This is a genomic window from Brevibacterium sanguinis (assembly GCF_039528855.1).
GTDB classification, from domain to species: domain Bacteria; phylum Actinomycetota; class Actinomycetes; order Actinomycetales; family Brevibacteriaceae; genus Brevibacterium; species Brevibacterium sanguinis.
The window spans coordinates 1-57030 of the sequence record NZ_BAAAMB010000007.1 but is presented as its reverse complement, the minus strand read 5'-3'; the positions used below and the strand labels follow the sequence as shown (position 1 = coordinate 57030).

Here is a 57030-nt window from a genome sequence, read left to right as displayed (position 1 = left end):
AAAGTTTCCCTCAGGCCCCTCGCGCACCGCCCTCGCCGCGCTGCCGATCGAAGGCGAATCCCGCCGACCCCCAGCGGATGAGACGGCGCGGGACCAATCTCGCCGCATTTGCCGCAAGACGGTAGTGGATTCCGGGGATTGAGACGACCTTTCCGGCCCGCGCGTCACGCAGGGACACGTCGACGACCTCGTCGATGTCGAGCCACATCCAGCCCGGTCCCGGACGCCTCGCGCCGAGGCGGTCGTGGAACTCCGTGCGGACGAAACCGGGGAGCACGGCGGTGACCGTGACCGGCTCGTCGCGCAGCTCCCCGGCGAGCGCCTCGGTGAAGACGAGGGCGGCTGCCTTCGAGGCCGCGTACTGGCCCATCGTCGTCACGGCCGCGAGCGAGGAGACCGTGATGATCCCGCCGCGACCGCGGGCCCGCATCCCCGGCACGGCGGCCAGGGCGAGCTCGCGCACGGCGGTGCTGAGCACCCGGTCCTGAGCGGCGAGCGCCTCGGGATCGGAGTCGAGGAGGCCCTCCTTCAGCCCGTAGCCGGCATTGCCGATGAGGACATCGATGCGCGTGGACCTGATGACCTCCGCGACCGCGGCGATGCCCGCCTCCGTCGCGAGGTCGGCGACGACCACCTCGGCGCTGATCCCGTGGGCGGTCGAGAGCTGCGCCGCCAGCTCCCGCAGCCGGTCCTCAGTGCGGGCGACGAGCACGAGGTCATAGTGCTCCGCCGCGAGCGCCCGCGCGTACCCGCGCCCCAGCCCGGCACTCGCGCCGGTGACGAGGGCTCTCGGACGCGGGCTCGCGCTCACTTCGCGCCCTGCCCCACCCGCACGGTCAGGGACTGGGCGGCGGTGCCGAGAGGGCCGGTGGCGTCGCTGAGGACGCTCGCGGTCTCCCCGATCCCGGTCGGACCGAAGGCCACGCGGGTCTCGAAGCCGACCCAGCCGGGCTCCGGGGTGCGTGTGAGGTGGATCGTGAGGTCGACGTTGGGGAAGAACGTCGTCGCCGGGTCGACCCGGACGGCGAGGCCGTTCGCGGTGTCGACGAGTTTGACGAGCGCCGCGGTCGGCGGGTCGACCTCGCCGTCGACGAGGGGATAGGGCGAGCGGATCCAGCTGCGCGCAGAGCCGGGCCGGGCGTCGTCGGCCTGTCGCCCCTCGAGGGAGGCGATGAAGCCGCCGGACCACCGCTGCGCGAACGGAACGGCGGGAACGAACTCCGGGTCGGGCAGGTGCGTCCACTCGTGGTCGGCCACATCCGCGGTGTCGCTGCCGAGCAGCCGCCACACCCGGGCGGCGATGCTCACGCGGTCCCCGTGGCGCATCCGCGCCTCGACAAGTTCGATCGTCCGACCCGGCCGGACGAGGTCGACGTCGATCGTGAACTCACCGGAGTGGATGACGCCGAGGATGTCGTAGCTGATGCGCGAGACGATCTTGTCACTCGGCAGGCGGCGTTCGACCTCGGCGAGGATGAGCCCCGACGCGGGCGCGAGATGCTGCTCGCCGGGCTGCCACGCCCCCTGGCTGTGCAGGGTCGAGACGAAGCGGTCCTCGCCGCGGCGCACGTAGTAGGAGTCGGGGACCGGTGATCCGTCGTGGCCGAGGTGGGCGTTGAGAGCGTCAGGCATGGCTTCAGACTATCCGGTAACCGGTTAGGGTGGTGGGGTGAGAATCGCGACGTGGAATGTCAACTCGATCCGTGCCCGCCAGGAGAGGATCGGAGCGTGGCTCGACCGCTCCGATGCCGATGTGCTCGCCATCCAGGAGCTCAAGTGCCGGGACGACCAGTTCCCCCGGGAGATCTTCGACTCCCGCGGCTACGAGGTCGCCTTCCACGGGCTCAACCAGTGGAACGGCGTGGCGATCGCCTCCCGCGTGGGGCTGAGCGATCCGCAGATCGGCTTCGCCGGCATCCCCGAGTACGAAGGCGTCGTCGAGGCGCGTGCGCTGTCGGCGACGTGCGGCGGGGTGCGGGTCCACTCCCTCTACGTGCCCAACGGCCGTGAGCTCGACCACCCGCATCTGGCCTACAAGCTTGAGTGGTACCGGGCGCTGACGGCCGACATCGCCGGGCAGCTCGCCGCTGACCCTGAGAAGCGGATCGTCCTCTGCGGCGACTTCAACGTCGCCCCGCTCGACATGGACGTCTGGGACATGGCGGCCTTCGACGGCGCCACCCACGTCTCCCCGCCCGAGCGCGCGGCGTTCACCGACCTGCTCGGCGCGGGCCTGCAGGAGGTGACCCGGCAGTTCACCCCGGGGCCCGGCGTCTACACGTACTGGGACTATCAGAAGCTGCGCTTCCCGAAGAAGGAGGGGATGCGCATCGACTTCGAGCTCGCATCCTCGGCGCTCGCCGAGGCGGCGGTATCCGCGCAGATCGACCGCGAGGAGCGCAAGGGCAAGGGCGCGTCCGACCACGCCCCCGTCATCGTCGACTACGACCTCTGAGGTCGGCTGGGACTGCTGGGTCGCGCGGGCGGTCGATCGCGCCCGCGGATCCTGCCCGCGGATTCCGCTCGCGGATTCCCCGGCACCGCCTCGGCGAGGGATCCGGTCGCGCAAAACGACGCGCAAAGCATGGACATCGCCCGTCTCATCTGGTGAAGTTGAACCAGGAGGAAGGTGACGACGATGTCAGCAAAAGTCCGCGAGCTAGTCGGTGAGGCCTACGACCGGCGCGAGTCCACCTGGAGGGCAGCGCTCGAGACGGTCGAGGATTGGATCGAGTCCGCCCGCTCGCGGTCTCCGCAGCTGACGGAGGACCGCGTCCGCATCGTCCCCGGCCGGATCAAGGACCCGCTGCGCACGGGCGAGAAGCTGCGCCGGAAGCTCGCCGACGCCAACGATGAGATCCACGAGGCCGTCGAGGTCGAGAACCAGGTCATCGACGTCGTCGGAGCCCGGGTGGTGTGCCGCACCGAACGCGAGCAGGCCGTGCTCTGGGACGTGCTCACCGATCCGAACGACGATTCGTCCCTGTCGATCGCCGAGGTGCGCGACTACTCCGCGCACCCGAAGCCCTCGGGCTACCGGGGACGCCACCTCATCGTCGAGGTGCCCTTCGACTCCGAGCCCTCCGTCCTCGTCGAACTCCAGATCCGCACGATCCTCCAGGACGCGTGGTGCGTGCTCTCCGAGGAGCACCTCTTCAAACCCGGTCAGGTGCTCACCTCCGACTCGCAGCAGGAGAGGCTCGGCCTCGTCCTCGCCGGGCTCTTCGCGCAGGCCGATTCCGTCGCCGGCTTCATCGCCGACGACGTCGGCGCCTACCTCGGCCTCGGCAACGCGGCCCCGCCGCGGGCGATGACCGACCCCGACGCCGAGGCGCCCTCGATCGAAGTGACCATCCGCGAGCTCAAGCACTCCTACGTCCTCGCCGCCGACGAGGTGGGCCGCCATGGGATCATCCGCTTCGAGACCCTCGGGCTCACCCCGGACAACCCGGACCGGGCGGGACTGCCCTCCCCCGGCGACACTCTGCGGGTGCGGATGGACGAGTCCCACTCGACCCGGTACTTCATTCCCGTCGCCGGGGAGAGTTGACGCCGCACCGGACGCTGACCGCCCAGGGGCCCGGCACCGATTAGACTTGCGTCCCATGGGAAAGAAGTCGAAGCGCTCCAAGGAAGACCTCATCGCCAAGCGTCTGGCCCGGGCTCAGGCCACGGCCTTCGTGCCCCGCCCCTTCGAGGGCCTGCCGTTCGAAGCCGACCTCATCTGCCTGCGCGAACTCGTGCCCGCCGCGACCGCGGAGGTCCGGCTGCGCGAGGACTTCGGCGGACACACCGTGACGATCGCCTCCCTGCTGCCGGCGGCCTGGCAGGCCTGGCACCGCGAGGACGGGACCGTGCTCGCCGGCATGCAGGTGCCCGTGTCCTCGACCGATGCCTCCCGTGACGTCGCCCGCGGCATCCTCGCCGCTGTCGACGCGAGCCCCGGCACGACGATCGAGGCGACGACCGAACCCGGTGAGGGACCGCGGCTGCAGGACATCCTCGACGACGCCCACCCCTTCGACGTCCGCGTCCTCGAGACCTTCGAGTACTGGGAGCTGCCCGGTGACGACGCCGAGGTGGCGGCGGCCCTCGAACAGGCCAACGACTCGATCGCCCCGACGGAGAAGCTCGCCTCCGTCGACTCCGCCTACTGGACGGAGATGTCGGGCCGGACCTATGTGCGCTGGGCCCGCAGCGAAGGCGAGGACCAGGTCGTCGACGCCCTCGCGCGGCTGCAGGCCGAGGGGCGCAACGACCTCGGCGGACCGGGGACGTTCCTCGGCTACTTCCGCGCCCACGGGATCATCGTGCCCGTCTGGGAGCTCGAGTTCGGCACCCAGGTCGACGACGTCGAGGAGCCGATCGCCGAGTTCGCGACCCGTCTCGACGAGGCCCTGAGCGACGACTCCCCGCTGAGCACCGAGGCCCGCCGGACCCGCTCCGGCATCGTCGCCCGCCAGCTCACCATCCACTGACCATGGCTGAGCACCCGAGCCCGATCGGCATCGCCGCCGTCATCCCCGCGATGAATGAGGCCGAGCGCATCGCGGCGACCGTGGCGAGCACGAAGCTCATCCCCGGCGTCGACATCGTCATGGTCGTCGACGACGGGTCGAGCGATGACACCGGCACCGTGGCCCGGCGCGCCGGCGCCGAGGTCGTCACCCACCCGAAGAACAAGGGCAAGGCCGCGGCGATGATGACCGGGGCCTTCGCGATCCGCAACCGGGAGATCTCTCAGACCCCGCCCGGACAGACTCCGGCCCACCGGGCGCTGCTCTTCATCGACGGCGACCTCGAGGACTCCGCGGTCAACACCGCACCCCTGGCAGCCCCCGTGCTCGCCGGAGAGGCCGATATGACGATCGCCATCCTGCCCGCGCAGAAGCGCAAGGGCGGGGGCTTCGGCTTCGTCGTCGGGCTCGCGAAGAAGGGCATCGCCGAACTCTCCGGGTTCGAGGCCACCCAGCCCCTGTCGGGCATGCGCTGCCTCTCCCGGGAGGCCTTCGACGCGGCCCTGCCGTTCGCCGCCGGGTGGGGTGTGGAGACCGGCATGACGATCGACGTCGTCAACGCCGGGCTGCGCGTCGAGGAGGTCGAATGCGACCTCCACCACCGGGTCACCGGCCGCGATCTCAAGGCGCAGCTCCACCGCGCCGCCCAGTACCGCGATGTCGCCCGGGCGCTCATGGCCAGGCGGCGGCAGGCGAAGCAGGCGTCCTCATGAGGTACGCGTACCTCGGCCCCGAGGCGACCTTCACCGAAGCCGCCCTGCTCAGCTACCTCGGCGAGCAGGGACAGACCGAGACGGCGACGACCCTGCCGATGCGGGGCGCCGCGGCCGCCCTCGACGCCGTCCTCGACGGCGACTGCGCGGCCGCGATCGTGCCGATCGAGAACTCCGTCGAAGGCGGTGTGCCCGCGACGATCGACGCGCTCACCGGGCACGGAGACCTGCAGATCATCGCCGAGGTGGTCGTGCCCGTCCGCTTCGTCCTCGCGGTGCGCCCGGGCACCGACCCGACCGCGATCACGTCGTTCGGCAGCCACCCGCACGGTGAGGCGCAGGTGCGCGGCTACATGGCCGAGCACTTCCCCGACGCCGTCTACATTCCGACGTCCTCGACGGCCGCGGCCGCCCGCGACCTCGCCGGCGACGCCGCGGACTACGTCGCCGCCGTGTGCCCGGCCCTGGCCGCGCAGCGCTACGGCCTCGACGTCATCGCCGAGGACATCGGCGACCGCCAGGATGCCGTCACCCGCTTCGTCGTCGTCACCCTGCCCGGACGCATTCCCGACCCGACGGGAGCGGACAAGACCACGGTCGTCGCGGCCCTGCGCTCCGACCGGGCCGGCGCCCTCCTCGAACTCCTCGAGCAGTTCTCGACGCGCGGGATCACGATGTCGCGGATCGAGTCGCGCCCGACCGGCGACCGCCTCGGCCTCTACCAGTTCTCGATCGACCTGCTCGGCCACATCAGCGAAGCTCGGGTCTCCGATGCCCTCATCGGCGTCCACCGGGTCGCCCGGTCCCTGACCTTCCTCGGCAGCTACCCGAGCGCCGACGGCACCCGGCCGATCGTCGATCCGACGACGACCGACGCCTCGTTCGACGACGCGATCGCCTGGATGTCCGGCATCCTCGACGCTGCGGATGGTTCGCCGACCGCCTGACCCCACCCGCCGACGAAGGAGTCGAGCCCGATGAGCACCGCCGCCACCTCACCGACCCCGGACGCGATCATCGTCGGAGCCGGCCTCGCCGGGCTCGTCGCCGCCCACGAGCTCACGCAGGCCGGCAGGTCCGTGCTCATCGTCGACCAGGAGAACCGGGCCAACCTCGGCGGGCAGGCCCACTGGTCGCTCGGCGGCCTGTTCCTCGTCGACTCCCCCGAGCAGCGCCGCCTCGGCGTCCGGGACTCCCTCGCCCTCGCGCGGCAGGACTGGGCCGCCTCGGCGGGCTTCGACCGGGCCGAGGACCGCTGGCCGCGCGCGTGGGCCGACGCCTACCTCGAGTTCGCCGCCGGGGAGAAGCGGGACTACCTGCGCAGGCTCGGTCTGCGGCTCACCCCGATCGTCGGCTGGGCCGAGCGCGGTGGGTCCGGTGCCTCCGAGCACGGGAACTCCGTACCCCGGTTCCACCTCACGTGGGGCACCGGCCCCGAGGTGGTCCGGGTGTTCCGGGAACCCGTCGAGGCGGCGGAGGAGCGCGGGCTCGTCGACCTGCGCTTCCGCCACCGGGTCGACGAACTCGTCGTCGCCGACGGCGCCGTCGTCGGCATCCGCGGGCACGTGCTCGCCCCGAGTCCGACGGCCAGGGGTGTGGCCTCGAACCGCGAGGAGGTCGGCGAGTTCGAGTTCCGCGCTCCCGCCGTCATCGTCTCCAGCGGCGGGATCGGCCACAATGCCGAACTGCTGCGCCGCTTCTGGCCCACCGACCGCCTCGGCGAGTTCCCCGCCCACCTGCTGGCCGGCGTGCCCGCGCACGTCGACGGGCGGATGCTCGACATCGCGCAGGCGGCCGGGGCGAACCTCATCAACCGCGACCGGATCTGGGCGTACACGGAGGGCATCGAGAACTGGAATCCGATCTGGCCGGGCCACGGGATCAGGATCATCCCGGGACCGTCGTCGCTGTGGTTCGACGCCGCCGGCAACCGCTTCCCCGCCCCGAACTACCCGGGCTTCGACACGAACCGGACGATGGCGGCGATCCTCGGCACCGGTCACGACTACTCGTGGTTCGTCCTCAACGAGACGATCATCGCCAAGGAGTTCGCGCTCTCGGGCTCCGAGCAGAACCCCGACATCACGCTCAAGGACTGGCGGCTGAGCCTCGCGCGCGCCCGGTCCACCGGGGCTCCGGCCCCGGTCGAGGCGTTCACGCGCTTCGGTGCCGACTTCGTCGTCGCGGACACGACCGAGGAGCTCGTCGCGGGGATGAACGCGCGCTCCCGCGGACCCGTCATCGACCACGACCACCTCGTCGCCCAGATCGTCGACCGGGACCGGGAGGTCGCCAACCCCTACTCGAAGGACCCGCAGGTGCAGGCGATCCACGGAGCCCGCCGCTACCTCGGCGATCGGATCGTGCGGGTGGCGCCACCGCATGAGATCCTCGATCCCGCGCACGGCCCGCTCATTGCGGTGCGGCTGGGGATCCTCTCACGCAAGACCCTCGGCGGGCTCGAGACGAACCTCGAGGGTGAGGTGCTCGCGTCCGACGGGACGCCGATCCCCGGGCTCTTCGCCGCCGGTGAGGTCAGCGGCTTCGGGGGCATGCACGGGTACAACGCGCTCGAGGGGACGTTCCTCGGCGGGTGCATCTTCACGGGGCTGCGGACCGGACGGGCCGTGGCGCAGTCGGTCTAGGCGCTCCGGTCCGGGGCGTCGGGGCCCTGCTGGAAGCGCGAGGGCGTGAGGAACTGCGTCGTCGAGATGCCGAGGACGCGCTGCTGCCGGGAGAGGTTGTACGTCCGGTCGAACTGCAGGTACTCGACGAGGAAGAGCCGGGCGCTGTCGCCGCGCTTGAAGAGGGACTTGACCTTGAGCCCGACCTTCGCCGCGACGAGGGCCTTGTCCTTCGCGATCGCCTCGATGACGACCGGCGGATAGCCCATGCGCGCGAAGTGCGTGGCCACGGCGTCCTTGAGCCGGTACGGCGTGGGGTCGCCGATGTTGAACGGACCGGAGGCCGAGGGCACATCGAGGCACGCGAGCGCGGCCCGCACGAGGTTGTCGATCGCCGTCAGCGTCATCTTCTGCCGACCGCCGCCGGGCAGGGTGAGCACGCCCTTCTTCGCGAAGTGGCTGAGGCTGGGCATGAGCATCGTCTCCCCCGGGCCGTAGACCGCGGCGGGACGGAGGACGGCGGCGTCCGGGCGGATGCGGGCGAGCAGCTGTTCGGCGAGCACATGCGTCTTCGCATAGTCGTCGTGGTACTCGCTCGGATCCTGCGGGCCCGCCTCCTCCCACAGATCGGTGTGCGGCTGGGTGGGCGAGTAGACCGTCGTCGAGGAGATGTGGACGATCCGGGCGTCGGCGAAGACGTCGAGGACGTGGCGCGTGCCGGTCACGCGGACATCGTAGAAGTCGTCGTAGGCCGCGGTGACATCGGTGAGTCCGGCGCAGTGGAAGACCGCGGTGACGGACTTCGCCAGCGACTGCACCGCGGTCGGGGCCGGCTGCCTGATGTCCCACTCGTGGAAGTTGACCCCGGGGATCTCCGGGTCGCGGCGGCAGAGCGCATAGACCGTCTCGTCACGCGCCGCCAGGGCGCGAGCGATGGCTCCGCCGATGAAGCCGCTTGCGCCGGTCACCACTATCGCCACCGCTGCTCCTTCCCTTCAACCGCTCTCCCGCACGCTGTGCGTCGCCCTGCTAGTGCCACTGTAGCCGACGCCGGGCCCGCATCCGCGCGGATGCCCACGTGGTCGATCCGCATCCGCGACATCGCACGGTCCGCACCGGCCCGCGACACCCCGGCCCCGCCTCGGCGCCGCGATTTCCTCACCCTTTCCCCTCTCAAGCGGTGAGCGCGAGCCTACAATGGGCACTGTCGCAACCGATACCTGTGCGAACAGCCTGCTCGCACACGCCGCCGCAGGAGGATGCCGATGACGACTCTGCTCATGGTCATCGGCTTCGGCGCGGCGACGAGCATCGTCGTCGGGATCGGACAGCGGCTCCGTCTGCCCTGGCCGGCGCTCATGGTCGTCGTCGGCATCGCCGGCGCGTTCATCCCCACCTTCGCCGATGTCACGATCGATCCCGAGCTCATCCTCCCCCTCTTCCTCCCGCCGCTGCTCTTCGCCGCCGCGCAGAAGACCTCGTGGGCGCTCTTCGCGATCCGGTGGCGGACGATCCTCGGCATGGCCATCGCCCTCGTCGGCGTCACGGTCGCCGCCGTCGCCGGCTCCGCGCTGCTCCTCATCCCGGGGATCACGATCGCCGCGGCCATCGCCCTCGGCGCGATGCTCGCCCCGCCGGACCCCGTCGCCGTCGACGCGGTCGCCGGCACCGTGTCGATCCCGCGCCGGATCATGAGCACCCTGCAGAGCGAGGGCCTGTTCAACGACGCCGCCTCCCTCGTCATCTTCCAGACCGCGATGGCCGCCGCCCTGGCCGACACGGATGTCGACTTCGGCAGCCTCGCCGTCGCCTTCGTCCTCTCGGCGGTCGTCGCGATCGCCATCGGCTGGCTCGTCGTCTTCGTCGCGTGGTGGGTGATGGAGCGGATCGACCACACGGTCGCCCGCTCCTCCCTCCTCCTCGTCCTCCCCTTCGGCGTCTACCTGCTCGCCGAGCACTTCCACGCCAGCGGCGTCATCGCCGTCGTCGTCGCCGCCCTCGAGGTCCGCCGGCGCGACGTCGAGGGCAACTCCGCTGAACGCGTCACGCAGGCCACGACATGGCAGGTCCTCGAGATGCTCATCACCGGCATCGCGTTCGGCCTCATCGGCCTCGACCTCCGCGTCGTCATCGAGACCGAGAACGCCGACCTCGGGCGCGCCGTGCTCATCGGGCTGGCGATCGCCGCGGTCATCATCGTCGTGCGATTCGTCTGGCTCCTGCTCTCCATGCTGCTCATCAGCAAGCGCATCCGGGAGGAGGATCCGGACGCGGCCCCGCTCAACGTCCGCGACTCGGTGCTCATGACCTGGGGCGGGATGCGCGGGCTGGCGACGATCGCCCTGGCCCTGTCGATCCCGCAGCTGACCGACACCGGCGAGCCGTTCCCCGGTCGCTCCTACCTCCTCGTCGCCGCCGCCGTCGTCCTCCTCGTCACCCTCGTCCTCGCGGGCCTGACGTTCCCGGCCGTCGTCGGTGCCCTCGGCATCGACGACGAGGCGGAGAAGGAGAGGCGGCAGACGGAGGAGATCGCGAAGCGCGCGTATGCCGCGGCGATCAGGCAGATCCAGTCCGATGACGACCTGCCCGATGATGTCGCCGAGGCGCTGCGGACCCGGTTCAGGACGCTGCGCACCCAGCTGCTCGGCACTCCCGATGATCAGGTGAGTGCGGAGAAGGCGACCGAGTTCAAGGAGAACCGCCAGCGGCTCCTCGCCGTGCAGAAGCGGGCGATGCAGGCCGCCCGCGACGAGGTGCTCCGGGCCCGCCGCGAACGCGGCATCGACCCCGAGGCGGCGGACAAGGTGCTGCGGCGCTTCGACCTGCAGGCGGTGCTGCAGTCATGACCGGGACGGAGGCATGGGACCCCTGACATGATCGCTTGTGTGAACTGACCCTCGAAAATCAAAGTTGAGTGGAATAGACTCAACTTTGGAGGCGTTGCACCAGAGAGAAGCACAATCCACCACTGTTGAGGAGATGCGCATGGACGCACAGATGACCACCAAATCGCGAGAGGCGCTGCAGACGGCAGTCAACGACGTCGTTGCGCGCCACAACAACCAGGTCGAGCCCGCCCACATCGTGGCCGCACTGCTCGAGCAGCCCGATTCTCTCGCCTCGAACCTCCTGGCGAATGTCGGCGCTGACCGCAACACCGTGCTCACCGCGGTCGCCGCCGTCATCGGCGGCTTCCCCACCGTGAGCGGACAGTCCGTGGCGCAGCCGAGCCTGTCCCGGGCCGCCCTCGAGCTGATGAACCAGGCGCAGGAGGAGATGACCTCGCTCGGAGACCAGTACGTCTCCACCGAGCATCTGCTGCTCGCCGCCGCCGGCGGCCATGACGGCTCCGGCGATGCGCTGCGCGCCAACGGCGCCAGCCGCGACGCCCTGCTCGCGGCTCTGCCGGAGCTGCGCGGAGGCAAGAAGGTGACCTCGGAGAACCCCGAGGACACGATGCAGTCGCTCGAGAAGTTCGGCATCGACCTCACCGCCGCCGCGCGCGAGGGGAAGCTCGATCCCGTCATCGGCCGCGACAAGGAAGTCCGTCGCGTCATCCAGGTGCTCTCCCGCCGGACGAAGAACAACCCCGTCCTCATCGGCGAGCCCGGAGTCGGCAAGACGGCCGTCGTCGAGGGCCTCGCCCAGCGCATCGTCGCCGGTGACGTGCCCGAGTCGCTGCGGGACAAGACGCTCATCAGCCTCGACCTCTCGGCCATGGTGGCCGGCGCGAAGTACCGCGGCGAGTTCGAGGAGCGGCTCAAGGCGGTGCTCGAGGAGATCAAGAACGCCGACGGCCAGATCATCACGTTCATCGACGAGCTCCACACGATCGTCGGCGCCGGTGCCGGCGGCGACTCCTCGATGGACGCCGGCAACATGCTCAAGCCGATGCTCGCCCGCGGCGAGCTGCGGCTCATCGGCGCGACGACCCTCGACGAGTACCGCGAGAACATCGAGAAGGATCCGGCGCTCGAGCGTCGCTTCCAGCAGGTCTACGTCGGGGAGCCGAGCGTCGAGGACACGATCGCGATCCTCCGCGGTCTCAAGGAGCGCTACGAGGCCCACCACAAGGTCTCGATCAACGACGGCGCGCTCGTCGCCGCGGCGGGTCTGTCGAACCGGTACATCACCGGCCGTCAGCTGCCGGACAAGGCGATCGACCTCGTCGACGAGGCGGCCAGCCGGCTGCGCATGGAGATCGACTCCGCTCCGGCGGAGATCGACGAGCTGCGCCGCTCGGTCGACCGTCTGAAGATGGAGGAGATGGCGCTGTCGAAGGAGACGGACTCCGCGTCGCAGGAGCGCCTGAGCAATCTGCGCGCCGACCTCGCCGACAAGGAGGAGAACCTCCGTGCCCTCGAGGCGACGTGGGAATCCCAGCGGGCCGGCCTCAACCGGGTCGGTGAGCTGAAGACGAAGCTCGACGAGCTGCGGTCGCAGGCCGAGAAGGCCCAGCGCGACACCGACCTGGAGACGGCGTCCCGCCTGCTCTACGGGGAGATCCCCGCCGTGCAGAAGGAGATCGCCGAGGCCGAAGCCGAAGAGGCCGAAGCCGATGCCGGGCAGAGCTCGGATCCGATGGTCAGCGACAAGGTCACGGCCAACGACATCGCCGAGGTCGTCGCCTCGTGGACCGGCATCCCCGCCGGACGTCTCATGCAGGGCGAGGTCGAGAAGCTCCTCGGCGCCGAGAACGAGCTGGGCAAGCGACTCATCGGGCAGAAGGACGCGGTTGCAGCGGTCTCCGATGCGATCCGCCGGTCCCGGGCCGGGGTCTCCGACCCGGATCGCCCGACCGGTTCGTTCCTCTTCCTCGGCCCCACGGGTGTCGGCAAGACGGAGCTCGCGAAGTCGCTGGCCGACTTCCTCTTCGACGACGAGAAGGCCCTCATCCGCATCGACATGAGCGAGTACGGCGAGAAGCACACGGTCTCGCGGCTCGTCGGTGCGCCTCCCGGCTACGTCGGCTACGACGAGGGCGGTCAGCTCACCGAGGCGGTGCGCCGTCGGCCGTACTCCGTCGTCCTCCTCGATGAGGTGGAGAAGGCGCACCCGAGCGTCTTCGACATCCTCCTGCAGGTGCTCGATGACGGTCGTCTCACGGATGGTCAGGGCCGCACGGTCGACTTCCGGAACACGATCCTCATCCTCACCTCGAACCTCGGTTCGCAGTTCCTCGTCGATCAAGCGATGACCGAGCAGGAGCAGAAGGACGCGGTCATGGACGTCGTCGCCTCGGCGTTCAAGCCCGAGTTCCTCAACCGCCTCGACGACATCGTGCTCTTCGATGCGCTGAGCAACGACGAGCTGACCTCGATCGTCGACCTGCAGATCAAGAGCATGGACAAGCGTCTGGCCGACCGCCGGATCACGCTCGACGTCACGCAGGAGGCGAAGGACTGGCTGGCGCTCGAAGGCTACGATCCCGCCTACGGCGCGCGTCCGCTGCGTCGCCTCGTGCAGCGCGAGATCGGCGACAAGCTCGCCCGTGCGATGCTCGCCGGTGACGTCCAGGACGGCGACACCGTCGAAGTGACGATGCCGGTGCACGCCGACACGACAGGACTGGAGCTGCACGCGAAGAAGTGAGCACAGATTGGACGAGGGGGCGACCGCACCGGTCGCCCCCTCGTTGTGTCTGTCGCTGCGTCTGCGGCCACCTCGGTGAGGGTGCAGCGCTCAGCCGGCCTGCCGCGCTCAGCCGGTCTGTCGGGCACCGCTCCGGGAGCCTATGCCCGTTGACGACCACCAGCGTCGCAGGAGTGCGCTGAGCTTCTCGTAGCTGCTGTCCTTGATGAAAATCGCGTCGACGGCGATCATCGTCAGCGAGAACCACGGCAGGCCCATGAGGAGGGCGATGCCGAGGTGGAACGAGAGGATGCCGAGGAGCGCGACGACCCTCGTGTAGCGGTTGAAGAGCATGAACGGGAAGGCGCACTGGAAGAGGATCGACCCCCACGAGATGACGACGACGCCGGGCCCCCACGCGGTGACGAGGTCGGAGAGCACCGGCCAGGTGCCGAACTGGAGGGTCTGCAGCGGGTTGTAGACCGCGTAGCCGTGCTGCCACGCCTGGCCGCCGGCCTTGTAGAGTCCCCCGGACATGTAGATCGCGCAGACCTGGAAGGCGAGCACGACGATCGCGAGGTTGTTCGCCATGATGAGGATCCACGGGCCGTCGGCGGCTGCCGGGAGGGTGCCGAAGCGCTTCCGGTGGCGGCGGGAGTCGAGGGACCAGCGTCGCGTCGTGTCGGCGAAGAGGAGCGCGATGAGGAAGATCCGGTAGGCGTTGTCGCCCTGGTCGCCGGCACTGTCGTTGAGCTCGATGAAGCTCACCCAGGCCACGAGGTAGAACGGCAGGATGATGCGGGTGCGCCAGCCGAGGATGATCGTCACGGCGAGCACGGCGAGGCCGATGATCATCGCCGTGAACAGCGGCGGGTTCGTCACCGCCCGGTGGAAGAGGGAGAACAGCCAGATGTTCGGGAAGTCGCTCTGGGGTTCGGCGATCTCGCCGTTCCAGGCCGCCCCGACGCCGAAGGCATAGTTGCGGGCCGCGAAGTTCGTGAGGATGAGCCCGAGCCCCGTCACTCCGATGAGGATGCGGGTGACGGCGAGTCCGTAGGTCGCGTGGTAGCGGCCGGTGAGCATCTCCTCGAGCCAGTTCCATCCGCTGGCGAGCTTCGTCACGATGCGGGCGGCGACAGGGGTGGCCGAGCCGTCAGCGGCGCCATCGGTCGATGAGCGGTCGGCGCCGTCGCTGTGGTGGCTGCTCTCGAGGGTGTCGGTGCTGTCAGAGCCGTTGGTGCGGTCAGCGCCGCCGGAGCCGTCAGTGCCGCCGCTGTGGTCGTCCCGGTCCACAGTCGCTTGCTGTGCACGAGCGTGCGCTGCGCCCCCTGACGTCGCACCCGCAGCCGTCGCGTCATCCGCCGAGACTGCGTCCGACGACGTCGTGGTCCTCTTCCCGGCCGGTGTCTCACTGCTCACTGACGCACCTCACTGTGTCCGAGGCGCAGAAGTAGTCCGCGAAGTCCTCATTCGATTGGTCATCGGCGAAGGTCAGCGCCCGCCAGCCGACGGTGGCGGGCTGGACCGCGGGACGCTCGGCATCCTTGTCGTTGCGCTGCGCGAACGGCACGACGTTCTGCCGGGCCGCGAGGAACTGGACCCGCTGCACATCCTCGCCCCAGACGGCGAGCGCGACCTGCGTCGCGTACGCCGTCGCCGTGTTCTCGTCCGCCAGGTAGTCGTCGACCACGCCGTCGGGGTCGGCGTACTCGTCGAGCTTCGTCGTCAGCCGCTCGACCGAGTCCTCTCCCCGGAAGTAGTCGAGTGCGACGATCGACTTGTGGTCGTCGCTGAGGTCGTCCCACGATCCCTTGAGATCGGAGGCCACACTGATGCCGAGGCCGGCTGAGCGCGGCGGGAAGAGCTTGTACGTCGAGTGGTCGAGTTCGACATCGGTCGCCCGCACCCAGTCCGTCGTCTCCTCTCCGCCGTCCGGGGTGGAGACGACGGCGCGGACGTCGAAGTAGTAGTCGCCGTTGATCGGTTCGGGGGCGAACACGCTCCACGACTGTCCCCACATCGGGATCATGTACTGCGAGAGCAGGTTGCCGGGGATGACCTCCCGCAGCGTCGACGAGGGCGCGATCCAGAGGAACGAGGCGAACAGGTGGAACCCGGTCAGCGCCATGGCGATGACCATGATCGTGCGTTTGACCACGGGATTCGTCTTCGACTTCGCTGTTCGCGGCGAAGCAGTGCTCTTCGTGTCGTCCATCTCAGTTCCGGATTCGTCGTCGGCCACACCGCCGCGGAACCCGCGGCCGCGGGCACCGATCACCTGGCGATTCAGGGTTCGTTCAGACTCTAGGCTAACCGAGTCGCGAGCGCTCCCGTCGACTTTTCGCCATCACACAGTTCCCGCCGGCAACGATCCCTGCCGCCGGCGCCACATGCCCTGCCGCCGGAGTCGTGCGCCCTGCCACCGGACTCACTCCCCCGCCGGCTGTCGCAGCCACTCCTTGACCGCCTCGGTGCTCTGCCCGAGCATCGGGGGCGCGAGATCGTAGCTCGGCGGCGTCTCGGACAGGCGGATCGGGTTGGCCACGGTGGGGATGACGCGGTCACCGGTGCCCGCCTCGGCGATGGGGTCGAGGCCGAGTCGGGCGGCGAGTTCGACGCCCTCGGCGATCGTGTTGATCGGCGCGCTCGGCAGCCCGGCCGCTGAGAGGAGCTCGTACCATTCCTGGTTCGTCTTCCGGGCGAGGGCGGCGACGAGGTAGGGCTCGAGCTCGGCACGGTTCTCGTTGCGGTTCGCGGCCTGGGCGAAACGGTCGTCAGCTGCCCATTCGGGGTGGCCGAGCACCTCGGCGAGCTTGCCGAACTGAGCATCGTTGCCGATGGCGATGATGATCTGGCCGTCAGCGGTGGGCATCGGCTGGTAGGGGTAGAGGCTCGGGTGGGCGTTGCCCATCGCCCGCGGCACGACACCGCCGGCGATGTAGGCCGAGGTCTGGTTCGCCAGGCCCGAGAGCGCCGAGGAGAGCAGGTTCGTCTCGACGAGCTGCCCGATACCGGTCTCCTGGCGGTGGACGAGTGCGGCGAGTATGCCGACGGTCGTGTGGAGGCCGGTGAACACGTCGACGATCGCGACACCGGCTTTGACCGGGCCGGACTCCTCGGTGCCGGTGACGCTCATGAACCCCGACAGTCCCTGGATGAGGAGGTCGTAGCCCGGCTGCGGATTGTCCCGCCCGAAACCGGTCACCGAGGCGTAGACGATGCCCGGGTTCTCCGCCCGCACCGAGTCGTAGTCGAGGCCGTACTTGGCCAGGCCCCCGGCCTTGAAGTTCTCGACGAGGACGTCGGCCCGGCGGGCGAGCTCCTGGGCGAGGGCGCGATCGTCGGGGTCGGTGAAGTCGAGGACGACGGAGTGCTTGTTCCGGTTGGCCGTGAGGAAGTACGTCGCATCGTCCCCGCGCCGAGGCGGTGCCCAGTACCGGGTGTCGTCACCGGTGCGGCCCTCGACCTTGATGACCGTGGCGCCGAGGTCGGCGAGCATCATCGTCGCGTACGGGCCGGCGAGGACCCGGGAGAAGTCCGCGACGAGGATCCCGGCCAGCGGACCGGTCCCCTTCCTGGCGAAGAGCTCGTCGATGTCCTCGGTCTTCACGTGCGACTCCCTTCGGCGCTGCCAGTCGGTCTCCCTTGCCGGACTGATCTCCTCGCCCGACTATACGGGGTCGGCAGGTGCGGAATCCGCAGGTCCTGCCGCGAGCAGGATCGCTAGACTCGGAGTCACACTGCGTCCGCAGTCGCACCACCAGATTTCCGGATGAGAGCACCACAGAAGAGGTAGACGATGACGTACCGCATGCCGGCAGAGACCGCCGCCCACGACCGCATCTGGATGGCGTTCCCGTCCTCGGGCTATGCGCTGGGTGCCTCGGAGGAGGACGCCGAGGCGGCGCGCACGACGTGGGCGGCCGTGGCCAATGCGGCCAGTGAGTTCACCCCGGTCACCGTCGTCGTCTCCCCGGCGCAGGTCGACCACGCCAAGCGCCACCTCGGCGAGGGCATCGAGATCGTCACTGCGGAACTCGACGATGCGTGGATGCGCGACATCGGCCCGACCTTCGTCGTCGACGACGAGGGGAAGCTCGCGGCCGTCGACTGGGTGTTCAACGGCTGGGGCGCGCAGGAGTGGGCGACGTGGGACAACGATGAGCACATCGGGCGCTTCGTCGCCGAGGCCGCGGACGTTCCGGTGATCTCCTCGCAGCTGCGCAACGAAGGCGGCGGCATCCACGTCGATGGCCACGGAACGGTGCTCGCCACCCGCAGCGTGCAGCTCGATCCGGGACGGAATCCGGGGCTCACCGAGGCCGATGTCGAGGCCGAGTTCGCCCGCACGATCGGCGCGAAGAAGGTCATCTGGCTCGATCACGGGCTGCACCGGGACAATCAGACCTTCGGCACGCGCGGGCACGTCGACATCGTGGCGACGATGCCGAGCCCCGGTGTCGTCCTCGTCCACGATCAGCGCAATCCCGAGCATCCGGACCATGAGTTCAGTGAGCAGCTCAAGGAGTTCTTCGCGAACGAGACGACCGCCGACGGTCAGCCGTTCGAGGTCGTGCCGATTCCGGCGCCGGAGATCCTCGAGGACGACGAGGGCTGGGTCGACTACTCCTACGTCAACCATCTCGTGACGAACGGCGGAGTCATCGCGTGCACGTTCGATGACCCGATGGACGCCGAGGCGCAGGCGATCCTCGAGCGGGTGTACCCGGGTCGCACCGTGGTCGGGGTCGATGCCCGCGAGCTCTACGCCCGCGGCGGCGGCATCCACTGCATCACGCAGCAGCAGCCGAGTCTGTGACGGTGTCGCTGCGCTGAGGACACAGTCCGCTGACGCTGGGAGTTTTCCGGCAATGTCGCTTTTCCCCATCGACGCCGTGCGCGGCAGTGCGCGCCTGCCCTGGCGGACGGTGGCGCGATCGACCTCGCAGCGCGAAATTGCCTCACCACTGACCCGGTGTGTCGGTATAGGCTGGTGGCTCAGAACACATTTGCGACGCAGCGAAGGAGAGCACAACCATGAAGAAGCGATTGATTCTCCTGGCCGGACTGGGAATCGGGTACGTCCTCGGATCTCGGACCGGCCGCCAGAGCTACGAGAAGCTCAAGGCGCAGTTGCAGGAGCTGTGGACCGACCCGAAGGTGCAGGAGACGGTCGAGAAGGCCAACCAGTCGATCCGCGAGAAGGCTCCGGCGGTGGCCGATGCCGTCCAGACGGCGACCGACAAGGTCAACGCCGCAGCGCAGGAGCTCGACGGTGACGAGGATGCACACGACGGACCCTCGTCGAGCGGCTCGACAGGGGCGAAGGGTTCGAACGCGGCCGGTTCTGCCTCGGCTGGTTCGTCCGCTGCCGGTGCGGCGTCGAAGCCTGTGACGCCCGGAACCGGCTCGACCAGCGGTTCGAAGCCGACCACCGGAACCGGTTCCACGGCCGGTTCCACGCCCGGCTCGGCGACGTCCGGATCGGCCGCGACGCCGAAACCGGCCGGCAGCTCGGCAGGCGGCGCGACTCCCTCGCCGAAGCCCGGCGCCAAGCCGACTCCGGGAACTACCGCGAGTGCTGGGTCGAGCGCGAAGCCTGCCGGGGGCACGACCCCGACGCCGAAGCGAGTCAACGATGTCATCTCCGACCCCGAGCGCTCGATCGAGGACGAAGGACCTGCCCGCAGCTGACGGAGCTCAGTGCAGGATAGCGGCGGTTGCCTCATCGAGGCAGCCGCCGCTTCGTATTGCCAATGTCTACTGCGGCGAGCTCGTCAGACAGCGCCTACAGCGGCACACTGGCAGCGCCTTGAGCAGCGCACTGCCCGCGACTACAACAGCGAGCTCGTCAAGCGCGCGACGTTCTCGATGTACTTCTTGTGCAGCGGCCGGTTCCGCCACTCCTCGGCGTCGAGCTCGACGGAGTTCGGCGCGTACTCCTCGGCTTCGAGCGCGTACATCCGCGCCGTGAACTCCTTGTCGACGATGAACATCGTCACCTCGAGGTTCATCGCGAACGAGCGTTCGTCCATGTTCGAGGACCCGATGATCGACACATCGTCGTCGATGAGGAGGAACTTCGAGTGGAGGACGGTCGGGGCGTGGTACATGAAGATGCGGACCCCGGCGCGGACGAGCTCGTCGTAGTACGACTGCTGGGCGCGGTGGGTGAGCCAGTGGTCGCTCGTCTCACCGACGTAGAGGCGGACGTCGACGCCTGAGCGCGCCTCCGTCGTCAGCGCGTGGAGCAGCGACTCGTCGGGGACGAAGTACGGGGAGCACACGACGACCGTGCGGTTGGCGTTGTAGATGAGGTGGTTGAACAGTCGCAGGTTGTTCTCGTCCTCGAACCCGGGACCGGACGGGACGACCTGGGCGAGGGCGCCACCGCTGATGGGGGCGTTGAGTTCGAGCTGCGCGGACTCGTCGAAGAGCTCGTCGGTCTCCGAATACCAGTCCGTGGTGAAGACCGCGTCGAGTTCGTCGACGACCGGCCCCTCGCATTCGAGGGAGAGATCCATCCACTGGAAGCCCTTCCGCCGGTTGCGGGCCTTGTTGTACGAGCGGTCGATGATGTTCTGCGAACCGGTGAACGCCCTGACCCCGTCGACGACGAGGATCTTGCGATGATTGCGCAGGTCAGGCCGCTGATACTCGCCTCGCCAGGGGCGGATCGGGAGGGCGCGGCGCCACGGTATCCCCGACGAGTCGAGCCGTTTGACGAGCTCCGAATAGCCCGGATACCCGATCGACCCGAGGTGGTCGATGAGGATCCGCACCCGCACTCCCCGCGCGTGGGCGTTGAAGAGGGAGTCGATGAGCCGTTTCGTCGTCGCGTCGATGGCGACGATGTAGAACTCGAAGTGGACGTAGTCGTGGGCGGCGTCGATGGCGTCGGCCATCGCCTCCATGCACTCGTGGTTGTCCGTGTGCAGGATGAACGCATTGCCGTGGGTCATCGGCAGGGCGCCGAGGTCGAAGTTGAGCTGGGCCGCCGTCGCCAGGGGTTCGGGCAGGTGGCTGTGCTCGCCGACGATCGCCTGTTCGTTCGACTCCTCGCGGATGATGTCGTTGATGACGGTCTGCTTCTTCCGCCGATGCTTGGGCAGCTTCGACGAGCCGAGCAGGAGGAACGCGAGCAGCCCGACATAGGGGATGAGGAAGATCGCGAGCAGCCAGCCGAGCGCCACCGACGGGCGGCGGTTGTGCGGGATCCACCCGAGCGCGATGATCCGGATGAGGAGGTCGACGGCGAAGAGGAGGAAGATCAGCCAGTTCGGCCAGGCGCTGTCGACGGTGAAGAGAGGGTAGACCTCCACGTCGATCACCTCCTCCGCCTGGCACTCCGGCCGCCGGGGCGGCTCTGACTTCCTCATCGTATCGCGCAAGGTCACCCTGCCGATCCGCGGTGCGAACGCGCGATAATGTGATGACCAGCCCCGACCGAAGGTGTCCACTGCTATGACCGTCGATCCCACCGCCGTCCCCATCCGTCCAGCCGTGAGCGTGATCATGGTCAGGGACGGCGAGTCCGGACTCGAGGTCTTCGTCCAGCACCGGGTCTCGACGATGGATTTCGCCGCCGGTGTCGTCGTCTTCCCCGGCGGCCGTGTCGATCCCGTCGATGTCGCCGGCGCCGAGGCGGTCATCGTCTCCGACCCCGAGCTCCACCGGGCGGCGTGGCAGGATTCCACGATCGACGATTGGCGGGTCCTCATCGCGACCGCGGTCCGTGAGGTCGCCGAGGAGACGGGTGCCGTCATCGACCCGAATGCGCTCACACCGTGGGCGAACTGGGTGACCCCGCTCGGACAGCCGAAGCGCTTCGACACGTACTTCTACGTCATGGCCGCCGATGATGCGCTGGCCCCGCAGCATGTCACGACCGAGGCGCACACGAGCGAGTGGCTGTCGGTCGCGGCGCTCCTCGCCGCTGAGTCGGCCGGCGAGCTCAAGCTCATGCGTCCCACGTTCGTCCTGCTCAGCGAGCTGGCGACCTTCGCCTCCGCCGCAGCGGTCACGGCAGGGCCCCGCGCCATCGACGTCGTGCGCCCGGACGAGGCACGCTGAGCCAGGCTTCGATTCAGCGGCGGGAGGCCCGCATGCTGGTGAGGCGCTCTTCGACGACCCTGCGCTGTTCGTCCGAGCCGAGGAGTTCGGAGAGCGCCTGCTGTTCGGCGGCGAGTCCCTCGGCGAAGGGGACAGAGTAGGAGAGGTCGACGAGGCGCTTCGACCACACGAGCGCCTGACGGGACTTCGCGGCGATGTCGGCGGCCAGCTCGAGGGCTCTGGCGATCGGGTCCTCGGCGAGCTCCTCGACGAGTCCGATCCGCTGCGCCTCGACGCCGCCGATCGCCTCACCGGTGACGATGAGCTTCTTCGCCATGCCGGGGCCGACGAGACGGGGCAGCAGCTGGGTGCCGCACATGTCGGGGATGATCCCCCATTTGATCTCCATGAGCGAGAACTGGGAGTCGGGGCTCGCGACTCGGATGTCGGCGCCGAGGGCGATCTGCATGCCCCCGCCGAGGGCGGGCCCGGTGACCGCGGCGATGACGGGCACCTCGACGAGGGACCACACGTGCACGGCCTTCTGAGCGAGTGCTCGGGCTGAACCGAGGAGGTCACCGTCGGCGCCGATGCCACTGGGTCCCTCCTCGGCGATCCGGGCCATCTCTGCGAGGTCGAGACCTGCGCTGAAGGCGCGCCCGCGGCCGGAGAGGACGATCGCGCGCACCTCGGGGAGCGTGCTGAGGTGGAGACCGACCTCGACGAGCTCCTCGAAGACGTCCCTGGTCAGGGAGTTGAGTTTGTCGGCGCGGTCGATCTCGACGTGGGCGACGCCGTCGGCGATGGAATGGACGATCTGGGGCATCGAGGATCCTTTCACTGGCGTTGTCTGAACCCTACAAGGGTGAGCACGATCACGGCGACCAGGGAGGTCAGACACATGCCGACGACGCCCGGCCAGGCGAAGTCGGTGAAGAGCACGGCGGAGAGCCAGGCCCCGAGGCTCGTGCCGAGGTAGTAGACGGTGAGGTAGATGGCGGAGGACCGCGTGGTGTCGACGCCGGGTCGGGCGGTGCTCGCGGCGGCCGAGGCGCCGGTGTGGCCGAGGAAGAAGCCGCCGGTGAGCAGCGACATGCCGATGACGATGAGCGGGAGGGAGTCGACGAGGGTGAGGCAGGCGCCGATGATCGCGGTGGCCATGCCGATGAGCGTGAGGCGACGGCGGGTGAAGGCCACGGCGAGGCGACCGTAGTACGTCGTCACGACGGTGCCGACGAGGTAGATGAGGAAGAAGAGGGCGACGGTGCCCTCGCTGAGGTTCCACGGGTCCTGTTGGAGTCGGGAGCCGAGCATTGTGAAGGAGCCACCGAAGACGATCATGCAGAGGAACCCGGTGAGGTAGATTCCCCACAGTCCGCTCGGGGTTCGTCGAGGCGATCGGGTCGTGTCGCGCGGAGTCGTATCGGACTCGGGTCGGACCATGTCGCCGCGGAGGAGCCAGACGACGATGAGTCCGATGGCGAGCGCGACCGCTGCGGTGAAGGCGAGGCCGCCGTGCCAGCCGAGGACTTCGGCGGCGAGTCCGGTGAGCAGCCGGGAGCACAGGCCGCCGATCGTGTTCCCGGCGATGTAGACGCCGATCGCGCCGGGCAGAGCCGAGGGCGGAAGCCGCAGTGACAGGTAGGCCATCGCGGTGGCCGGCACCGAGGCGATCGCCACGCCTTGGAGGAAGCGGACGGTGATGAGCAGTTCGGGGTTGGGGGTGAACGGCAGGATGAGGGCGAGGACTGCGGCGAGGATGACGCCGCCGACGATCTGCCGGGCGTGGCCGATGCGGGAGGCGAGCAGTGAGAACGGGATGAGGAAGCAGGCCATGGCGACGTTCGTCGCCGAGACCGTGAGGCTCGCGGTGGGGGTGTCGATCGAGTACGCCTCGCGGATGGCGGGGATGAGGCCCTGGGTCTCGTAGAGGACGAGGAAGACCGAGATGCCGGCAAGGAACACTGCAACGATGGTGCGCCGGTTGCTCGTCGCGTTCGGCTCACCGGTGCTCATGGTCCTCACGGTATGCCTGCAGGACGGGATCGCTCAAACCGTTCCGCAGAGCGAACCCGTGACCGCTCAGCCGTCGAAGAGCGTGTCGATGATCCCCTGGGCGACGAACTTCGCATGGAGGATGGGGCGTCGCTCCGGGTCGATCGAGGCGGGTGGCACCCACGCCGGCTGCCCGCTGGTGAGCATCACTGCGTGCCAATCGGATCTGTCGATGAGATGGTGGTGTGCTCCGCAGGCCAGTGTGAGGTTGTTGATGTCGGTGATGCCGTTGTCGATCCACGGCACGATGTGGTGGACTTCGCACCACCCCGGCGGTGCATCGCAGCCCGGGAAAGTGCATCCCATATCCCTCGCCGTGATGATCGCCGTCTGCTTCTCGTCGGCGAAGCGCTTCTCGGTGGCGACCTGCACCGTCTTGGCCGAGTCGCTCATGAGGTGGAAGAACACTCTGCCGTTGAGTCCGGAGGAGGTGAGTTCGGACATCGGCACCGGATTCTCGGTGCCGGTCTTGCCCTGGCCAGTTCTCGAGGCGAGATCCTCGGCCTTCGCCGTGACGACGAGCGAGTACCTCGCGCCCGAATTCGGGCGATTCATCTCGATCTTGCCGATCAGGGAGGCGAATCGTTCGTAGATCCACCGGCGGGCCGAGGGCTGAGCGTCGATCGTGCTCACCGTCGTGCCGTCGCTGCGCACTCCATAGGCGCTGCCGTCCGCACCGCCGTGACCTGCCATCGCAGCCGTTCCTCCCGAGGCATCGGCACTGGTGCCCGTGCCCGGAAGTCGCTGGCCGGTGCCGTCCTGAGCGAACAGCGGCGCATCGTGCCGGTCGCCGGAGAGCACCGCATCGAGCACGTCGAAGGCGCTGGGTGACTCCTCGCCGGCCGCCTCGGTGCCGGGGAACCCGCTGCTGCCGAGGCCGCCATCTCGGCTGGCATCGCGATCACTGGTGGGGTCGTCATTCCTGCCGGCGTCGCCATTCCTGCCGGCGTCGCCCTGACCGCTCGCTGCATCCGCGCCGCCCTGCTCGCCGGTTGTCCGGCATGACTCGATTCTCGAGGTCAGCAGGCCGTTGAGCAGGCCGCCGGTGATCGGGTCGAGCCGACCCGACAGCTCCCAGTCACCGTTGCGGCGAGCGCGCAGATGAACCGAGTAGTCCGACCGGTCGCGTCCCTCGGACGGCTCCTTGCCGTCGGGGTCGATGATGTCGAGCATGCGCTGGAAGATCTCGCGCAGGTCGGAGACGCGGACGTTGGGCGCTTCCTTGACCAGTCGCTCCTCGGTCTCGGCCCGCAGTTCGGCGCTCACCCAGGCAGGCAGTCGTTTCATGCATTCGGCGATGACCGCCGCCTGGTTCGCCGACAGGACTCCCTCGTGGAGGCCGTCTGCGGCCTTGGGGGCCAGCGGCGGCATCGGCTGACCGGAGAGGTCGACGCGTCCGCCGAGGTTGTTCGCCGCCTCGGTGCGCCGATAGGCCTCCTGGTCCGACAGTCCCAAACGATCCTTGACGAGTGCCTTCGTCGTCTTCGCGCCGAAGTCCGTGGGCACTCCGACTCGCTGGAAGATGGCGAGGGTGACGGCGTTGAGTGAGGCGTTGACGCGGTTGATCGCTTCGAGCGCATCGGCGAGGATCACCGCGTCGTCGGGGCCCACCGGCCGTTCGAAGGTGCGGACTTCGCTTTCGAGCCGGGTCAGGTTCGTGATGCTGTCGAGGACTTCGGGCGCGAACTCGGACAGACGGGACCAGGCCGCATCGGTGAGCAGCGGATGCCGGCTCAGCTTCCTCGTGTCCGGCATAGAGCGCGTCGAGTCAGACGTGGCGTTCCCCGTGTCGAGCGTGGCATTCTGCGAGGCGGAGATGACGTTCCCCGTGTCAGCCATGTCGGCGACCGCCGCAGCCGGGTCGTCGTCATCGATGGGTCCCGGGCCGATTACGTCTTCGTCGACCGACAGCGCCGAGACGTCGGCCGCGAGCGCTGCGCTGCGGCGATGCCCATAGTCATCGGGATCGTTGGCACCGGGAGAGTCATCGGGCTCCTCAGCGCCGGGGGCTTCCCCGGCCGGAGTCGCATCACTTTGAGCCTCGCCGATCTGAGCCTCGTCGATGTGAGCGTCAACGACGGGAACCTCGCCGACCGGATTCCCATCGAACGGAGCCCCCTCGACCGGAGTCTCCTGGATCGAAGCCTCAGCGATCGACGTCTCAGGCGACGCTGGACCCTCAGCTTCCGGTACGGCCGGGATCTCCTCGAAGAGTTCGGCGTGGATGCTGCCGCTGAGGTCGAGTCCGGCATCCCTGAGCTGGTCGAACAGCGATTCCGGAGCTCCGGTCGGTCGACTCGAGCCGCCTGCGGATGACCCCGGTCCAGATGAACCCGGCCCAGAAGAACTCGGCCCAGATGAACCCGGTCGCTTCGACGCGGATCCCCGCTTCCCCGCAGGCGACGTACGGGCACGGTCGCCGTTCCCGTGGTTCTGCCTGTCCGGGGTGAGTGTCATGACTCCTGATCCGTTCGCCAACGCTCATCGTTGTTGGTCTGATTCTACTCCGCGAGTGTGACATGCACAACAGTCTGTTCCCAATTTATTCGATCTTTTTTTCACAATGAATTCATTCACTCAGTGATTTCCGCCTGCCGACAGAAGTCGCTGGTCACGGACGTACGCGGTCGGGAATTCATCGAACTCGCAACGACTTCACCCGACATCACCGCCCCACGCCGACCGCACCCTCGGTTCGCCGCGCCGACCGCGCCCACCGTCCCGGTCCGCCGCACCCACCGCCGCGTCCGCCCCTGGGCCACCGCACTCACCCTCGGTTCGCTGCGCCGACCGCCCCGCCCCTGAGCTCCGAGCAGTTCCGTCCCGGCCTCGCCCATCTCCAGACTCCGCATCCATCCTCGACTCCCCTCCACCCACGACTCCCCGCCACCCCAGACGCCAACTCCCGACTCGCGCTCCCTCCCGACCCCAACACCGACCCCGCACCACCACCTCCGAACACCCACCGCGCAGGCCGAGACCACCCACCGCGCACACCGAGACCACCCAGGGTTCACGAAAACTCAGGTGGCCCTTTCCTGAAATCTCCGTTCCGGCGGTCTAGGCTCGGCTTGAGGCACATCTGTGCACGTCGTCCGCGCTGGCCTGCGCGGCTCGCCGCCCGCACAGAGCCGTCAGATCCGCACAGACCCATCAGTTCCCACAGAGCCGATAGTTCCGCACAGAGCCGTCAGTTCCCACAGCACCGTCAGTCCGTGCAGTGACCACCGTCGCGCACCGCCGCCTCGGTGCCTGCGCTGACGCGCAACCCAAGGAGGCGCAATGAAAGGTCAGCTCCCCATCGTTCGCTTGGTCACCGGTGAGACCACGGGACAGCGCATCGCACGGATCGCCGCAGCCGCCTCGGCGGTCGGGCTCGGAGCACTCGCCGCCTGGGACGTCACGCAGAAGAAGCACTCGATCCTCCGCAACTACCCGATCGCGGGACATGCGCGCTTCCTCCTCGAGTCGATCCGACCGGAGATCCAGCAGTACTTCATCGAACGGAACTGGGACGGCCGACCCTTCAGCCGCGACGCCCGCACGACGATCTACGAACGGTCGAAGGGCATCCTCTCCGAGCACGCCTTCGGCACCGAGCACGACGTCGACCGCACCGGCTACGAAGCGCTCATGCACTCGACGACCCCGCTGCCCAACTCCCCCACCCCGCCGCGGATCCGGGTGGGCGGCAACGACTGCACCCAGCCCTACGACATCTCCCTGCTCAACGTCTCCGCGATGAGCTTCGGCTCGCTCAGCGACAACGCGGTGCGCGCGCTCAACAAGGGCGCGGCGATGGGCGGCTTCGCCCAGGACACCGGCGAGGGCTCGATCTCCCCGTACCACCAGGAGTTCGGCGGCGACCTCATCTGGGAGCTCGGCACCGGATACTTCGGCGCCCGCACCCCCGACGGCGACTTCGACCCCGACAAGTTCGCCGCGAAGGCCCAGGACCCGCAGGTCAAGATGACCTCGCTCAAGCTCTCGCAGGGAGCCAAGCCCGGCCTCGGCGGCGTCCTCCCCGGCAAGAAGGTCACCGAGGAGATCGCGCAGATCCGCGACGTGCCCGTCGGTCAGACGTGCATCAGCCCGCCGAACCACCGCGTCTTCTCCACCCCGATCGAGCTGCTCCAGTTCATCGCGAAGATGCGCGAGCTCTCCGGCGGCAAACCGGCCGGCTTCAAGCTCTGCGTCGGCTCCCGCACCGAGTTCCTCGCGATCTGCAAGGCGATGCTCGAGACCGGGATCACCCCCGACTTCATCATCGTCGACGGCTCCGAGGGCGGCACGGGTGCCGCGCCCCTGGAGTTCGAGGACCACGTCGGCCTCCCCCTCACCCAGGGCCTGATGATCGTCCACAACGCGCTCGTCGGCGCGGGGCTGCGCGACCAGATCAGGATCGGCGCTTCGGGCAAGGTCGCGAGCGGCTCCGACATCGTAAAGCGCCTCATCCAGGGCGCCGACTTCACGAACTCGGCCCGCGCCATGATGATGGCCGTCGGCTGCATCCAGGCCCAGGTCTGCCACACCGGCAAGTGCCCCGTCGGCGTCGCCACGCAGGATCCCCGCCGCGCTCGCGCGATCTACGTCCCCGACAAGGCCGAACGCGTGCGCAACTACCACGACGGCACCGTCGCCGAGGCGGTCCGCCTCATGGCCTCGATGGGCGCGGCCCATCCCAGCGAACTCGAACCGACGATGCTCCGCCGCAACCTCTCCCCGTCCGAATCCTGGTCCTACGCCCGCCTCTACGACTGGCTCGAACCCGGCGAACTCCTCAACGGCGCCCCCGAGGACTGGGCCGCCGACTGGGCCACCGCCCGCGCGGACACCTTCCACATCGCCCGCGGCCAGAGCCGCTGACCAGGCAGGACACGCTCATGAGCCGCATCGTCCTCCTCCACTCCGCGTTCGGGCTCACCCCCGGCATCGGCCGCATCGCCGATGAGTTCCGCAGCCGGGGTCACGAGGTCCACACCCCCGACTACTACGCGGGGCAGACCTTCACCAGCGCCGAGGCGGGGGTGGCCCATTCCCGGGATGTCGGCTTCCGCACGCTGGTCGACCGCGTCGCCGAGCTGAGCAGCGAGCTGACCGGGCCGCTCGTGTTCGCCGGGCTCTCGCTCGGAGCGAGCGTCGCCCAGCAGATGGGCAAGAACGACTCCCGCGCCCGCGCGGCCCTTCTCTTCCACGGCGGTGGCTTCCCCTCCCGCACCCGCTGGCAGCCGCAGGTGCCCGTGCAGATCCACTTCGCCGTCGACGACGAATGGCGCACGCCGGGTCTGGCGGAGACCCTCTTGGAATCCGCCGCCGCTGCCGGGGCACCGGCCGAGTCCTTCCTCTACCCGGGCAGCTCGCACCTCTTCAGCGACCCCGAATCGCCGGACTTCGAGTCCGAGAGCGCCGCCCTGCTCCTCGCTCGCGCCGACCGCTTCCTCGCGGAGTTCGCGGACTGAATCGGCAGCCCCTCGGCGCCCCCTCACCGGGCCCCTCACCGGGCCACTCGCCGAGCCGCTCACCGAGCATTTCAGCCGTCGCCCGCGACGCCCCGCACACCGCGGCAGAGCCCTTTCGCGGCGGTTTCCGATACAGGCAAGCTCACCTGACAAGCCCGCCTCATTGATGACGTCATTGAAAAATCTTCTAAAAGTGGGGTTACATTCGTCACGCAATGTTCTACTCTGGAATGAAAATTCCATACCGGTGAGCGACCTTCGGAATCCGTGGTGCACGGTCACCTCCGCGCCCTCGATTCCCCGGCTCAGGCTGCGATGCCCCGTCCGTCCGCCTCCTCCTGCGAGGCTCCGACGGCGGAGCTCCCTCATCGCCAGCACTCCGATGCGCACCGGCTGGCAGCGACCACCCCACGCTGCAAGCACCGCGCACCAGGCGAACTTCGCCGCTCCCCTCCTGCGCCCACCTCTGCGAACGGATCCCCATGACCAGCACCCGCCCCGATCCGACGGCTCCCACCACGAGCCGTCGGCGGACGCAGCCCGACTCCCCTCCTGCGTCCACCCCTCGACGTACCCGGACGGCACCCCAGGACCCCGGCGCTCCCCGTGTCTCCTCGACACAGCGCCGACATCCCTCGTGCCGGTGGTCGCGATGAACGACAGTGGGACGGGTGACATCCCCATCATCGGCACCCCGGCCTCCGGGATCCCCGTCACCCCGCCCGGCCCCGACGGACCGGCCCCCTACCGGGCGAGCGACAGCGGCTCTGGCAGCCTCGGCGGATCCGGAAACGGGCACACGACCACCGGCGGTGGGGGCGAACGGTCCTACGCGATCCCGACCGGGTTCCCGAGCGTCCCCTTCGGCCAGCGCCGCCACCCGGGACGACGCCGGTGAGGTGAACCGTCGCCCGCACGAGGCAGCCGCCCGCTCAGCTCGCGGCCTCCCGAGGCGCCGGTCTGCCCGTCACAGCCGGTCCGCGCCCCTGCTCAGCCGCAGCCGCAGCGGGTCGATGCGGCTGAGGCGGTCGACGGCGGCCTCCCCCAGCTCGGCGGCGACGAGCTCGCTCACCGTCTCGACGAGCGCGAGCATCGGGGCGAGGGTGTCCGCCGGCCCTGCCGCCCGGACCTCGGCGGTGAGCACCCGATCAGCCAGCGACGCCGCCGGGGAGAGCCACAGGTCGGTGAAGACGACGACGGTGAGGCCGAGTTCCTTCCCGATCCGCACCACCTCGGTGATCGCCGGATCGTAGCGCCGGACATCGAGGACGACGAGGATGTCGCCGCGTTTGAGGTCGAGGAGATCAGCGGCCGCGAGCAGCGGATTCGCGTGCACCCGGACGACCCCCGAGCGCACCGAGCCGAGCTGCGCGTGGAAGATGTCGGCGATGTGGGCCGTGTACGTCGCGCCGACGAGGGCGACGCTGCGCTTGGGTTGGGCGAGGAGTTCGACGGTGCGCTCGAGCTCGTCGCCGATGACCGAGTCGAAGGTCTCATCGATGCCCGCGTGGAACGCGGTCCGCGCCGCATCGAACTCCGCCCCCTCACCGGGGGCGAGCGCCTGCGAGAGATTCGACTCCTCGCGCTCGCGCATCTCCGCCTTGAGGGCGTCCTGGAACTCCCGGTAGCCGCTGAAGCCGAGCGTGCGCGCGAACCGCACGACCGAGGGTCCGCTGACACCGGCGGCGTGCGCGAGGTCGGCGATCGGCTCGAGCCCGGCGAACGGGTAGGCGGCCAGGACGGCGCGTGCGATCTTCTTCTCCGCCGGAGTGAGCCGGGACATCACCGCACGCAGGCTGATGGCCAGGCTCGGCCCGTCGTCCGTCATCGGTCCCTCTCCTTTGGAAATCGCCCTCGACTCCACCGCCCAGGCAGCACGATTCCCGCAGGTCACCGCCTCAACTATCGCTCCAGCATAGCGAGGCCGAACTGGAAATGGGGTGTCAGCTCATGACATACCCGTTGTCGACGATGAGGTTCTGTCCGGTCACCGCGCGGGAGTCCGGGGAGGCGAAGAAGACCACCGCCGAGGCGAACTCCTCCGGAGTCGTCACGTGCCCGAGCGCACTCGCCTCGGCGATCCGGTCGAAGACCTCCTCCGCCGTCGCCGCCGAGGCGTCCGTGGTCCGCAGGAGACCGCCGGAGACCATGTTGACCCGCACCCCGAGCGGCCCGAGGTCCCGCGCGAACGTCCGGGTCAGCGCCAGCAGCGCCGCCTTCGCCGCGGTGTAGTCGTGATACGGCACCACCGGGTTCTGGACGAGGTTCGAGCCGACGTTGATCACCCGCCCCGAGCCGATCTCCCGGAACCCGCTCATCGCCGCCTGGACCGTGTTCATCGCCGAGCCGACGGTGCCGCGGAACTGGTCGGAGAGGTCCGCGAAGTCGATCTCGTCCGCCGGCTGTCGCCCCTCGACGTCGAACGTGTAGTCCATGAGCGCACTGTTGACGACGGTGGACACGGGCATCCCGAACTCGGCGTGGGCGGCGTCGAACATCGCATCGACGGCCCGGTCGTCGGTGACGTCGGCCTCGAGCGCCGCCGCACGTCCGCCGCGAGCGCGGATCGCCTCGGCGAGCTCCTCCGCGGCATCCGCGGAATAGCGGTAGTTGACGACGACCGCGGAGCCGACGTGGGCGAACGCCTTCGCGATCGCCGCCCCCAGGCCGCGGCCGGCCCCGGTGACGAGGACGAGCTGCTGGTCGAGCGGCATCGCCGCGGTCGAGAAGGCCTGGGCGTTGCTCATCGGGATTCTCCTTCGAAGGCCGGCGCGAGTGCTCTGCGGCCAGCTTACCCATGACAGGTGCAGTCGGGGCGGTTGCACGGCAGAGTCACAGGAACGCCGGATCTCAGGATCACCGAGTCGCAGGACCGCGCGCGGGAAGCCAATAGAATAGGACAAGACCACTGTTGTCCAATCCACCGTCAGCCCTGCAAGGAGGAGCCTATGGCCGAGATCGGCGCCAACCTCTCGATCGGAGTCCTCGCGGCCATCGTCGTGATCCTCATCTACGTGCTCGCCGCGAAGGTCGGCAAGTGGTACCCGGCCCCCGAGTACCGCGGCCCCGGCGCAGCGCAGCCCGGGCAGCCGGGTTACGGACAGCAGGGTCAGCCAGGCTATGACCAGCAGGGACATGCGCAGCAGGGCTACGGGCAGCCGGGTCAGCCGCCGACGCAGCAGCGTCGTCGGGACATGCGCGCCTACAGCGCCGACGAGGCCGAGACCCGGGTGATGTCGACGACCGAGGACGATGAGAAGGCGACGACCGCCGAGCTCACGCAGAACATCGCCCACTCCGGTCAGATGATCGCGCAGAACCGGCGGGCGGCGACGGCCGGCAACGGTGACACGCTCGCGGTCTTCACGTACATCCTCGGCGCGGGTCTGCTCGCGGCCATCGCGTTCGTCTTCTTCAACAACCTCCTCCTGCCCGCCACGGTCGGCGCGCTCGTCGGTGCGATCATCTGCGTGGCGCTGGCCTCGACGTACACGATGAGGAACCTCGACTTCTGGCCGGACAACTCGACGATCACGATCATCAACCTCGGCGTCGCCCTGGCCGCCGCGCTCGTCATGTACATCGGGGCCAGCCGCACCGAACGCGACCGGATGACCCTCAACTCGATCATGGACTCCCTCGATCCGCTGCCGTTGGGCGAGGGGTTCTCCGGCTTCATCACCGCGATCGGCGACCGCGTCGTCACGTTCTTCGAAACGTACGGCTTCCTCGGCTTCGTCTTCCTCCTCTTCATGGCCATCGGCGCGATCATCGTCTTCACGCTCGCCGCGAAGTCCCTCATCGACGTCATGGACTGGCGGATCTTCGCCCAGTTCGGCCACAACGTCACCGATCGGCCGATGGCGTACTCGCGCGCCGAGCGCTTCCAGTCCTCGAAGGTCTCGCACACCGTGACCTCGATCGTGCTCGCCGGCATCGCGGTCCTCGCCGCGACCGGCCTGCTCTACGACGGGTTCACGTGGTTCACGCGCTGAGCCGCCCGCGGGCGCGGCAGCCCGGGTGCCCAGGCGCAGCAGCCCGGCACAGACCCCGGCAGCAGCCCCGGCACCTGGGCCGGAACCGCGCCGCGACGGCACTGAGCACAGTCTCAGACACCGCGCGCTAGGATAGTCCCCGAACTTCCTCCGCCCACCCTGCCCGCCAGGACGGTGGGCGCAGACGTCGACGAACGACCCGAAAAGGGATGAGAACCTCAATTGGCGAACGGCAACGCAACTTTCCGTCACTCGAATGTGGCTCTTCTCGGTCTGGCCGAGATCATCGCCCCCAACGTAGTGACCTCCCACGAATTCGACGAGCGCCTCGCCGATACCCTGACCACCCTCGGACTCCCGACCGGACTCCTCCAGCGCGTGGCAGGCGTTGACGCCCGCCGCAACTGGGATCAGCCGGCCGAGTTCGTCGCCGGTGCCGTGGCCGCCGGCAAGAAGGCCCTCGCCGAGGCGGGCGTCGAACCGGGTGCCATCGGGCTGATGGTCAACACCTCCGTCACCCGCGAGCACCTCGAGCCCTCGGTGGCCGTCGGCGTCCACGCCGGCATCGGCCTCGGGCCGCAGGCGATGAACTTCGACATCGCCAACGCGTGCCTCGGCTTCGTCAACGGCATGACCCTGGCCGCGAACATGATCGACGCCGGGCAGATCGACTACGCCCTCGTCGTCGCCGGGGAGGACGCCTCGCGCGTCCAGGAGGCGACCCTGCGTCGGCTCACCCGCGACGGCATCACCCGCGAGGAGTACCTCAACGAGTTCGCCTCGCTCACGCTCGGCTCCGGGGCGGCCGCCGCCGTCATCGGCCCCGCGGATCGGCATCCGGAGGGCCACCGCATCCTCGGCGGGATCACCCGAGCGGCCACCCAGCACCATGAGCTCTGCGTGGGCGACCACAACGGGATGTTCACCGACACGAAGGGACTGCTCGCCGGCGGCATGGAGCTCGTCGTCGCCGCGTGGGAGGAAGCCCACGACGACGGCTGGGACTGGCGGAACATGGACCGCTACGTCATGCACCAGGTCTCCGACGTCCACACGAACTCGATCACGCGCGCCGCGGGCCTCGACCCCGAGCGGATCCCCGTGACGTACCCCGAGCTCGGCAACGTCGGGCCGGCCTCGCTGCCGATCACGCTCAGCCGCGAGGTCGAATCCCTGGAGAAGGGCGACCGCATCCTCTGCATGGGCGTTGGCTCCGGGCTCAACACCGCAATGACCGAGATCGAGTGGTAGGACATCGATGAACCATCCCGGACGGCCGGCCGCCCTTCCCCCGACGCTGCCCGAATGGGATCCCGCGTGGTCCCGGATCGTCGAGGTCGACACCGGCGACGGCGCGCATGCGTTCCACGTCCTCGACACGCTGTCGGTCCTGCGCGCCGAGGGGATCGAGCCGACCGGCACGATCCTCGCCCTCCACGGCAATCCGACGTGGTCGTATCTGTGGCGCCGCCTCGCCGCGGCCACCGTCGAATCCGCGCGCTCCGGTGGGCGCGCGTGGCGGCTCATCGCCCCCGACCAGCTCGACATGGGGTTCTCCGAGCGTCTGACCCATGACGGCCTGCCGACCCCGCACGGCCCCGAGGTGCGCCGCATCTCCCAGCGCATCGCCGATTTCGATGCCGTCGTCACGACCCTCCTCGCCGAGGCGGCCGGCAGTTCCGCAGCCGACACCGCCGAGGCGGGGCCGGAGCATCCCGTCGTGACGATCGGCCATGACTGGGGCGGTGTCCTCTCGCTCGGGTGGGCGGCCCGGAACACCGACCGGGTCGCGGCCGCGATCAGCCTCAACACCGCCGTCCACCAGCCGGAGGACGCGCCGCTCCCGGCCCCGCTGCGGGCCACGCTCGCCGGCCCCATGCTGCCGACGGCCACCGTCGTCACCGACGGCTTCCTTCGGGTCACGCTGCGCCTCGGCGAGCTCTCCCCCGAGGTCCGTGCGGCCTTCCGCGCGCCCTACGAGTCCGCGTCGCTGCGGCACGGGATCGGCGGGTTCGTCGCCGACATCCCCGTCGACGAGCATCATCCCTCGCATGCCGAGCTGCAGCGCATCGGCGCGGACATCGCCGCCTTCGACCGTCCCGCGCTCCTCGTGTGGGGGCCGAAGGACCCGGTGTTCCTCGAGCGCTACCTCCGCGACCTCCGCGGGCGCCTCCCGCAGGCCGACGTCCACCGCTTCGAGCTCGGCTCGCACCTCGTCAGCGAGGACTACGACGTGCCCGGGCTCGTCCTCGACTGGCTCACCGCGCAGTTCCCGACGGCTGCGGACTCCGGGGCCGCTGCGGACTCCGGAGCGAGCGCCGGAACCGGTGCCTCCGCCTCGGCGCCGACCGCCTCGGCGCGACCCACGACCCCAGCTCCTGACGCGACGCAGGACACGGCTTCGGCCCCACGTCCGGTCACCGCGATCCTCGATGCGCGCGCGGACGACGAGACGATCGCCTCGGTGGACTTCTCGCAGGATCCCGCCCAGCAGATCTCGTGGCGGCAGCTGTGGCATGTCACGACGAGCATCGCGCACGGCCTGCGCGACCTCGGCGTGCGTCCTGGTGACCGGGTGTCGATGCTCGTGCCGCCGGGCAACAACCTCACCGCCGCGCTCTACGCGTGCCTGAAGATCGGCGCGGTCGCCGTCGTCGCCGACGCCGGGCTCGGCCCGCGCGGCATGACGCGGGCGGTCACCTCGACGGATCCGCAGTGGATCATCGGGGAGCTGCCCGGACTCGGCCTCGCCCGGGCGTTCGGGTGGCCCGGGCGCCGGATCTCCGTCTCCCCGCTCGGCCCGCTGCAGCGCCGGCTCCTCCGCACCGAGACGAGCCTCACCGAGCTCGCGCGCACCCCGCACACCGGTGCCCTGCCGACGCCGACCGGAGCGGACGACGCCGCGATCCTCTTCACCTCCGGGTCGACGGGTCCGGCGAAGGGCGTGCGCTACACGCACGCGGACATCGCCGCGCTGGCCGCGGTCCTCACTCGCGTCTTCGACGTCCGGGAGGGCACGGGCCTCGTCGCCGGATTCCCGCCGTTCGCCCTGCTCGGACCGGCGATCGGGGCCACCTCGGTGACGCCGGACATGTCCGTGACGAAGCCGAAGACGCTCACCGCGGCCGCGATCGCCGAGGCGATCATCGCCGGCGACGCGACGATGGTCTTCGCCTCCCCCGCCGCGTACCGCAATGTCGCCGCCACCGCGGGCGACCTCAGCGCCGAGCAGCGGGCCGCGTGCGCGCAGGTCGAGCTCGTCCTCTCCGCCGGCGCGCCGGTCCCGCTCGATCTCATGGACGCCATCGCCGAGGTGTTCCCCGCGGCAGCGATCCACTCGCCGTACGGGATGACGGAGGGACTCCTCCTCACCGACATCGACCGTGAGGGGGTGGCCGCGGCGGCGGCCGGGGACGACCTCGGCGTGTGCGTGGGCACCCCGATCGACGGGGTCGAGCTCGCGCTGGCCCCGATCGACGACGCGGGGAACTCCGCCGCTGAGCTGCTCACGGGCACGGACGCGCGGGGCCGCCTCGGCGAGTTCGTCGTCAGCGCCGCCCACCTGAAGTCCGGGTACGACAATCTCTGGCGCACATCTGCGCAGGCGGCGCGCGATGGCCTCGGCGGGCGGAACTGGCATCGGACGAACGACATCGGGCACATCGACGACGCCGGTCGGGTGTGGCTCGAGGGACGGCTGCAGCATGTCGTGACGACGCCGCGCGGGCCGGTGGGTCCCGGCGGGCTCGAGGCGCTCATCGACACGGACCCCGAGGTCAGCCGCAGCGCCGTCGTCGGGGTCGGTCCGCGGGGGACGCAGGCGCTCGTCGCCGTGCTCGACGCCGAGGGGACCGCGCTGTCGCCGGGCCTCGCCCCGCTCGACCTCTCCGCCCGGCTGCGCGCCCGGGTCGCCGAGGTCGACGGTCAGGATCTCGCGGCCGTGCTCGTCGCCCCGACGTTCCCCACCGACATCCGCCACAACTCGAAGATCGACCGGTCGCGATTGGCCGCCTGGGCCGCTCGCGTGCTCACCGGCGACGGCGTTCCCCGCCGCGTGTGAGTGCGGCCACCCGGCAATCTGCGGCCACCGACCTGAGGAGCCTCATGAAGATCACCGTCACCGGAGCCTCGGGCCTGCTCGGCTCGACCGTCGCCCGCTCCCTCGTCGCCGCCGGCCACGCGGTGACGACGCTCCAGCGGCGCCCGTCGGGAGTCGAGGGTGCCCGCGATGTGCTGGGCACGGTGACCGATCCGAACGCCGTCGCCGAGGCGGTCGCCGGGGCCGATGCGGTCGTCCACCTCGCCGCGAAAGTGTCGCTGACCGGTGACCCGAGCGAGTTCGCGGCCGTCAACATCGGAGGCACCCGGACGCTCGTCTCTGCGGCGCAGACCGCGGGAGTGGAGCGGTTCGTCCACATCTCGTCACCGTCGGTGGCGCACACCGGCGAGTCGATCGTCGGCGACGGTGCAGGCCCGGCCTCCCCTGATCATGCCCGCGGCGAGTACGCCCGGACGAAGGCCGCCGGGGAGCGGCTCGCGCTGGCCGCCGATGCCGACGACTTCCGGGTCCTCGTCCTCCGGCCGCACCTCATGTGGGGTCCCGGCGACACTCAGCTCACCGAACGCGTCATCGACCGGGCCCGGGCCGGCCGGATGCCGGTGCTCGGGTCGGGGGCCGCGCTCGTCGACACGCTCTTCGTCGACAACGCCGTCGAGGCGATCGTCGCGGCGCTGGCCGCTGTCGACCACACGCACGGGGAGGCGCTCGTCGTCACGAACGGCCAGCCGCGGCCGATCGGCGAGCTGATGTCGCGGATCGCGATTGCCGGCGGGGCCGCGGAGCCGCGGCTGCGGATTCCGGTGGCGCCGGCGCTGGTCGCCGGATCGCTCGTCGAACGGGTGTGGGACCTGTCCGACCATGACGACGAACCCCCGCTCACCCGGTTCCTCGCCGAGCAGCTCTCGACCGCGCACTGGTTCGACCAGCGCCGGACGCAGGAGGTGCTGGGCTGGACGCCGCGCGTGAGCATCGAAAAGGGCCTCGACCTCCTCGCCGCACACTGCGCGCAGCGCGGGCGCGGCAGCGGCGCATAGGGGCGTCGCAGCTCCGGCGCGCAGAGCGTGGCATCGGCGCGTCGCCTCGGAGGTCGCGATCTCGGCTCGAATCCGCGTCACAGGTGACGACTGCACAATGGGTCCATGACTCCGACCGCCCCGTCACCGGTGATCCTGCTCGCAGGCGTTCCCGGAGCGGGCAAGACGGAGACCCTCAAGGAGGTCCGGCGGCGAGCGCCGTGGCTGCGGGTCTCCGATCCGGAGACCGTGCGCGACGGCCTGCGTCGCCTCGCCCCCTGGCTGCCGTACACGCTGGGGCGTCCGATCGTCCACACGATCGCTCATGTGCTCGCGCTCTTCCGGATCCTCCGCCGAGGCGGTCCCCCGCTCATCGTCCACGATCCCGGCACCCGCCGGTGGAGCAGGCGGCTCTTCCTCCGTCTGGCGCGGCTGAGTCGGCGCCCGGCCATCGGCGTGTTCATCGATGTCGATCGCGATGTGGCGCTGCGCGGTCAGAAGAAGCGGTCGCGCATCGTCCGCGGACCCGCGTTCGCCAGGCATTGGCGGCGGTGGCTCGGCCTGCGTTCGCACCTCATCGCCGAGGAGGAGCCGACGCCCGGGGAACGCTGGCCGCAGATCGTGCTGACGACGAGGGATCGCGCCGTCGACGATCTCCTCGCCCTCGTCGGCCACTGAGGTGGAGCCGGCATCGAGTCGGCGCGACCTCGCAGGGCGACATCAGTCTCTGTGCCTGCCCGCTCAGCGGGATGACACCGGGATCAGCGGGACTCGCGCGGGTCCTCACCGTGATAGTCGCCGGAGTCCTCGCCCTCGTACGAGCTCGATTCCTCGCCTCGGTAGCCCGAACCCGGGCCCTCGGCGTCGCGCGCATCGGCTTCGTCGTCGAGAGCGCTCGAGGAGATCCCCGGCTGCCCGACGGGCGGGGCCTCGAGGGACGAATTCGTCGCTGATTCCTCGTGGGCATGGTCCTCGGAGTCGCCGTCAGTCCCGTCGTCGGCCTGCGCCGCATCCGCACCGTCGGCACGATCCGCGCGATCGGCCGAGACTGCACCGGAGCCTCCTGCTGCCACAGCACCCGCGCGACCCGGTGAGTTCGCGCCGCCAGTGGCCCGGCCATCCGCGTCCTTCCGACTGCCGGCGCTCTCCTCCTCATCAGTCCCCGCAGGCCGCTGTCCATCAGCCTCCGCAGACCGATCGCCGTCAGCCTCCGCAGGCAGCTCGCCGTCGCCTTCGCTGCCCGTCTCCTTCTTCAGCCGTTCGATGTCCTCGGACTCCTCCACGGCCGCGTCGTAGCCCTCGAGACTCACCCCCGCCTCGGCGGCGAGCTGGGCACGACGCTCCGCACGGGCCCGCGCGCGCTCCTCCTCGCTGAGCTTCGGCTTCGCGGTCTCGGCGTGCTGGCTCGGCCGCACCGCCTCCCAGATGAGGAGGACGGCGACCATCGTCACCCCGACGATGCCGCCCATGATGAGCGATCCCCACGGGCGGGGCATCGAGAAGAGGTCGGCGAAGATGTTGACGACGAAGAGAAGGACGACGCCGAGGACGAGAGCAACGAGATAGCGCATCTCCCCATTGTGCCCCGTGAGCCTGAGCAGATGAGGGAGGTCGCAGATCACGGTTCGATAGCCCCACCTCGGCGTCGGGATGTGCCATGCGTCACAATGGGGACATGAACGCGAAATACGATGACGTCATCGCAGAGATCTCGCAGGACCCGGGCGCCTTCTGGCTCACGCAGGCCAAGGAGCTCATCGACTGGGTGAAGGAGCCGACCGAGGCCGTCGACGACTCGAACGCCCCGATCTACCGCTGGTTCCCCGACGGCGAACTCAACGTCGCCTACAACGCGCTCGACCGCCACGTCGCCGCCGGCCGCGGCGATCAGGCTGCGATCATCTACGACTCGCCCGTCACCGACACCGTCCGCACGATCACGTACGCGCAGCTGCTCGACGAGGTCTCCCGCTTCGCGCGCGCCCTCTCCGACCGCGGCGTGGAGAAGGGCGACCGGGTCGTCATCTATATGCCGATGATCCCCGAGGCGGCCGTCGCCATGCTCGCGTGCGCGCGCCTCGGTGCGATCCACTCCGTCGTCTTCGGCGGGTTCGCCCCGGCCGAACTCGCCGTGCGCATCGACGACACCGCGCCGAAGGCGGTGATCTCCACCTCGGCGGGCGTCGAGCGCGGCCGCGTCCTCGAATACAAGCCGATGCTCGATGAGGCGATCACCCTCGCCGAGGCGAAACCCGAGTTCACCGTCATCGTCCAGCGTCCCGAACATCAGGCCGAGATGGGTGAGACCGACCTCGACTACGCCGAGCTCCTGGCCGCCACCCCCGAGGGCATCGACCCGGTGACCGTGAAGTCGACCGACGAGCTCTACGTCCTCTACACCTCGGGCACGACGGGCAAGCCCAAGGGCATCGTCCGCGACTCCGGCGGCTACGCGGTCGCCCTGGCCTACTCGATGCCGAACATCTTCGGCCTCGAGCCCGGCGACACGATGTTCACCGCCTCGGACGTCGGGTGGGTCGTCGGGCACTCCTACATCGTCTACGGCCCGCTGCTCGCCGGGGTCACCTCGGTGCTCTTCGAGGGCAAGCCGATCGGCACCCCGGACGCGGGCACGTTCTTCCGCATCATCGACGACCACGACGTCAACGTCCACTTCACGGCGCCGACGGCGATGCGCGTCGTCCGCAAGGAGGATCCCGACGGGGCGCTGATGAGGAAGTACGACCTCTCCTCCCTGAGGGCGTCGTTCCTCGCCGGTGAGCGGCTCGACCCGGACACGTACGAATGGACGACGTCGAAGCTCGCCGAGGCGACCGGTCGTGACATCCCCGTCGTCGACAACTGGTGGCAGACGGAGACGGGGTGGCCGATCGCGGCGAATCCGCTCGGCCTCACGCAGTTCCCCCTCAAGCCGGGGTCCCCGACGAAACCCGTGCCCGGCTATCAGATCGAGGTCGTCGACCCCGGCGGCGCCCCGGTGCCCGCGGGCCAGGAGGGGCTCATCGTCATGAAGCTGCCCCTGCCACCGGGGACGATGGCGACGGTGTGGGGCGACGATTCGCGGTTCGTCTCCTCGTACCTCGCCGCGTTCGACGGCTACTACCTCACCGGCGACTCCGGCTACCTCGACGAGGACGGGTACGTCTTCGTCATGGGCCGCACCGACGATGTCATCAACGTCGCCGGCCACCGGCTCTCGACCGGAGTGATGGAGGCCGTCATCGCCTCCCACCCGGCCGTCACCGAGGCGGCGGTCATCGGCGTCCACGATGACACGAAGGGGCAGAGTCCGCGGGCGCTCGTCGTCCTCGGTGATTCCGCCGAGGCGGTCGATGCGGAGGCGATCAAAGACGAGCTCGTCGCGATGGTGCGCCGGGAGATCGGGCCGGTTGCCGCATTCCGCGAGGTCGACATCGTCTCTGCGCTGCCGAAGACCAGGTCGGGCAAGATCCTGCGCAAGACGATGCGCGAGATGGCCGACGGCGCCGAGAACCCCGCGGTGCCCTCGACGATCGAGGACCGCACCGTGCTCGACGACCTCGAGGCCGTGCTGCGCCGCAGCTGATGGAAGGCGCCGGGGCTGTCGGTGGCTCGGCGAGGTCAGTCGTCGCGACGCTTGCCGGCCTCGAAGCCCTTCTCGAAACCGTCGGCGAATCCCCGCTCGTAGGCATCGTCGCGTCCTCGACCGCGATCGCCTCGCGCGCCGCGGACGAACTGCGCGAAGAACTCGCGGGGGTCCCAGTCGACGTCGGGGCCGCAGCCGGAATCGGAGCGTCCGCGTCCGCGCGGTCCGCTACGGTCACCCGAACGGCTGCGGTCCGCACCGGGTCCGAACCCGTCGTGGCCTCCACGGCTGCGCCGACCGTGGCCGCCGAAACCGCGGCTCGGCCCGAAGCCCCGTGAGGGGTCGAAGCCGCGCGAGGAGTCGAAACCTCGGCGGCGGGCGAACTCGCGCATGCGGTCGCGGACCTCGCGGATGTCCTCCTCGTCGGGACGGAGTTCGTCGACGATCTTCGTCAGCGTCGCGATCATGGCTGCGACCTCGTCATCACTGAGAACCTCCTCGACGCGCGCATTGACACGGTCACGCAGCGCGCGGACCTGGGCACGGATCTCGGCTTCACGGGTGGCCTCATCAGCGGACTCGTCCTCCGCGGCATCATCGAGCCAGGCATCACCGGCCACGACGTCGTCAGTGCGCCGATTGCGGCGCGCTCGCCGCCGCAGATCCGCGACCTCGCGCGGATCGATGTCGGCATCGTCCATCGCCGAGAAGAAGTCCCGACGCAGGGTTCTGCCGACCTGACGAAGAAGATCGGCGAGCTGCGGCGCATCGTCGCTCACCTCATGGTCGATGGGCCGGTCGCCGGCGTCTGTGCCTGTGCTGTCGACATCTGTACCGTCGACGCCCGTGCCGTCGACGACGTTCGCCTCAACGGGCTCGGCAGCGTTCGCTCCGGACGAGTCGGCCTCACCACGCGCACGGTCAGTGCCCGCAGCCTCGGTGCCGTCGGTCTCGCTGCGGTTGTCACGGTCGGTGCCCGCCGCCTCGGTGCCGTCGGCGTCGCGGCGGTCGTCACTGCGGTCGTCACGGTCATTGTCATTGTCAAAGTTGTGTGGGGTGGACATGTCATCTCCTTTACTTGTTATCTGACATGTATATGTATAGTCACATGTATTCCCAAAGCATGTCAAGGGACATGTAAAATCGAGGCATGGACACCACCGACAAGATCGCCGAGGCGCTCACCAAGCTCCAGTGGAGGCGCGGCTTCCGCGGATTCGCGGGACCCGGCGGACCCGGCGGACGCTCGGGAGGTCCCGGGGGCCGCCACGGCCGACAGCACGGCGGACCGTTCGGCAAGGACGGGCTCTTCGGCGAGAACGGCCCCTTCGGCGACGGCGGTCCGTTCGGTGACAGCGGCCCCTTCGGCAAGGACGGACCATTCGGCAGCCACTTCACCGACACGGACGGCCACAGTCACGGGGAGACCGTCGGACGCGACGAGTGGCGGGAGTGGGCACGCCGCCTGGGAGGTCGCCTCGGCGGACGCGCCCAGCTGCGTCTGCTCATCGCACTCGCCCAGGTGGGGCATGCGATCGGCGTCAGCGCTCTCGGCGAGGCGATCGGCGTCGATCAGCCTCGCGCTTCGCGCCTCGTCGCGCAGGGCGTCGAACTCGACCTCCTGCGCAGGGAGGCCGATCCCGACGACGCCAGGCGCACGCTCATCGCGCTCACCGACAAGGGCCGGGCGATCACGAACCGCTTCCTCGGCGCGCAGAAGGCCAGCGTCGATGTCGCCCTCGACTCGTTCACCGACGAGGAGAAGGAGACTCTCGCGAACCTCCTCACCCGCCTCGCCGACGCCTGGCCGAAATAGGATCGCCTCGGCCAGGCGAGCTCACGGCTCAGCGAGCACCCCAGCCCGGTCACGCCTCGGCGAGGGCCTTGAGCCTCTCGAGCGAGGCACGCAGGCTGTCCGCCGTCGTCGACTGCGCCCGCGGCAGCCGCTGCGGGTCGCGCAGCTCCGTCCAGTCGTAGGTATGGCGCACGAGCACCGCCCCCTCCCCTGCCGGTTCGAGCTCCCATCTCCAGACATGCCCGAGCATCGGCTGACCCACCTCGGCGGGCTTCCACGCGATCCGCCGCCCCTCCTCGAAGTCGACGACGTGGTTCTCCCGATCGACGCCCTTCGTCAGCGTCGTGATGAACGTGCCCCCGGTGCCGGTGATGCGCTGGCCGGGCGCCGCCTCGCCGAGGTTGTCGTTGCCGTCCCATTCCGGCTGCTGGGCGGGATCGGCGATGAGTTCGAAGACCTCGGCCACGGGGGCGTCGATGGTGATCTCTGCGGTGACGACCTTGAGCGCGGGGTCGATCGTGTCGAAGACGGAGTCGTCGGCGGGTGTCGGGGAATCGGTCATGGGCGTCCTCTCGTCGTTGAGTCTGCCGCTGCGGCAGCCGCTTTCAGACTACTCCGCGGCGTCACCTCAGACCTCGGACGCGGCGTCACCTCAGTCCTCGATCGCGCGGTCCTGCCGGTCGGCTCTGGCCGCCTCGGTGCTGAAGCGGGTGAAGAGACGTGAGGAGTCGCTGGAGAGCGTGAGCAGGACACCGACCTGCAGGGCGATCGTCATGAGCGAGTAGAAGTTCGTCTCGACGTCGCTGTCGCCGGTGAAGAAGTTCGTCATCGAGACGATGACGGAGAACGTCGACAGCGCGAGGATCCACAGCCGGGCACGGTTGCTGCCGCGGAAGACGGCGATGCTCGCGATGACCTGGATGATGCCGATGAGCAGGCTGATCCCGATGAGGATGCCGGCGACGATCCGGGCGACCTCCTCGTCGGAGAGTCCGCCGGCATCGCCCTCGACGCTGGCGACCGCTGCGCGCACGCTCCCCCAGTCGGTGAAGGTGCTCGCGACGTCCCAGGCCTGGAAGATGAGGAGCACGAGGACGAGGGCGGCGCCGATGAGGGTCTGCAGCGGGCGCTTGCTCCACAGCGTCCGGGCGACGTCGGAGACCGTGTGCGACTGGTTGTAGATCTGCGTGGCGTCGAGCGCGAGATCGAGCCGATCGGGGTAGTCGGAGGAATCGGTCGTGACGCTGTCGACATCGAGGATGGGCAGATTGCCGTCGGTGATGATCGCGTCGCCGCCGCCGTTGCGCGAGTGGTATCCGGTGGAGAAGTCCTTGATGACGTCGACGGTCACCGACGGTTCGGCCTCGGTCACGGTCTTGACGATGTAGTCGCGTTCGACGTCGGTGTTCTCTTCGATCTTGTGGGTGATCTGCAGGGTGAAGAGCGAGAGACCGACGCTCTTGTCATACGTGCCCGCGGCGAGCCAGCCGACCTCGTATCCGCCGGGCAGCAGCCACCCCTTGGGCGTCTTCCAGAAGCGGACGTGGTGCCGCTGACCCGGATCGCCGTCGACCTCCTGCTGATAGGCGAAGTCCTGCCTCCGGCCGAAGAGGAGCAGAGGGGAGACCGGGGCCTCCGGATAGCTCTTCTTCGTCAGCGTCGACTTGATGATGCCCCACGTCGAGGCGGCGGTGATCTCGTCGGCGAGGGTCCACCCGGCCGCTTTCATCGCGTGATGGATCTGCGCCTCCTCCCCCTTGAACGCGAGATTGACGGGGTCGCCGAGCAGTCCGTCGGACGTCCGCGCCCGCCCGATGAAGTAGTTGGGGACGTAGATCTGCGTGAGGATCCGGTGCAGCCGGGGCAGGGTGAGGTAGGAGATGACGACCCAGAAGACGAGCAGGGTGAGCAGCTGCCACCATCCCAGGGTGAAGCCCTTGATGAGGATGAGGATGGCGAGGAACGTCGAGGCGGCGCCGCCGAAGAGGAAGAAGAAGTAGTCGAGGACGCCGGTGACGGTGTGCCGGGTGCGGCGGAAGGTGAACGCCTGCCGACGCCTGCCCCGATCATTGCTGTCGGGGGTTCCGGGCGTGGGATCCGGTGCCGCGGTGTGTGACGTCATGGGCCAATTGTAGTGAGCGCATGGCCGTTGCGGGAGACAAGGCAGCATACAAATGACGCCGAGGTGACTCGCCGTCCCGCTGTGCGTCCCGCAGCCGGTCGGCGCGCTGTTCGCTGCCGCTGTGTGCGATCCCGACCGCCCGGCTCACTCGACCTCACTGTGTGCGACGCCGGCGCAGACCCGCTGCGGCTGTCGCCGCGATGCGCGGGTCGATGTCCTCGCTCAAGCGCGCGATGAGGCCGTCGCTGAGCGGCCCCGGGATCTCGAGGAGCACTTGGAGGACCTGGAAGCGCTCATGCGGGTCGTGGGATTCGCTGCGCTCATGCAGCTCGACGAGGATCCAACCGGTCACCGAGCCCGGCGCGCTCCGCGAGTCGTGGCTGTCCTCGCCGTAGTAGCCGCCGAGGAGTTCGGCCGCCTCGACGTCGGTGTCGCCGCCCATCGCCATGTCCATGAGCGCGGACGCGACGATCGGGTCGCGCTGCCGGCCCAGGGCGAGAGTCGCGAGAGTCCTCACCTGCGAGTCGTCGTCGCCCAGGCCGGAGCGCAGTGCCGCAACGAGGTCATCGGCGATGACCGTGCCGAGGTCGTCCGCCGAGGTGGTCCTCGCGATCTCGTCGAGCGCGCGGACGGCGTTGCGCCGCACGGCAGGATCGGCTGAGTCGAGACCGCCGATGAGGTGCGGGACGGCCTCGGGACCCGACTGCGCGAGCGCCCATCGCATGGCTCCGGCGACATTGAGCACGGACTCGTCGAGGACCGCCGCGACCAGGGTCTCGACGGGCGCTCCCCCGTCGACCCCGACGCCGAGCGCGGCCTTGTGGCGCTGGATGGCATCACGGGATTCGAGCGAGCGCATGAGGTCGATCGCCGCCAGCAGACCGTCGCCATCGGTGAGACCGACCCGGTCGATCCGCTCGAGATGGTCGAGGAGGGCCTGCTCCGCGGCGATCCGGGACCGCGTCGCCGCGATGAGCCGGGTGACGAGCTCTCCGGCGCCGAACGAGGGATCGTCGAGGACTGTGCCGACGTCGGACAGCGACATCCCCAGCTTCCGCAGTCCCTCGATGTGGAAGATGCGGCCGATGTCGGCAGCGGAGTAGTCGCGGTAGCCGCTCGACGTCCGCTCACTCGGGGCGAGCAGTCCGAGCGATTCGTAGTGTCTGAGCATGCGAGCGCTCACTCCCGACCTCCGGGACACCTCACCGATGCGCATCCGCACCTCGCTTTCCCCTCAGACACGGGCTCGCGGCCGCCGGGCTCATGAGGAAGGAGTCCGAGCCGCCGGCACCGCGGGCGACACCGTGCTTGCCCCACACAGTATCGCCCGCAGGTGACCGACCCTTCCCAAAACCGGTCTATGCCGACGCCTCGGACCCCAGTGCGACCACCCGCTTGGCCTCGTTCAAGGCGTGAGCGAAACCGGCGTCGGGGTCATGGAACATCTCGACCGTCGCCAGAGCGTGTGCCCGCACTGTTTCTTCCTCTGCCTCCACACTGCCATCCACCACTGACACGACATCCTCGCCCAGGGACACCAGCGCCCTGCTCAGGCTCTTCTGCATCTCGACATCACCGCGCCCCAACTGCGTGACCAGGAACGATGCGAGCTCGTGCCGACTCTCACCCGGCACCAGCGCAACCGCGGACCTCCATGCACTGCGGGCCACCACGGCGTCGGGATGAGCGATGAGATCGACACCGATGACGGCCGGATCCATCGCCGCCCAGGCACGGCGGTCCCCGATCTTCGACAGCGTGTGCAGGGCCTGGCTCCGGGCCTGCGGGGTCTCCGACTCGAGTTCGGCGATGAGCCGGGCGACGACGAGGTGGGGCGACAGGCGCGTCAGGGCCCACGTGAGCATGTCGCGGACGAAGAAGTCGGGCTCGATGCGACTGCGTTCGAGGAGGACGTCGAGGAAGCAGTCGTCCGCCTCGGTGCCGATGGCGAGCGCGGCCTGCAGTCGCTGCTGCGCAGGGCCCGAGCGCAGCGCCCGGGTGAGCTGTGGATGGGTCGGTTGTCTGGTCATGTCATCCACCTCCTTCACTCCCCACTCAAGACCCTGACAGCGTGTCAAGGTCAAGCTCCGGCGCGACCGCAGTGCGCCGCCCGATGTCGACCCCGGCTTAGAATCAGAGGGCATCGCCCCACCATCTCCGCCTCAGACGGTCGCCCGCACTTCCGCACAGGAGCAGCCCGTGGACAAGATCGATCTCAAGAAGACCCTGCCGAGCTATCGCGCCCGCCACGGCGAATTCGACGTCATCGAGGTGCCGCCGCGGGCCTACCTCATGATCACCGGCCACGGCGACCCGAACAGCTCGCCCGAGTTCACCTCGGCGGTCGAATCCCTCTACCCGCTGGCGTATGCGCTGAAGTTCTTCAGCAAGCGCGAGCTCGGCCGCGACTACATCGTCCCCCCGCTCGAGGGACTGTGGTGGGCCGCGGACATGAGCGCCTTCACCACGGCCCGGGACAAGTCCGCGTGGGACTTCACCCTCATGCTCCTCGTTCCCGACTGGCTCGATCGCCCGCAGGTCGAAGAGGTCGCCGAGGCGGTCGAGCGGAAGAGCGCTCCCCCGCGACTGCGCGACGTCCGGTTCGAGACCCTCGACGAGGGGACGTGCGTCCAGACGCTCCACATCGGGCCCTTCGACGCCGAGGCCGAGGTGCTCGCCCGCCTCCACGACGAGGTCATCCCCGACGCCGGCCTGACGATGACCGGCAAGCATCATGAGATCTACCTCAGCGACTTTCGGCGGACGGCGCCGGAGCGACTGCGTACGATCCTCCGCCAGCCCGTGCGCCGCCGATCCGAACGACACCCACCCGTGCGCCGCTGAGATCACTCCCGCATCGAGGGTTTCGTGACCTTCCTGTGACAAAAACCACGGCGTGGTCACATTGGCCCTTAAGTTTGTTGCATTATCGTTATATTCATGCCTCGACAGACTCGACACCGCAAGGGACGCCGGTCCCCGCTCGTCGGTGCCCTGATCGGCCTCGGAGCAGCAGCGGCGGCGCTGGCGATCGCCGCTGTCGTCATCATCAACGCGCCCGTGTCCTTCGGCTCGACGACCATCAGGCAGATGCAGATGTCCTCCGTCCAGCAGCTCAACCAGCAGCAGATCGACAATGCCCGCCTCATCATCGCCGTCGGTCGCGGCGGCGGCTTCGACGACGAGGCGATCCGGATCGCACTCATGACCGCGCTCCAGGAGTCCTCGCTGCGCAACATCGACTACGGCGACCGCGATTCCGTCGGGCTCTTCCAGCAGCGGCCCTCACAGGGCTGGGGCGAGCCGAGCGAACTCACCGACCGCGTCTTCGCGACGAAGTCGTTCTACGGCATCAATCCCGAGGTCCACAACCCGGGCCTCGACCAGATCGAGAACTGGCATCGGATGACGCCCACCGAGGCGGCACAGGCCGTGCAGCGGTCGGCCTACCCGGATGCGTACGGCCAGTGGGAGACCCTCGCCGACGACCTCATCGGCACCCAGACGGACGTCGAAGCGCTGCCCTGACTACACTGGCCGGGTGAAACTCAGCACCGCATTCCCCGCCATCGCCTCTGCCACCATCGCAGCCCTGCTCGTCAGCGGCTGCTCGATCCTGCCCGGCCCCGCCGATGACCAGGCCCGCGGCAGCTATCCGCAGACGATCGATTCGCCCTACGGCACCGCCGAGATCGCCGAGCAGCCGACGACGGTCGCCGTGACCAGCCCCGTCGACCTCGACATCGCTCTGTCCCTCGGCGTCGATCCCGTCCTCGCGCCGGCCGCCGACACCGCGGTCGACGGCGGCCTCTCCCCCTGGGCTGCCGCTGCGCTCACGGACAAGGGGCTCGACGCCCCGGCCACCTACAACGCCGCCGACGGGCCCGACCTCGACGCCCTGAAGAAGGCCGCTCCCGACGTCATCCTCGCCACCGGCCTCGACTCCGCCGAGGCGGACTACGACGCGCTGTCGCAGATCGCCCCCGTCGTCGCCTCGGCGCCGGATGCCACATGGACCGATCGTACCGCCGCCGTCGCCACGGCTCTCGACCGGGCGGATGAGGCGAAGACGGTCGTCGATGGCATCGCCGCGACCGCCGAGGACATCGCCGCAAGCCACCTCGAGTTCGAGGACACCACCTACACGTTCGCGAACGTCGAGAAGTCCTCGGTCGACTACCTCTCCTACGACGGCAGCGACGACAGCTTCTTCACCGGTCTCGGGCTGCTGCCGTCCACCTCGGCGAAGGAGTACACCGCGGATGAGCACGAGGTGAAGAAGTCCCAGGTCGACCGCCTCGACGCCGATGTCCTCTTCATCCACTTCCCCGATACGGGCGAGGGCCTGTTCGACAAGGCCGACCTCGCCGACCCGTTCTATCGCGAGGTCAAGGTCATCCGCGGCAAGCACTACGCGATCCTCGACGACGATGAGTTCACCGCCCTGACGAACCTCTCGCCCCTGAGCTACCCATGGCTGCTCGATGACCTTCCCGACGCCATCGGCACGGCCGAACAGGGCGAGGCATAGGCGCTCTTCACCCTGACCGTCACGGTTCCGGGGCCGGTCAGTCCCGACCAAGAACCTCGCCGAGGCGGCCCTGTAGGGTTCACAGTGACCCAGTCACCGTGGACCCCTCAGGAGCACCATGCCCGAGCGCGCGAAATTCGACGGCCTCGCCGACGACTATGACAAGCACCGCCCTCGCTACCCGGCCGACCTCGCCGAGGTGGCATTCGACGGCCTGCGGGAGGGTGCGCGGCTCGTTGACGTGGGCTCCGGCTCGGGAATCGGCTTGGAGTGGGCTCTGCCCACGCTGACCGCTCCCGACGTCGTCGCCATCGAACCGTCGGGAGACATGATCGAGGCCGGACGACGGAAGTTTCCCATGGTGACCTGGCTGCAGGGACGCGGGGAGGACCACCTTCCCGCGCTTGCCGATGTCGACGTCGTCATGGCAGCGCAGGCCTACCAGTGGTTCGACCGGCCGGCATTTCTCCATGCCGCGCAGGGTGCGCTGCGGCCCGGAGGTCGGGTCGTCATCATCCAGAACAACCGCAATCACGCCGCGAGCGCGTTCCTCGACGCCTACGAGGGCCTGCTCGAAGCACACAGCCCCGGATACACGCGCGACTACCGCACCATCGACATCGCAGGCGAACTCGCTTCAGGTCTCGACATCGCGCTCCCTGACGTCGTCACCACCGTCTCAGACTGGGAGCGGACGATGACGGTCGACGACTTCGTCGGCATGTCGGCGAGCTCAACTCAGGCCCAACGCGCCGTTGCCGCCCAGGGCCCGAGCTTCCTCGCCGACGTTCGCACTCTCGCAGACGACTGCTCCGTCGACGGCATCGTCGCGGTGCCCTACCGCACCGAGCTCTTCGCAGCCGCACGGCGCTGAGACGCAGACCCCCGGCAGAGTCCGCGCCCTGACTGTCGCACGTCCCGACCTGTCGTCCATCCGGGGCCGCTCAGTCCCGACCAAGAACCTCGCCGAGGCGGCCCATCGCCTCGCGGTAGCCTTCCGGATTCGGGCCGGCGAAGTTGAGCCTGACGTAGGGCGCCGAGGCCTCGGCGGGGAAGAGCTCGGTGCCGCCGGTGACGAGCACACCGCGCGCGGCCGCCTCGGCGACGAATGATCCCACATCGCTTCCCTCCGGCAGTCGGCCCCAGACATTCAGCCCACCCTGCGGCACATGGTCGACCGCGATCCGGTCCGCTTCGGTGCGGATGGCCGCGAGCAGCGCATCCCGCCGCTCACCGAGGCGGCGGCCGAGGTCGCGGACATGCGTGCGCCACGCCGGGCGGGTGACGACATCGAGGGCGGCGGCCTGGAGGAGCGGACTGACGTACATCGATTCGGCCTGCACATCGGCGCGGATGCGATCGCGTGCGGGGCCGCGTGCGATGACGGCGGCCACCCGCACTGCCGGGGACACGCTCTTCGTCAGCGACCGCACGTAGACGATGTGGCCGTTCGCGTCATCGCCGATGAGCGGGACCGACGCCGCATCGATCCCGAAGTCGTGGGCCCAGTCGTCCTCGATGAGGAACGCCCGGCGGTCGGCGACGACCTCGAGGACGCGTGCCCGCAGTTCCGGCGACCACTGGACGCCGGTCGGATTCGTGAAGTTCGGCTGGGCGTAGAACGCGGTGGCGCCCGTCCGCTCGAGTGCCTCGGCGACGACCTCCGGGTCGGGTCCGCTCGGTCCCGTCGGCACCGGCACGAGAGTGACACCGGACCGGCGGGCTGCGGTGATGAGTCCCCAATAGGTGGGCGATTCGACGACGAGCGGGCCTCCGGCCCCGACGAGCGACCGCAGGATCGACCCGAGCCCGGTCTGGCTGCCGGGCACGATCGTCACGTCCGCGGCACTCGGCGGTGAGGCGGCGCCGTTGTCCGAGACCTCCGCGGCGAACCAGGCCTGCAGGTCGGGCAGCCCCGCAGACGGGCCCCGGCGCAGAGCGTCCTCCGACCGCGACGCGCGACCGAAGGCGGCGCGGACGAGAGTGCGCGGCAGCAGACCCGCCTCCGGATAGCCGTCGTTGAGGGCGAACTGGTCCTGGCTCGAGTCCCGCAGCGGTGCGGCAGTGGCCGGGACATAGTCCCGCGGTCCGAGCGTCCCCGTCTGCCAGCTGAGGTCCGGTGCCGCGAACGATCGGTGACCGCGCACGAACGTTCCCACGCCCGGTCGCGACTCGACGAGGCCTCGGCGGGCGAGGCTCGCCAGCGCCTTCTGCACCGTCACGGGCGAGGCCTCGTACTGCCGGACAAGCTCCCGCGACGACGGCAGCCGATCACCGGCTGAGGCGTCAGCGACCCACCGGGAGAGTTCCGCGGCGATCCGCGAACTGCTATCGTGTTGCATGAAGGACAATAATAGCGCTACTGATCTCAGCGACCAACCGCTACACACCGGGTCTGCGGGGCCGGGACTCCTGTGGGGCCTGCTCGGCGTCACCGCGTTCTCCTTCACCGTGCCGCTCACCCGCATTGCCGCGGAACCCGGGACCCTGTCCCCGCTGTTCATCGGTGCCGGTCGCGCCGCCGTCGCCTCCGTTCTCGCCGGCCTGCTCCTCCTCATCGCCTGGAGGCGAACCCGCCGAGGCGACTCATCGATCCGCGCACACCGCTCCGAAACGTCCGCCGCCGACGGGTCGGGAGCGTGGCCAGCGCAGGTGCCGACGCTCCCCCGACCGGGCGTGTCCCAGGGCCTGCGTCTGCTCGTCGTCGCCGGAGGCGTCGTCCTCGGCTTCCCCCTCCTCACCTCCTATGCGCTCACCCAGACACCGGCCAGCCACGGTGCGGTCGTCATCGCCCTGCTGCCCGCCGCCACGGCCGCTGCGGCTGTGCTGCGCACGAAGGAGCGGACGAGCCCGCTGTTCTGGATGCTGGCAGGCCTGAGCGCCGTCCTCGCCGTCGTCTTCGCAGTCGTTCAGGGCGCGGGTCTCGGCGGCATCCAGCCCGCCGATCTCCTCCTCTTCGCCGCCGTCTGCGCCGCAGCGATCGGCTACGCCGAAGGCGGTGTGCTCGCACGTGAACTCGGGGCCTGGCAGACGATCTCGTGGGCACTCGTCCTCTCGGCCCCGGTGACACTCACCCTGACGATCATTGCGATCGTCGCACAGCCGCCCACCGGCACCGTCGGGCAGTGGGCATCATTCGCCTACCTGTGCGTGATCAGCATGTTCCTCGGCTTCTTCGCGTGGTACCGAGGGCTGGCGATCGGCCCGATGGCGCAGGTCTCCCAGATCCAACTCGTCCAGCCGGTCATGTCGATCGCGTGGGCGGCCCTTCTCCTCGGCGAGCACCTCGACGTGCCGACGATCCTCTGCGGCACCGCGGTCATCGCCAGTGCCGCACTCACGGTGCGCACGAGGCTGCGCTCATGATCGCCGTCATCGTCCTCGGGGTCACGGTCGTCATCTTCACGATCGGGCGACTCGCCTGTCCCCCGCATGACCGGCTGCCGATGCGGTGCCTCGATGCCGCGACACTCATCGGCACCGTTGTGCGGAGTGCGCGCGTCCTCGCAGCGGCGGGCCCGCTCTCCACGCTGACGGCAGCCGACGGCACGCGCATCACGGGAGACACCCCTTCCCCTCGCCGACCGGAGGATCCCGACGCCGAGGACGATGGGAACGGGTGACGGGTCGGACGACCACCTCGGCGAGCTGGGCATGGCCGGCGGAGCGGCGGGGACGACCTCCTCGCCGAGCTGGACCGTGCCGGTGGCGCTGCGGGGACGACCGCCTCGGCGAGCGTCGCCTCGGTTGAGGGACCGCACAGCTGTTGCGGTAATCTCAGTCCATGGCTGCCTCCTCTGATTCCGTCCCGGTCAACGCCGACGTCGAGGCCCTGCTGCGCGATCCCGAGGGCAACCTCGAGGCGATCTCCGAGACCGCCGATCTCTTCAAGGCGCTCGCGACTCCGTCCCGGCTGAAGATGCTCCTCGTCCTCGCGCACGGCGAGGCGACGGTGACGCACATCGTCGACTCGACGGGGCTGTCGCAGCCGCTCGTGTCCCAGCACCTCAAGTTCCTCCGCGGGCTCCACCTCGTCGGGGTCAACCGCGTCGGCCGGGAGGCGTACTACTCGCTCAAGGACGACCACGTCGCCCACATCATCCTCGACGCCATCGCCCACACCGTCGAGGGCCACGAGCACTGAGCTGCTGTCCGGTCGCGTGAGACCTGAGCCCTCACCCGGACCCGCAGGGCCCGCGCCGACCCTCAGCTGAGGTGGTCGAGGACCCGGTCGAGCGCCTCTGCGGTCCGGTCGGCACCGACGGCCAGGGACAGGCGCACGGATCGCCATCCGTCCACGGAATCGAAGTCGTCACCCGGGGCGAAGGCGACGCCCGTGGCCTGGAGGATGTCCTCGCACCAGTCGGTCGCCGTCGCGAACCGGCCGTCCGAGCGGGCGAGGATGTCGTCGATGCGCGCATACATGTAGAACGCGCCGTCGGGCGGGGCCATATCGGTGAACCCGAGGTCATCGGTCGCGGCGAGGACGTGGTCCCGGGCGCGGGCGAACGAGGCGACAGCGGCCTCGCACTCGGCATAGGACTCGGGGTCGAAAGCGGCCAGGGCGGCGTACTGGGCGGGGGCCGGAGCGCACAGGGCGAGGTTGCCGGTGACGTTCGTCGCGGCCGTGACGAGGCGCTCGGGCAGGATCGCCCAGCCCAGCCGCCACCCTGTCATTGCCCAGTACTTCGAGAACGAGGAGATGACGATCGCCTCGTCGTCGTGGGCGAGTGCGGTCTCGCCGGGCGTGCCGATGTAGCTGATGCCGTGGTAGATCTCGTCGGAGATCACCTGGACGTCGTGGTCGCGGCACCAGCTGATGAGCTCGCCGAGGTGGTCGGCCCCGATCATCGTCCCCGTCGGATTCGCGGGCGAGGCGAGCATGAGGCCGGCCAGCGGCGCCTCGGCGTGGGCCTGTTCGAGGAGGTCGACGGTCGGCTGGTAGCCGTGGTCGGCACCGCAGTCGAGTTCGACGATGTCAGCGCCGAGGGCGGCGAGGATGTTCTTGTACGCGCCGTAGCCGGGGCGGGCCACGGCCACCCTGTCACCGACGTCGAAGCACGTGAGGAACACCGTCTGGAAGGCGCCGGAGGATCCCGTCGTCACCTGGATCCGCTCGATCGGGATGTCGACGCCGTACCAGTCCTGGTAGTGGCCGGCGATCGCCTCCCTCAGGTCGGGGATGCCGAAGATCGCCGAGTAGCCGAGGTTCGTGCCGTCGGTCAGCGCCTCGGCCGCCCGCCGTTTGACCGGGCTCGGGGCTCCCTGTGTCGGTTCGCCGAGGCACATCGCGATCGCGTCGCGTCCCTCCCGCTGCATCTGCTGGACCTTGGCGACGATGTTCATCGCAGCGAAGGGACGGACGCGGCCGGCGCGTTCGGAGACGTGGAGGCTCGGCGTGTGGTCGATGGTCATCGTCGGTTCGCTTCCTTCGGGGTCGGGGTCGTCGGCGGACGGGTGGCAGTCGATTCGCTGGGCTGACGCGCTGTCTCGGTCGGTGCGGGAGCATCCGTGTCCGCCGGCTCCCTCGAACCGGCCGTGTCGAAGGCGGCCGTCGCCTCGGTGCTCCCCTTCTCCCGCGGGGTCCGGCCCATGAGGTGGAATTCGGGGTTCGGGCGCATGCCGGCGATGTGGGCCATCCGGTTCGACAGACCGAAGAAGCCGGTGATCGCGGCGATGTCCCACGCGTCCTCCGCGTCGAAACCGTGGGCGGCCAAGGCGGCGTGGTCCTCCTCGGTGATCGTCCACGGCGCCTGCGCAACCGTCATCGCGAAGTCGAGCATCGCCTTCTGCCGGTCGGTGATGTCTGCGTGGGCGTAGTCGACGGCGACCTGGTCGGCGACGAACGGGTCCTTCGCGTAGATCCGCAGCACCGCACCATGGGCGACGACGCAGTAGAGACAGTGATTGGCCGCCGAGGTGGCTGTCACGATCATCTCGCGATCGGCCTTCGTGAGGTTCCCCGTCTCCTTCTCCATGAGGGCGTCGTAGTAGGCGAAGAACGCGCGGAACTCGTCGGGGCGACGGGCCAGTGAGAGGAAGACGTTGGGGACGAATCCCGTCTTCTCGGACACGGCAAGGATGTGCTCGCGGATGTCGTCGTCGACCTCGGCGATGTCAGCCATGGGGTATCGCATAGTGCACATGCTAGCCGTCGCCGCAGCAGTCGGCTTAGGGTGGGCGGATGGCCGCAGGCTCTACCGGAGCAGTTCCCGCTGAGACATCGCTGTGGTCCAGCCCTCTGGCGCGCACCACCAACGAAGGAGTCGGGACGATGAGCACAGATGACGCAGCAGCGGACACCGGGGCGACCGGGGAGGTGCAGCTCGACAACGGAGTGTTCCGGGTGACGAAGTGGACGATCGAGCCCGGCGGGATCATCCCGATGCACCGGCACGAACACGAGTACGTTGTCGTGCCCATGGTCACCGACTCGATGCACGTGCGCAATGCCGACGGCACCGAGCTCACAGCGGAGCTCGAAGCCGGCGTCGCCTATACGCGTGCCGCCGGTACCGAACATGAGGTCTCCAACCCGGGCAGCGACGAGGCGGTCATCTTCGTCGAGGTCGAAAGGCTGTGACGCGGTCGGGCGGGTCGCGCCTGGTGGTCGCTGGAGGGCGGCGGGGACGACTCAGCGTCGGCGCCTCTCGCGCCTGAGCTGATCTCCCGGACGCAGAGTGTCGATTCTTCCATCGCGATTCGACACTCTGCGTCCGGAGAATCGCGGACCTTCCGTTGACCCTCCGCCGCCCACTGACTTCAGGTCATTCTGGACAGATCATTCAGCCGAAAATCTGTCCAGAACGACCTGGAGTCGAGGCGTCAGGGCAAGGTGAGGGGCAGTCTGCGCAAACGCCTCACGCGGGGACGTCCGGGTCCGCTGAAGGTTTGGTTGACCTCCGGGTTTATGCCGCCAGTGTAGCGGCTGGGTTCA

At 69.3% G+C, this 57030-nt stretch carries 51 protein-coding genes; 30 read left to right on the top strand and 21 right to left on the bottom strand.

Going from position 1 to position 57030, the window contains the following annotated elements:
* Positions 1 to 10 precede the first annotated feature (10 nt).
* Both ABD154_RS08505 and ABD154_RS08500 read right to left on the bottom strand, forming a co-directional pair.
* Positions 11 to 811, bottom strand: a complete 801-nt coding sequence (locus ABD154_RS08505) for an SDR family NAD(P)-dependent oxidoreductase (protein ID WP_344251066.1) — start codon at positions 809 to 811, stop codon at positions 11 to 13.
* Positions 808 to 1632 carry a thioesterase family protein gene (locus ABD154_RS08500; RefSeq protein WP_344251065.1) on the bottom strand — a complete coding sequence of 275 codons (825 nt, stop codon included), beginning with the start codon at positions 1630 to 1632 and terminating at the stop codon, positions 808 to 810. The genes ABD154_RS08505 and ABD154_RS08500 overlap by 4 nt, the downstream gene beginning before the upstream one ends.
* A 37-nt stretch (positions 1633 to 1669) precedes the next feature.
* Here ABD154_RS08500 and ABD154_RS08495 point away from each other — a divergent pair, with 37 nt between their 5' ends.
* From ABD154_RS08495 to ABD154_RS08470, 6 genes are all read left to right on the top strand, one after another.
* The gene (locus ABD154_RS08495) at positions 1670 to 2455 is read left to right on the top strand and encodes an exodeoxyribonuclease III (protein WP_344251064.1); all 786 of its coding nucleotides are present in this window, start codon (positions 1670 to 1672) and stop codon (positions 2453 to 2455) included.
* A 183-nt stretch (positions 2456 to 2638) separates the two neighbouring features.
* A complete protein-coding gene (locus ABD154_RS08490; RefSeq protein ID WP_137826433.1) occupies positions 2639 to 3550 on the top strand; it encodes a GTP pyrophosphokinase in 912 nt (303 codons plus the stop codon).
* Positions 3551 to 3605: 55 nt separating this feature from the next.
* Positions 3606 to 4478, top strand: a complete 873-nt coding sequence (locus ABD154_RS08485) for a DUF5926 family protein (RefSeq protein ID WP_344251063.1) — start codon at positions 3606 to 3608, stop codon at positions 4476 to 4478.
* Positions 4479 to 4480: 2 nt separating this feature from the next.
* On the top strand, positions 4481 to 5230 hold the full coding sequence (locus tag ABD154_RS08480; RefSeq protein ID WP_211978661.1) for a glycosyltransferase family 2 protein: 750 nt from the start codon (positions 4481 to 4483) through the stop codon (positions 5228 to 5230).
* The gene (gene pheA / locus ABD154_RS08475) at positions 5227 to 6177 is read left to right on the top strand and encodes a prephenate dehydratase (protein ID WP_211978660.1); all 951 of its coding nucleotides are present in this window, start codon (positions 5227 to 5229) and stop codon (positions 6175 to 6177) included. Before ABD154_RS08480 ends, pheA begins: the two co-directional genes overlap by 4 nt.
* A gap of 30 nt (positions 6178 to 6207) precedes the next feature.
* Entirely contained in the window at positions 6208 to 7875 is a 1668-nt protein-coding gene (locus ABD154_RS08470; RefSeq protein ID WP_344251062.1) for an FAD-binding dehydrogenase, read from the top strand.
* On the opposite strand, the gene ABD154_RS08465 is transcribed toward ABD154_RS08470, so the two are convergent.
* On the bottom strand, positions 7872 to 8834 hold the full coding sequence (locus ABD154_RS08465; RefSeq protein ID WP_232623741.1) for an NAD-dependent epimerase/dehydratase family protein: 963 nt from the start codon (positions 8832 to 8834) through the stop codon (positions 7872 to 7874). The two genes, ABD154_RS08470 and ABD154_RS08465, sit on opposite strands and share 4 nt — an antisense overlap.
* Positions 8835 to 9119: 285 nt before the next feature.
* Here ABD154_RS08465 and ABD154_RS08460 point away from each other — a divergent pair, with 285 nt between their 5' ends.
* A complete protein-coding gene (locus ABD154_RS08460; protein ID WP_344251061.1) occupies positions 9120 to 10700 on the top strand; it encodes a Na+/H+ antiporter in 1581 nt (526 codons plus the stop codon).
* Between the two features lie 139 nt (positions 10701 to 10839).
* Entirely contained in the window at positions 10840 to 13446 is a 2607-nt protein-coding gene (gene clpB, locus ABD154_RS08455) for an ATP-dependent chaperone ClpB (RefSeq protein ID WP_344251060.1), read from the top strand.
* 108 nt (positions 13447 to 13554) lie between these two features.
* Here clpB and ABD154_RS08450 read toward each other — a convergent pair whose 3' ends face one another.
* The 3 genes from ABD154_RS08450 to ABD154_RS08440 all read right to left on the bottom strand — a co-directional run bounded on the left by ABD154_RS08450 (position 13555) and on the right by ABD154_RS08440 (position 17035).
* The gene (locus tag ABD154_RS08450) at positions 13555 to 14718 is read right to left on the bottom strand and encodes an HTTM domain-containing protein (protein WP_344251059.1); all 1164 of its coding nucleotides are present in this window, start codon (positions 14716 to 14718) and stop codon (positions 13555 to 13557) included.
* Between the two features lie 115 nt (positions 14719 to 14833).
* Entirely contained in the window at positions 14834 to 15640 is an 807-nt protein-coding gene (locus ABD154_RS08445; protein ID WP_344251058.1) for a DUF5819 family protein, read from the bottom strand.
* Between the two features lie 213 nt (positions 15641 to 15853).
* Positions 15854 to 17035, bottom strand: a complete 1182-nt coding sequence (locus tag ABD154_RS08440) for a CaiB/BaiF CoA transferase family protein (RefSeq protein ID WP_344251057.1) — start codon at positions 17033 to 17035, stop codon at positions 15854 to 15856.
* A gap of 189 nt (positions 17036 to 17224) precedes the next feature.
* Here ABD154_RS08440 and ABD154_RS08435 point away from each other — a divergent pair, with 189 nt between their 5' ends.
* Together ABD154_RS08435 and ABD154_RS08430 are read left to right on the top strand one after the other, a co-directional pair.
* Entirely contained in the window at positions 17225 to 18244 is a 1020-nt protein-coding gene (locus ABD154_RS08435; RefSeq protein WP_198499876.1) for an agmatine deiminase family protein, read from the top strand.
* Positions 18245 to 18462: 218 nt separating this feature from the next.
* Positions 18463 to 19119 (top strand): hypothetical protein, encoded by a 657-nt coding sequence (locus tag ABD154_RS08430; protein WP_198499877.1) that lies wholly within the window; start codon positions 18463 to 18465, stop codon positions 19117 to 19119.
* 140 nt (positions 19120 to 19259) lie between these two features.
* On the opposite strand, the gene cls is transcribed toward ABD154_RS08430, so the two are convergent.
* On the bottom strand, positions 19260 to 20747 hold the full coding sequence (gene cls, locus ABD154_RS08425; RefSeq protein ID WP_232623746.1) for a cardiolipin synthase: 1488 nt from the start codon (positions 20745 to 20747) through the stop codon (positions 19260 to 19262).
* Between the two features lie 142 nt (positions 20748 to 20889).
* Between cls and ABD154_RS08420 the strand changes: the two genes are divergently transcribed.
* The gene (locus tag ABD154_RS08420) at positions 20890 to 21498 is read left to right on the top strand and encodes an NUDIX hydrolase (protein ID WP_198499879.1); all 609 of its coding nucleotides are present in this window, start codon (positions 20890 to 20892) and stop codon (positions 21496 to 21498) included.
* Positions 21499 to 21511: 13 nt separating this feature from the next.
* On the opposite strand, the gene ABD154_RS08415 is transcribed toward ABD154_RS08420, so the two are convergent.
* From ABD154_RS08415 to ABD154_RS08405, 3 genes are all read right to left on the bottom strand, one after another.
* Positions 21512 to 22303, bottom strand: a complete 792-nt coding sequence (locus ABD154_RS08415) for an enoyl-CoA hydratase-related protein (RefSeq protein WP_198499880.1) — start codon at positions 22301 to 22303, stop codon at positions 21512 to 21514.
* A gap of 11 nt (positions 22304 to 22314) precedes the next feature.
* Positions 22315 to 23493 carry an MFS transporter gene (locus tag ABD154_RS08410; protein ID WP_198499881.1) on the bottom strand — a complete coding sequence of 393 codons (1179 nt, stop codon included), beginning with the start codon at positions 23491 to 23493 and terminating at the stop codon, positions 22315 to 22317.
* A 66-nt stretch (positions 23494 to 23559) separates the two neighbouring features.
* A complete protein-coding gene (locus ABD154_RS08405) occupies positions 23560 to 25371 on the bottom strand; it encodes an HNH endonuclease signature motif containing protein (protein ID WP_232623747.1) in 1812 nt (603 codons plus the stop codon).
* 108 nt (positions 25372 to 25479) lie between these two features.
* On the opposite strand from ABD154_RS08405, the gene ABD154_RS08400 reads away from it, so the two are divergent.
* The 4 genes from ABD154_RS08400 to ABD154_RS08385 all read left to right on the top strand — a co-directional run bounded on the left by ABD154_RS08400 (position 25480) and on the right by ABD154_RS08385 (position 29889).
* A complete protein-coding gene (locus tag ABD154_RS08400; RefSeq protein WP_198499882.1) occupies positions 25480 to 25848 on the top strand; it encodes a hypothetical protein in 369 nt (122 codons plus the stop codon).
* Positions 25849 to 26814: 966 nt separating this feature from the next.
* Positions 26815 to 28398: an FMN-binding glutamate synthase family protein gene (locus ABD154_RS08395; protein WP_211978656.1), complete on the top strand. Its 1584-nt coding sequence runs from the start codon at positions 26815 to 26817 to the stop codon at positions 28396 to 28398.
* Positions 28399 to 28415: 17 nt separating this feature from the next.
* The gene (locus tag ABD154_RS08390) at positions 28416 to 28991 is read left to right on the top strand and encodes a dienelactone hydrolase family protein (protein ID WP_211978655.1); all 576 of its coding nucleotides are present in this window, start codon (positions 28416 to 28418) and stop codon (positions 28989 to 28991) included.
* Positions 28992 to 29643: 652 nt separating this feature from the next.
* Positions 29644 to 29889, top strand: a complete 246-nt coding sequence (locus ABD154_RS08385; protein WP_211978654.1) for a hypothetical protein — start codon at positions 29644 to 29646, stop codon at positions 29887 to 29889.
* Positions 29890 to 29958: 69 nt separating this feature from the next.
* Here ABD154_RS08385 and ABD154_RS08380 read toward each other — a convergent pair whose 3' ends face one another.
* Together ABD154_RS08380 and ABD154_RS08375 are read right to left on the bottom strand one after the other, a co-directional pair.
* On the bottom strand, positions 29959 to 30819 hold the full coding sequence (locus ABD154_RS08380; protein WP_211978653.1) for a MurR/RpiR family transcriptional regulator: 861 nt from the start codon (positions 30817 to 30819) through the stop codon (positions 29959 to 29961).
* A 115-nt stretch (positions 30820 to 30934) separates the two neighbouring features.
* The gene (locus ABD154_RS08375) at positions 30935 to 31738 is read right to left on the bottom strand and encodes a 3-oxoacyl-ACP reductase (RefSeq protein ID WP_211978652.1); all 804 of its coding nucleotides are present in this window, start codon (positions 31736 to 31738) and stop codon (positions 30935 to 30937) included.
* Positions 31739 to 31939: 201 nt separating this feature from the next.
* Between ABD154_RS08375 and ABD154_RS08370 the strand changes: the two genes are divergently transcribed.
* From ABD154_RS08370 to ABD154_RS08350, 5 genes are all read left to right on the top strand, one after another.
* Positions 31940 to 32986 (top strand): hypothetical protein, encoded by a 1047-nt coding sequence (locus ABD154_RS08370; RefSeq protein ID WP_344251056.1) that lies wholly within the window; start codon positions 31940 to 31942, stop codon positions 32984 to 32986.
* A 222-nt stretch (positions 32987 to 33208) separates the two neighbouring features.
* Positions 33209 to 34237 carry a 3-oxoacyl-ACP synthase III gene (locus ABD154_RS08365; protein ID WP_344251055.1) on the top strand — a complete coding sequence of 343 codons (1029 nt, stop codon included), beginning with the start codon at positions 33209 to 33211 and terminating at the stop codon, positions 34235 to 34237.
* Between the two features lie 7 nt (positions 34238 to 34244).
* Entirely contained in the window at positions 34245 to 37046 is a 2802-nt protein-coding gene (locus ABD154_RS08360) for an alpha/beta fold hydrolase (protein WP_344251054.1), read from the top strand.
* Positions 37047 to 37090: 44 nt separating this feature from the next.
* Positions 37091 to 38080, top strand: coding sequence for an NAD-dependent epimerase/dehydratase family protein (locus ABD154_RS08355; RefSeq protein WP_344251053.1), 990 nt, complete (start codon positions 37091 to 37093; stop codon positions 38078 to 38080).
* A gap of 105 nt (positions 38081 to 38185) precedes the next feature.
* On the top strand, positions 38186 to 38737 hold the full coding sequence (locus ABD154_RS08350) for an AAA family ATPase (RefSeq protein WP_344251052.1): 552 nt from the start codon (positions 38186 to 38188) through the stop codon (positions 38735 to 38737).
* Between the two features lie 83 nt (positions 38738 to 38820).
* Here the strand turns inward: ABD154_RS08350 and ABD154_RS08345 are convergent, their stop codons facing one another.
* Entirely contained in the window at positions 38821 to 39630 is an 810-nt protein-coding gene (locus ABD154_RS08345) for a hypothetical protein (protein WP_344251051.1), read from the bottom strand.
* A gap of 104 nt (positions 39631 to 39734) precedes the next feature.
* On the opposite strand from ABD154_RS08345, the gene ABD154_RS08340 reads away from it, so the two are divergent.
* A complete protein-coding gene (locus tag ABD154_RS08340) occupies positions 39735 to 41645 on the top strand; it encodes an acetate--CoA ligase (RefSeq protein ID WP_344251050.1) in 1911 nt (636 codons plus the stop codon).
* Positions 41646 to 41680: 35 nt separating this feature from the next.
* Here ABD154_RS08340 and ABD154_RS08335 read toward each other — a convergent pair whose 3' ends face one another.
* The gene (locus ABD154_RS08335; protein ID WP_211978641.1) at positions 41681 to 42709 is read right to left on the bottom strand and encodes a hypothetical protein; all 1029 of its coding nucleotides are present in this window, start codon (positions 42707 to 42709) and stop codon (positions 41681 to 41683) included.
* 86 nt (positions 42710 to 42795) lie between these two features.
* Between ABD154_RS08335 and ABD154_RS08330 the strand changes: the two genes are divergently transcribed.
* On the top strand, positions 42796 to 43461 hold the full coding sequence (locus tag ABD154_RS08330) for a MarR family winged helix-turn-helix transcriptional regulator (protein WP_249120987.1): 666 nt from the start codon (positions 42796 to 42798) through the stop codon (positions 43459 to 43461).
* 49 nt (positions 43462 to 43510) lie between these two features.
* Here ABD154_RS08330 and ABD154_RS08325 read toward each other — a convergent pair whose 3' ends face one another.
* The 4 genes from ABD154_RS08325 to ABD154_RS08310 all read right to left on the bottom strand — a co-directional run bounded on the left by ABD154_RS08325 (position 43511) and on the right by ABD154_RS08310 (position 47592).
* A complete protein-coding gene (locus tag ABD154_RS08325) occupies positions 43511 to 44002 on the bottom strand; it encodes an SRPBCC family protein (RefSeq protein ID WP_211978640.1) in 492 nt (163 codons plus the stop codon).
* Positions 44003 to 44092: 90 nt separating this feature from the next.
* Positions 44093 to 45562: an LssY C-terminal domain-containing protein gene (locus ABD154_RS08320; protein ID WP_211978639.1), complete on the bottom strand. Its 1470-nt coding sequence runs from the start codon at positions 45560 to 45562 to the stop codon at positions 44093 to 44095.
* Positions 45563 to 45716: 154 nt separating this feature from the next.
* Positions 45717 to 46778, bottom strand: a complete 1062-nt coding sequence (locus ABD154_RS08315) for a MerR family transcriptional regulator (RefSeq protein WP_211978638.1) — start codon at positions 46776 to 46778, stop codon at positions 45717 to 45719.
* 142 nt (positions 46779 to 46920) lie between these two features.
* Positions 46921 to 47592 carry a HEAT repeat domain-containing protein gene (locus ABD154_RS08310; RefSeq protein ID WP_211978637.1) on the bottom strand — a complete coding sequence of 224 codons (672 nt, stop codon included), beginning with the start codon at positions 47590 to 47592 and terminating at the stop codon, positions 46921 to 46923.
* A gap of 169 nt (positions 47593 to 47761) precedes the next feature.
* Here ABD154_RS08310 and ABD154_RS08305 point away from each other — a divergent pair, with 169 nt between their 5' ends.
* From ABD154_RS08305 to ABD154_RS08290, 4 genes are all read left to right on the top strand, one after another.
* Complete coding sequence (locus ABD154_RS08305) at positions 47762 to 48406, top strand: GyrI-like domain-containing protein (RefSeq protein ID WP_211978636.1); 645 nt, start codon at positions 47762 to 47764, stop codon at positions 48404 to 48406.
* Between the two features lie 96 nt (positions 48407 to 48502).
* Positions 48503 to 49090 (top strand): peptidoglycan-binding protein, encoded by a 588-nt coding sequence (locus ABD154_RS08300; RefSeq protein WP_137826531.1) that lies wholly within the window; start codon positions 48503 to 48505, stop codon positions 49088 to 49090.
* A gap of 13 nt (positions 49091 to 49103) precedes the next feature.
* Positions 49104 to 50093, top strand: a complete 990-nt coding sequence (locus ABD154_RS08295) for an ABC transporter substrate-binding protein (RefSeq protein WP_211978635.1) — start codon at positions 49104 to 49106, stop codon at positions 50091 to 50093.
* A gap of 118 nt (positions 50094 to 50211) precedes the next feature.
* A complete protein-coding gene (locus ABD154_RS08290; protein WP_211978634.1) occupies positions 50212 to 50967 on the top strand; it encodes a class I SAM-dependent methyltransferase in 756 nt (251 codons plus the stop codon).
* 70 nt (positions 50968 to 51037) lie between these two features.
* Here ABD154_RS08290 and ABD154_RS08285 read toward each other — a convergent pair whose 3' ends face one another.
* The gene (locus ABD154_RS08285) at positions 51038 to 52435 is read right to left on the bottom strand and encodes an aminotransferase-like domain-containing protein (protein ID WP_211978633.1); all 1398 of its coding nucleotides are present in this window, start codon (positions 52433 to 52435) and stop codon (positions 51038 to 51040) included.
* Between ABD154_RS08285 and ABD154_RS08280 the strand changes: the two genes are divergently transcribed.
* The 3 genes from ABD154_RS08280 to ABD154_RS08270 all read left to right on the top strand — a co-directional run bounded on the left by ABD154_RS08280 (position 52434) and on the right by ABD154_RS08270 (position 54237).
* Entirely contained in the window at positions 52434 to 53459 is a 1026-nt protein-coding gene (locus ABD154_RS08280) for a DMT family transporter (RefSeq protein WP_211978632.1), read from the top strand. The two genes, ABD154_RS08285 and ABD154_RS08280, sit on opposite strands and share 2 nt — an antisense overlap.
* A complete protein-coding gene (locus ABD154_RS08275) occupies positions 53456 to 53716 on the top strand; it encodes a hypothetical protein (protein ID WP_211978631.1) in 261 nt (86 codons plus the stop codon). Before ABD154_RS08280 ends, ABD154_RS08275 begins: the two co-directional genes overlap by 4 nt.
* A 161-nt stretch (positions 53717 to 53877) precedes the next feature.
* Positions 53878 to 54237 carry an ArsR/SmtB family transcription factor gene (locus ABD154_RS08270; RefSeq protein WP_140954867.1) on the top strand — a complete coding sequence of 120 codons (360 nt, stop codon included), beginning with the start codon at positions 53878 to 53880 and terminating at the stop codon, positions 54235 to 54237.
* A gap of 62 nt (positions 54238 to 54299) precedes the next feature.
* Here ABD154_RS08270 and ABD154_RS08265 read toward each other — a convergent pair whose 3' ends face one another.
* Both ABD154_RS08265 and ABD154_RS08260 read right to left on the bottom strand, forming a co-directional pair.
* Entirely contained in the window at positions 54300 to 55508 is a 1209-nt protein-coding gene (locus ABD154_RS08265) for a pyridoxal phosphate-dependent aminotransferase (RefSeq protein ID WP_211978630.1), read from the bottom strand.
* Entirely contained in the window at positions 55505 to 56230 is a 726-nt protein-coding gene (locus ABD154_RS08260; RefSeq protein ID WP_211978629.1) for a peroxidase-related enzyme, read from the bottom strand. The genes ABD154_RS08265 and ABD154_RS08260 overlap by 4 nt, the downstream gene beginning before the upstream one ends.
* Before the next feature lie 137 nt (positions 56231 to 56367).
* Between ABD154_RS08260 and ABD154_RS08255 the strand changes: the two genes are divergently transcribed.
* Complete coding sequence (locus tag ABD154_RS08255) at positions 56368 to 56676, top strand: cupin domain-containing protein (RefSeq protein ID WP_211978628.1); 309 nt, start codon at positions 56368 to 56370, stop codon at positions 56674 to 56676.
* The last annotated feature ends 354 nt before the right edge of the window (positions 56677 to 57030 follow it).

Coding starts and splice junctions, on each gene's coding strand:
- ABD154_RS08500 (WP_344251065.1), bottom strand. CDS start 1,632: ATGCCTGACGCTCTCAACGCCCACCTCGGCCACGACGGATCACCGGTC.
- ABD154_RS08490 (WP_137826433.1), top strand. CDS start 2,639: ATGTCAGCAAAAGTCCGCGAGCTAGTCGGTGAGGCCTACGACCGGCGC.
- ABD154_RS08485 (WP_344251063.1), top strand. CDS start 3,606: ATGGGAAAGAAGTCGAAGCGCTCCAAGGAAGACCTCATCGCCAAGCGT.
- ABD154_RS08480 (WP_211978661.1), top strand. CDS start 4,481: ATGGCTGAGCACCCGAGCCCGATCGGCATCGCCGCCGTCATCCCCGCG.
- pheA (WP_211978660.1), top strand. CDS start 5,227: ATGAGGTACGCGTACCTCGGCCCCGAGGCGACCTTCACCGAAGCCGCC.
- ABD154_RS08470 (WP_344251062.1), top strand. CDS start 6,208: ATGAGCACCGCCGCCACCTCACCGACCCCGGACGCGATCATCGTCGGA.
- ABD154_RS08460 (WP_344251061.1), top strand. CDS start 9,120: ATGACGACTCTGCTCATGGTCATCGGCTTCGGCGCGGCGACGAGCATC.
- clpB (WP_344251060.1), top strand. CDS start 10,840: ATGGACGCACAGATGACCACCAAATCGCGAGAGGCGCTGCAGACGGCA.
- ABD154_RS08445 (WP_344251058.1), bottom strand. CDS start 15,640: ATGGACGACACGAAGAGCACTGCTTCGCCGCGAACAGCGAAGTCGAAG.
- ABD154_RS08435 (WP_198499876.1), top strand. CDS start 17,225: ATGACGTACCGCATGCCGGCAGAGACCGCCGCCCACGACCGCATCTGG.
- ABD154_RS08430 (WP_198499877.1), top strand. CDS start 18,463: ATGAAGAAGCGATTGATTCTCCTGGCCGGACTGGGAATCGGGTACGTC.
- ABD154_RS08420 (WP_198499879.1), top strand. CDS start 20,890: ATGACCGTCGATCCCACCGCCGTCCCCATCCGTCCAGCCGTGAGCGTG.
- ABD154_RS08415 (WP_198499880.1), bottom strand. CDS start 22,303: ATGCCCCAGATCGTCCATTCCATCGCCGACGGCGTCGCCCACGTCGAG.
- ABD154_RS08410 (WP_198499881.1), bottom strand. CDS start 23,493: ATGAGCACCGGTGAGCCGAACGCGACGAGCAACCGGCGCACCATCGTT.
- ABD154_RS08405 (WP_232623747.1), bottom strand. CDS start 25,371: ATGGCTGACACGGGGAACGTCATCTCCGCCTCGCAGAATGCCACGCTC.
- ABD154_RS08400 (WP_198499882.1), top strand. CDS start 25,480: ATGCCCATAGTCATCGGGATCGTTGGCACCGGGAGAGTCATCGGGCTC.
- ABD154_RS08395 (WP_211978656.1), top strand. CDS start 26,815: ATGAAAGGTCAGCTCCCCATCGTTCGCTTGGTCACCGGTGAGACCACG.
- ABD154_RS08390 (WP_211978655.1), top strand. CDS start 28,416: ATGAGCCGCATCGTCCTCCTCCACTCCGCGTTCGGGCTCACCCCCGGC.
- ABD154_RS08385 (WP_211978654.1), top strand. CDS start 29,644: ATGAACGACAGTGGGACGGGTGACATCCCCATCATCGGCACCCCGGCC.
- ABD154_RS08380 (WP_211978653.1), bottom strand. CDS start 30,819: ATGACGGACGACGGGCCGAGCCTGGCCATCAGCCTGCGTGCGGTGATG.
- ABD154_RS08375 (WP_211978652.1), bottom strand. CDS start 31,738: ATGAGCAACGCCCAGGCCTTCTCGACCGCGGCGATGCCGCTCGACCAG.
- ABD154_RS08370 (WP_344251056.1), top strand. CDS start 31,940: ATGGCCGAGATCGGCGCCAACCTCTCGATCGGAGTCCTCGCGGCCATC.
- ABD154_RS08360 (WP_344251054.1), top strand. CDS start 34,245: ATGAACCATCCCGGACGGCCGGCCGCCCTTCCCCCGACGCTGCCCGAA.
- ABD154_RS08355 (WP_344251053.1), top strand. CDS start 37,091: ATGAAGATCACCGTCACCGGAGCCTCGGGCCTGCTCGGCTCGACCGTC.
- ABD154_RS08350 (WP_344251052.1), top strand. CDS start 38,186: ATGACTCCGACCGCCCCGTCACCGGTGATCCTGCTCGCAGGCGTTCCC.
- ABD154_RS08345 (WP_344251051.1), bottom strand. CDS start 39,630: ATGCGCTATCTCGTTGCTCTCGTCCTCGGCGTCGTCCTTCTCTTCGTC.
- ABD154_RS08340 (WP_344251050.1), top strand. CDS start 39,735: ATGAACGCGAAATACGATGACGTCATCGCAGAGATCTCGCAGGACCCG.
- ABD154_RS08335 (WP_211978641.1), bottom strand. CDS start 42,709: ATGTCCACCCCACACAACTTTGACAATGACAATGACCGTGACGACCGC.
- ABD154_RS08330 (WP_249120987.1), top strand. CDS start 42,796: ATGGACACCACCGACAAGATCGCCGAGGCGCTCACCAAGCTCCAGTGG.
- ABD154_RS08325 (WP_211978640.1), bottom strand. CDS start 44,002: ATGACCGATTCCCCGACACCCGCCGACGACTCCGTCTTCGACACGATC.
- ABD154_RS08320 (WP_211978639.1), bottom strand. CDS start 45,562: ATGACGTCACACACCGCGGCACCGGATCCCACGCCCGGAACCCCCGAC.
- ABD154_RS08315 (WP_211978638.1), bottom strand. CDS start 46,778: ATGCGCATCGGTGAGGTGTCCCGGAGGTCGGGAGTGAGCGCTCGCATG.
- ABD154_RS08310 (WP_211978637.1), bottom strand. CDS start 47,592: ATGACCAGACAACCGACCCATCCACAGCTCACCCGGGCGCTGCGCTCG.
- ABD154_RS08300 (WP_137826531.1), top strand. CDS start 48,503: ATGCCTCGACAGACTCGACACCGCAAGGGACGCCGGTCCCCGCTCGTC.
- ABD154_RS08290 (WP_211978634.1), top strand. CDS start 50,212: ATGCCCGAGCGCGCGAAATTCGACGGCCTCGCCGACGACTATGACAAG.
- ABD154_RS08280 (WP_211978632.1), top strand. CDS start 52,434: ATGAAGGACAATAATAGCGCTACTGATCTCAGCGACCAACCGCTACAC.
- ABD154_RS08285 (WP_211978633.1), bottom strand. CDS start 52,435: ATGCAACACGATAGCAGTTCGCGGATCGCCGCGGAACTCTCCCGGTGG.
- ABD154_RS08275 (WP_211978631.1), top strand. CDS start 53,456: ATGATCGCCGTCATCGTCCTCGGGGTCACGGTCGTCATCTTCACGATC.
- ABD154_RS08270 (WP_140954867.1), top strand. CDS start 53,878: ATGGCTGCCTCCTCTGATTCCGTCCCGGTCAACGCCGACGTCGAGGCC.
- ABD154_RS08265 (WP_211978630.1), bottom strand. CDS start 55,508: ATGACCATCGACCACACGCCGAGCCTCCACGTCTCCGAACGCGCCGGC.
- ABD154_RS08260 (WP_211978629.1), bottom strand. CDS start 56,230: ATGCGATACCCCATGGCTGACATCGCCGAGGTCGACGACGACATCCGC.
- ABD154_RS08255 (WP_211978628.1), top strand. CDS start 56,368: ATGAGCACAGATGACGCAGCAGCGGACACCGGGGCGACCGGGGAGGTG.